This window comes from Streptomyces sp. NPDC004539 (genome assembly GCF_040610055.1).
GTDB lineage: Bacteria > Actinomycetota > Actinomycetes > Streptomycetales > Streptomycetaceae > Streptomyces.
On the sequence record NZ_JBEXLS010000049.1, the window covers coordinates 1 to 50217 of the forward strand.

Consider the following 50217-nt stretch of genomic DNA (forward strand, 5'->3'; position numbering starts at 1 on the left):
CGCGCCGCCGCCTTCGCGAACCGCACCGCACCCGCGACACCGTCCCGGTCGGTCAGCGCGACCGCGTCCATCCCCCGCTCCGCCGCGCGCTCCGCGAGCCGCTCCGAATGCGAGGCGCCGTACCTGAGCGAGTACCCGGAGACCACGCGCAGATGCGTAAACGCGCGCATACCGCACACCCCACCGCACTCATCTCCCCTCGCGGGTTTCGCTGAAGTGCGGAGGGTGACGATGGGGGTACTGGAGACGCCTCAAGCGATCGACCGAGGGACCTGCACCCCCATTTCCCCTCAGGGATGAATAATTCGATAAATCAACATCTTGAGCTCCATCGAAAGATTGGATGGATGAAAGTGTCGGATTTCTATTGCGATGAAGCGTTGTCGGGGAAGGCGCCGATCAAGGTGGTGGAGGAAACCGACGCGGTACTGGCCTTCGAGCACACCCGCCCGAGCTATCCGGTCCACATCGTGGTGGTTCCCAAGAGGCACATCCCGTCGGTGGTGAATCTCGGGGACGGCGGTGAAGATCTCCTCTTGGATATCCTGCGAGTGGTGCGTCGAGTTGCCGCACAGGTTCAGGAAGAGCACGGGGCCGCCTGCATTGTGACGAATGAGGGCGACTACCAGGAGTCGAAGCATATGCACTGGCATGTGCTGTTCCGGGGCGAGTTGCCCGAAGGGCGGGTCTGATCACGGGCTACCCGGCGGAGTCGCTTCCTGCGGTGATCTTCAAGGCACGTGAAGCCATGGGTCGGGTTCGCTATGTCCCGTGCCGCAGAGCGGAACGGTGGTGCGCCGTTTCTCGGGCGTCTCTGTGTATGCCGGACGTGGTCCGGGGTCACGGATTCCTCCGGGCCGGTCTCTGGACGTACAACCGTGATCTGCGCCTGATGAGGTGTCCGCTGTCCTCCAGTGAGCTGAGGGCGAGGCGTACCGCGTGGCGCGTCACGCCGAACCGCCGCTGTATCGTCGCTTGGGTGGGAATGCTTCCGCCGGCCCGCCAGGACCCGTCCGCTATTTTGGTGATGAGGGCTTTCCTGAGGTATTCGAAGTCCGGTATCTCCAGTTCGGCTGTCAGCCAGGTTTCCCATCGTCCCGGCTGGACGCAGACCCGGAGGGTGTCACCGGTGAGGGGATTTTCGGGGTCTAGTGCGACGATGCCTCTGCCGGGCACCATGAGCAGAAGGCCGTCCGCCTGTGCTTTCTGGGCGGCTTTCCGGAAGGTGCCCCTGCTTATTCCTGTCTCGCGTGATAGGCGGCTGAGTGTCGGAATCAGGTGGTACGGCTTGCATGTGCCGTCCGTGATGAGGCTTCGGAGAATCTTCGCCGCCCATTCCTGGGCGGTGAGGGAATCCGGAATACGGGGATTCGATCCGCCGCGAGGGCGCAGACTCCCCGCGTCGCGCACGATTTTCCGGATTCTTCCGAAGGAGCATCCGAGATGGTCGCTGATTCCTCTCAGGGTTGCCCCGTCCGCGTAGGCGGCACGGACCGCGGTCCGGAATCTCTCGCCCCGGGTTCCCGTGAGCCGGGCTCCTTTCGCGGGTGTGTGGACGCCTTCCAGGTGTTTCTGCCACTGCGGAGCCGCACTGCTGTGGCCGATGGTGTTCACGGCGTTTTCTTCCTCGCGGCGGCCGGTGTCGGCGAGCTGGCGGGAGGCCGTGTGCGGGAGTTCACCGGGGTGGTGGGCGGGCGGCGTGGTCACGGCGTCCGGCCGCCGGTTTCCTGAGTCCGGTTCCCGATCGGCCATGTCGCTCGCTCGCCCGTGCGGAGGTGCACCTCGATCGTGTCGCCCTGGGGGAAGTCGTCGGGGTCGGTGACGACGACGCCGCGTCCGGAGACGATGAGGAGGAGACGGTCCGCCGCGATTTTCCGGGCGGCCTTGTTGAACGTCGTCCTGCCGATTCCGGTCTGGCCTTCGAGGTGTTCCATCGACGGGAGCAGGTGATGGGTCGGGTAGGTGCCGTCGGCGATGCGGTCGCGGAGAAACTTCTCCGCCCTTTCCATGCGCGTGGTGGATGACGGGCTGCGGAGCCCGCCACGTCCCCGCAGCGTCACCTTCTCCTCGGTGAGGGTTGTGCGCACGTTCCCGTACGACCGCCCGATGTGCTCGGCGATCTGGCGGATGCTCCCTCCGGACCGGTAGGACGCGCAGAGGGCCGCACGGAATCTTTTACGGTCGGCGCCCTTCATCCAGCGGCCCTTTTCGGGTACGGGAATTCCTTCCAGGTGTTTCTGCCACTCGGGGACGGAGTGCTGTTCGGCGGGATTGCGCTGGGTGTTCAACGGGGTTCCTCGGCAGGGGAAGGCGGGTGGTGGGAGGGGCGGTGGCGCCCGGGGCCTCGTGGCGGTCGGGGCGGCTGGAGGAGGTCCGGGGACGGGGACGGGGACTGCGCGATGGCGAGGGGCGCGGGCCCCGGCGGTGTGCCGGTCTCCGCCGCTGACGGCTGCGGCGGGACGGCACATGGCCGGGCCGGGCGGTGGCTCTGCGCGGGGTCGGGGGTGGTTCGGTCAGGTGGGGTCCGGGCGGTGGAAGCGTTCCTTCCAGGTGGCCGGGTTGGTGATCTCGGCGCGGGTGGGGATCAGGGTGTCGTCGGCCCAGACCTGGTTGAATCTGTCGGTGCCGATGGCGTCGATGACGCTGGTCACGCACTGTTGCCCGTTGTTGAGGAAGGACCTGGCGGCGGCGTACTCGGGGGACTCGGCGACCGCCCGGTAGCGCAGGGAGGCACGTGAGGGCGGGGTGATGCCGGTGTTCTCCTCGGGCCCGAGGAGTCTTTGGGTGATCTGTCCGTCGGCCCAGTAGGCGTGGCCTTCGATGAGGCTGCGGTGGGCGAGGTGCTCGATTCCCCGGGCGCGTGGGAACAGGGTGCGCATGTGCTGCCACGTCTGTGGGTCGCTGGCCCGGTACTGGGCGAGGTGGGTGGCTTCGTGCGCCAGAATCCGGTGCAGGGACCGCTGGTCGGTGAGCCAGCCGGACTCCCGCAGGGCTGCGGGCATGATGACGAGCTCCGCCTGCCCGGGGGTGACGTCGATGATCTGGCCGCCGGTCAGGAACCAGGTCTGCTTGCGGGCGCGCCGCTCGGTGCGCCGGGTGAGGACCGCGGCGCGTATGTCGTCACGGGTGACGGCGGGGAGGTCGCGTATCTCGCTGTGGTAGAGGCGGCGTTCGCGGCGGCGGCTGAGCCGCCGCCAGGCACGCAGGGACACGAGGCGGATCACCACCGGGTCGGGCAGCGGCAGGCCGGTGACCGTCTCGACGAGGGGGAGGACTTCTTCGCCGATGGCGGTGAGCTGCGCGGTGAGGCCGTCGTGGCGGCGGCTGGCCTCGTTGTGGATGTGCAGGGCGGTCATGGGGATGGGTCGGCTTTCTCGGGCGGGAGTTGAGGAGGGGGGCGGATGCCGGTCGGGGAACTGCCGGTGCCGGTCGCCGCGCTGCACCGGCGGCGGGCCTTCGGTGATCGGCCGGTGTTCAGGTGGGCGGCCTTGCGGCGGCAGGCACGCGCCGCGTCGGCGTGGTCCCGGCGGTGGCGGGCGTTGCCCTGGGCGGTGAGGGTGAGGGCCCTCCAGGGGGCGGCCTTGCGGGCGGTGAACCGGACGGCGGTTGCGGTGAGGCGGGTGCGGGCTGTGCCGTGCCCGCCGGTGTGGGGGCGGGCGGAGCGGGGGAGGCGGTCGCGTTCGCCTTCATGCCTGCGGGGACAGGGCGCGGGGCGGGGGTGGCGGGCCGGTGCGGCACTGGTCTCCCGGCGGGTCCGGCCACGACGAGGCGGCGTCCTTCCCGGCGCAGCCGCCCTTCGTCCTTGAGCCGCCGGACCGCCGCGCAGGCGATGGTGGGGGAGACGTCGAGCTCGGCGGCCAGTGCCCGGTAGGGCGGCAGGGGGGTGGCGGGCGGGTACGTTCCGTTGTCGAGCCTGCGGCGTATCGCCGCCGTGGCGTACGCCGACCAGGTCGCATAGCCCGCGGGGAGCCCGGTCCGGGGGCCGTTGCCGCCGGCGGCGCCCAGTACTCCCTCGCGGGAGAGCATGAGCCGCAGGGCTTCGGGTGAGCGTCCGGTACGGCGGCTGATCTCGGCGACGCTCACGCCGGACAGGTAGGCGAGACGGACCGCCGCGCGGACCACGGGGTCGGCCGCCTGCTCCTTGAGCGGCCTTGGCCAGCTGGCGGGCAGGGCGTCCAGGGCCCGCCGCCAGTCGGAGGGTTGTGTGCCGGGGGGTAGGGCCGCCGCGGCGGTGCGGGCCCCTGCCCGGGTGTTCTCTTCCATGTGGTCCTGCCCCTTCTTCTTCGTTCTGTGGAGGGGCGGTCAGTGGTGGCCGGCCGGGGAGGCGGCGAGGCGGCGGGCCCAGGTGTCGGGGGCGGCGATCTCCTCGTCGGTGGGCAGCAGGGAGGTGTCCGTCCAGACGCGGTTGACCGCGGCGGTGCCGTACATGTCGACGGTCGTGGTGATCAGCTGGGCGCCCTGTTCGTAGAAGGCGAGGCGTGGGCCGAGGCGGCTGGCGCCGGGGAGGGCGGCGTGGAGGCGGAAGCGCCAGGACCGTCTCGCGTCGCGGGTGTGGTCCACCGGTGTGCCGTAGAGGCGGGTGGTGATCCGGTGGTCGGCCCAGGTGGCGTGCCCTTCGAGGACCGTGATGCCCCCGGTGCGGCTGCTGAGTCCACGCCGTTCGAGGAAGAGGGATTCCCATACGAGCCGGCCGCGCGCGGCGAACTGGGCGTGGTGGACCAGCTCGTGGACGGTCATCCGGGTCAGGTACCGCTCGTCGGCGAGGAATCCCGCGTGGTGGAGAGTGCGGGGCGCCGTTACGGTCTCGACCTGGCCGTCGGCGGCCTCCATGGTCACTGCGGCCACCAGGGGCCAGGTCAGGACCGGGACGAAGCCGGCGGCCTTGACGGCGTTGCGCGCCTGGACGGCTTCCTTGGGCGTCAGCTCCAGATCGGCGATGTCCCGGGCCAGGACGCGGACGAATTTCTGCCGGACGGCCGTACGCCACTGTTTCGGTGTGAGCAGCCGGAAGCGGACCTGCGCCGGGAGCGCGAGGCCGGTCGTCTCGTGCACGAGCGGTGCCACGGAGTGCAGGACGGTGGTGAACTGCTCGCGCAGGCCGGGGTGGCGGCGGGTCTCGTCGAGCACGGTGAAGCGGGTCACAGGATTCCTGTCGGATGAGTGGATTCGGAAGGGAAACGAGGTTCGGGGAAGAAGCAGGGGCGTGCGTGAAGAAGCGGGGCCGGGCCGCGCCGTGCGCAGGCGTGCGCCGACTCGGCGGCACGCGTCGGGTGGCGGGGGTGAACGGTCCCGGGGTTCGGCGGGGGCCGGGTTCGTGCCGACCACGACGAGGCGGCGGCCCTCCCGGCGCAGGCGCCCCTCGTCCCGGAGCTGCCGGACCACCTTGTAGACCACGCCGGGCTCCACGCCCAGTTCCCGGGCCAGGACCCGGTACGGCGGCAGGGGCCATTCGGCGCGGTAGGTGCCGTCCGCGAGCCGCCGTCGCACCACGCCTTTCACGTGGGCCGCCCAGCTCCGGCAGCCCGGCGGCAGCCTGGTGTGGCGCCCGCGGGCACCGCACGCGTGGAGCACGCCTTCGCGTGAGAGCATCCCGCGGACGGCTCTGAGGGAGCGGCCGGTGCGGCGGCGGATCTCGGCGACGGGCGCACCGGCTTCGTAGGCGCGGCGGACAGCGGCGCGCGCCACCGGGTCGGCCGTCTGGTCCTTGAGCGATCTCGGCCAGGTCCGCGGCAGGGACTCCAGTTCCCGGCGCCAGTCGGGAGGCCCTGGTGCGGGGATGGTCATGTCCGGTTCCAGGCGAGGCGGATGCCGTGGTGGCGCAGGGCGTTGACGGCCTGGGCGGCTTCGGAGAGCGCGTCGAGGGGAGTGGTGCCGTAGGCGATCCGCCGTACGGCGTCGGCCCGCCATCCGTAGGGCAGGGCCGCGAGACGGGTGGCGAGGTCGGCGCCGAGCGTGCGGTCCTCTTCGCGGTAGCCGCCGTGTTCGTGGTGCGGGACGGGGGAGGGCGGGTGGTGGCCGGCGGCCGTCTGGCGGCGGGCGTACTGGAGCACGCCGTGGAAGGGGACGCACCCGGGGCCTTCCGCGAGGGAGGGCCGCTGCGGGCTTCCCGGCGGGGGCAGGATCTGTTCGTAACGGCCGCTGAGCGCGGCGGCCTGCCAGTCGGGCGGGAGCCCGGTCAGGACGCCGAGCCAGAATTCGGCGGCCTGCCCGTGGGTGAGCCTGCGGCCGTCGCGGGGCCCCGGTCCCCAGAGGCGGGTGACCTCCGTGACTTCCCGCAGGAACGTCCGGACGCCTGCCTCGTCGAGGACGGGAACCGACCCGGAGCGGCCGATGAGGCGGTGGACGGTCGCCAGGTCGCCCTCGGGCAGGGCATCGAGGATGCGGGGGCGGGCACGCAGTTCGTCCCAGGTCAGGAGGGCCGCGTCGTGGGCCGCCTGCGCGGCCTCGTCCGTACCGCCTCCGGAGCCTTGCGCGTGGGCGGTGAGGGTCTTGAGCGCCTGGTCGATCTCTACGGTCCGGCCGGGGTCGGTGCTCAGGGCGGGGTCGAGGAGAGGGGAGCAGACGCCGGGGTGGTCGGCGGCCAGGGAGCACGCCGGGGTGTGCGGGCAGAAGGGCAGGACGTGCACGGACAGGAGGCCGGCGGGCCGGCCGGTCCAGGACGTCCAGGTCGGCCAGCCGGGCCGGCCCCCCGTCCAGGCGGTGTCCCGCAGGACACCCCAGTGCGGGCCGTGGCCGTGCGCGGCGGTCCGGCACTGGACGGACGACCTGAGCAGACCGCCGGGCGTGCCCGGACCGGGGGCGGGGATCAGGCGGGGTTCGACGCGGATACGGGCTCCGCAGGTCAGCGGCTTCGCCGGTGGCATCATCGGATGCTCCTGTCGTAGGGGGCCGGCTCCAGGCGGGCGACGCCTCCGTAGAGGTCTGTCGGCAGCGGACATGCGGGAGCAGAGGCGGGGGTGGGGCGCCACAGGGGGCAGGAGACGATGCCGGGTTCCAGCAGGCTCAGTCCGTCGTGGAACGCGGCGATCCGCTCGGGGCTGCGCAGGGCGTACGGGATCGCGCCGGTCGCGTCGTAACAGGCTTGCGCCACACGCAGGCCGGGGCTGGTGTCGGTGGCGTCGCAGTGCACCAGGTAGCTGCCGTCGGGCAGGGCGGCCGTCAGCTGGCGGACGGCGGTGAACGCCTCGTCGTCGTCCGGGAGGTGGCCCAGGACGCTGGTGAGGACGAGGGCGACGGGCCGGGACTGGTCGAGGACGCGTCGGGACCGGTCCAGGAGCCGGGCGCCGTCGCGGAGGTCGGCGAGGAAGCAGCCGACCGCGCCCTCGGGGGTGCTGTGGTGCAGGTTGCGCAGGTGGGTGACGACGTGCGGGTCGTGGTCGGCGTACACGACCCGGGCGTCCGGGGCGATCCGCTGCGCGACCTCGTGGGTGTTCACCTCACCCGGCAGGCCGGGGCCGACGTCGAGGAACTGGCGCACCCCGCACTCCCCGGCGAGGTGGGTGACGGCGCGCTGTGTGAACTCCCGGGAGGCACGGGCGATGGCCGTGAGCTGCGGGGCGATCTCCCGGCACAGCTCCCCGGTCACCCGGTCGACCTCGTAGAAGTCCTTGCCGCCGGCCCAGTAGTTCCAGGTCCGCGCGGAGGAGGGGACCGCCGAGTCGATGCCCGGCGTCGTGTCACGCGGCACGGTCCGCCCCTTCCCGCCCGCCCGGGAGCAAGGGCGCGGCCCGCAAACGGGCCTGGTCGAGGACGTGCAGCCCCTGAGGTCCCCAGACCGGCAGATCGTCTTTTTCGAGCGGGGCGAGGACACGGCCGAGCACACGCTGCGTCAGCACGAACTCCCGCGCGAGAGAGGCCAGTTGGGGGAGGGGGCCGGGTGTGTGGGTGCTGGCCGCGAGGTTCCGCGGGACGGTCTGCCGGAGCTGGCCGGCCCGCCGGGACGCGGTACCGGGCAGCGGCCAGTACGCCGTACGCCCCCCGACGGTGACCGCGGCGACGAGGCCGGGGACACGGCCGGGGGCGGTCACGACGGTCCCGTACGACGGGACGCCGAGGCCGTCGGCCGGTGTCCTGACGGTGGGCAGCGTGCTGCCCACCGGGCAGCGGACGTCCGTGGGCCGCTCGTGCGGGAGGGTGGTCACCGTTTCGAGCCCGGGGCCGGCCCGTCGCCGTCCCGCGCGGCCGGGGGGAATGTTCCTCATCCGGCTGCCTCGCCGCCGGGGAGGACAGCGCGGACGGTCTTGCCGATCCCGTCCGCGCGCGGGAACCAGGTCAGCCGTACGTCGAGGCGGGCGAGCCGGCGCATGCCCCGGCCGCTCCCGGCTCTGCTCTCCTGGTCGAAGTGGGGGAAGGCGGGGTTGTGGTCGGTGACGTCGAGGACGAGTTCCCCGGTCTCGGTGACCGCCGCCCGCAGCAGCAGGTGGCGCTGCGGGGGAACCGTTCCGGGCAGGCCGTGGCGGACGGCGTTGGAGGCCAGATGCGCGGCCACCTCGCCGGCCCGCACGTCGGAGCCGTTCCAGCCGAGCGAGGAACAGACTCCGCGCGTCCATTCCCGGCTCGTCCCCACCGCGGCCAGGTCGCCGGGGAGTTCGGCCTGAAGACTCTCCACCACCGGCGTGTCCTCGGCCGGCCGGGGCTGGGGCGCCGGGTTCTGGCCGGCCGACAACAGGGGCAGCGCCCGGTAGACCAGGCCCGCCAGGGAGACGTTGCCGAGTTTCCTGCGGGCGTGCCTCACCAGGTTCTCCACCTGCGACAACGGCACCCGCAGCTCGGCGGCGTGTTCCTTGAGGGTGCGGCCGTCGGCCAGCGCCCGCAGCATCGCGAGGAGATCGGCGGGCAGCCAGCCGGGGTCGTCGGGTTCGGGGGCCTCGAGGCAGCCGCGGGTGTACGCGCGGTACACCAGCTCCGGCTGCCGCCCTTTCACCCGCCCTTCGGGGACGTCCAGTTTCTGTGCGGCTGCGGACCACAACGGCCCCAGCCCGTTGTGGGGGAGCGGCAGTTGTTCCTGGACCAGGCGGGCCGCGATGTCCCCGCACCGCAGCCCCTCCGCCGCCAGCGCGAGCGCCCGCTCCTCCGGCGGGGTGAGCACGGGAGTGTTCACCGGCTCTCCTCCCGGCTGGTGCGGATCTCGGCGGAAGTCGGCAGGCCGTACTGCCGGGCCCGTGTGATCACGTGCGCGGGCGTCGCCGCCCCGAGCGCCCTCTCCAGGGCCTTGAGCTCGCCGACGGCTTCCTGGCGCCGGCAGTGCAGCGCGGCGGCGATCTGGTCGGGGGTGAGGCCCCTGGCCAGCAGAGGGATCAGTTCCCGCTGCCCGTCGGGGAGGTCGACGCGGCCGGTGAGACGGGCGGGGCGGGGCAGGAGCCCGGTCGCGTAGGCGGTCTCCACGGCGGCCGGACGCGCCCAGATGCCTTTCCCCGAACCGGTCGTCTTGCGCAGAGCCTGTGCGAGGTGGATGCGTATCACGCCCGGCGTGACGCCGAGGTCCCGCGCGATCGACCCCGTCGTGCTGCCCTCGGCGATGAGCCGGAGCACCTGCGCGGGCCTGGGGCTGAGGCCCTCGACAGCGCGGTTGCCCCGCGGCGCGAGCTGGGTTCCCGCCGTCTTCAGCGCACGCTGGACGAACCCGTACGAGCGCCCGCACTCGTCCATCAGGGCCCGTATGGAGGGCGTGCTGCTCGTTTCGTATCTCCGTTTCAGCTCCGCCCCGCACGCCTCCCTCTCCTTCTCGGAGAGCGGGATGTGCGGGGGCGGCCACTCGAATGGCGTCGCGTCTTGCGTCACGTCAGCAGATCGTTTCTGTGCAGGGGTCCGGATACACCGGCACGCCGGGATGCTCGCGGCGTGCCGGACGACAAGGAGGAGGGGGTGGCCCCGCCGCCGCACCAGGGGAGGTGAGCGGCCCGGCGGCGGGGCCCGGGGAGCCGTGCACGGCGGACGGTTGTCCACGGGGGTGCCGTGCACGGGAGGTCAGCGAGGGCGGTGGTCAGGCGGTGGTCAGCCAGCGGCGCCGTTCGACGTCGGTGACCTGTCTTTCCTGGTGGTCGAGTTCGAGTTCGGCGAGGCGGGTGAGGTGCCCGACGACCGCGGGGCCGAACGCCTCGTGGGCGAGCGGGCTGTCCTGGAAGTCCGCGAGGGCGTCGGTGAGGGTCGGGGGAAGGGGACGGCAGCCGTCCGTCGCCCGGTAGGCGTTGCCGTTCTGCGGCGGCCCGGGATCGAGCTGGTGCTCGATGCCGTGGGTGATCGCGGCGAGGGCGGCGGCGAGGGCGAGGTAGGGGTTGGCGTCCGCGCCGGGGACACGGACCTCCAGGCGGCGCAGGCCCAGCCGCCGCCCGCCCACGACCCGGACCGCGCAGGTCCGGTTGTCGAACCCCCACGTGAAGGCGGTCGGCGCGAACGAACCAGGCGTGAAGCGTTTGTAGGAGTTGGTGTTCGGGGCGTAGAGCGGCGCGAGGTGGGGGAGCGCGGTGAGCAGCCCGCCGATGGCGTGGCGTCCGGTCTCGGTGAGGGCTCCGTCGAATCCGGACAGCGCGCTGGTGTTCCTGGACCACAGGGAGAGGTGGAGGTGCATGCCGTTGGCGTGGCCGGTCTCGGGCGCCGCCATGAACGTCGGCGCGAGGCCGGCGCGGGCTCCGAGCGCGCGGGCGGCGTGCTTGAGCATCAGGTGCTGGTCGCAGGCGGCGAGCGCGGCGCCGTAACGGAAGGTGATCTCGGACTGACCGGGCCCGGCCTCCGTCTTGATCGCCTCCACCGGCAGTCCCGCGCCCTTCAGCGCGCGGTGCAGATGGCGGAAGAAGCGGTCGGAGACGGGGTCGTAGTCGAGGGCGTAGTCGAGGTTGCCCGCCGCCACCGGACGCAGGTCCCGGAACCCGCCCTCCTCCAGTGCCGTATAGGTGCCCCGGTAGAGGGAGAACTCGGTCTCGATGCCCACCATGGGATACAGGCCGTGCTGCGCCAGGCGGACCAGCTGGCGGCGCAGGATCTCCCGGGGCGCGACCTCCACCCGTCTCCCGTCGGGCGCCGTCGCGTCCCCCATGACCAGCGCGGTACGCGCCTCCCACGGCACGATCCGTATCGCCGTCAGGTCCGGCTTCACCGACAGATCCTGGTACCCCTGCTCCCACGAGGTCAGCGCGAAACCGTCCGCCGCGCTCATCGCGACATCGGTGGCCAGGACGTAGGAACACATCCCGCTGGAGTGCTGCGCGACCCGGCGGCAGAAATGCTCCGCGTCGTACCGCTTCCCCTTCAGCCGCCCCTGGAGATCGGGAACCGCCAGCAGCACCGTGTCGACGTACCCGCCCGCGACCCACTCATCACTCAGCTCGGCGATCTTCAGCGTGGCTGTGGCCTGCTGCTCCTGCGTCGTCTCGTGCCCGAACACCTGACCCGACCCGGCCCCGGTCTCAGCCGCGGCCCTGTCCGCACGCGTGGTCGTCGCCATGTCAGACCACCTCGTCCTCGAACGCGGCAGCCGAACCGTCTTTGTGAACGGGGACCGTGTACGTACTGCCCTGCCGGTGCCACCAGGCCCACGCCAGCAGGAGAACGACGAGCAGCGCGATGGGCGCGTAGTTGAAGGTGTCGACGGAGATGGCGTTGGTCTGGGGGAGGCAGAACAGGAGCGTCACGAAGACGACCCAGATCACCGCGACCACGCCGACGATCAGGCCCCAGCTCCCGAGGTTCCACGGTCCGGGGCGGAAGCGGTGACGGTTCTTGACGCGCAGGAAGATGGGGATCGCGTAGGCGGGGGTGATGCCGATGACGTTGATGCTGGTGATCGCCGCGTACGCGACCGGGCTGTAGAGGCTGGGCAGGGCGAGGAGCGCGGCGCAGACCACGGCGAGCGCGACGGCCTTGCGTGGGGTTCCGGTGTGGGTGTCGACCTGCCGCCACTGGGCGGAGCCGGGGAGGGCGCCGTCGCGGGAGAACGCGAACACCATGCGGGAGGCGGCGGCGGTCTCGGCGTTGCCGCAGCAGAGCTGGGCGACGATCACGACCAGGAGCAGCAGCTTTGCTCCCGTGAGGCCGAGGGCGTCGAGGAAGATCTGAGCCGGAGGAACCCCGGTCGCGGTGCCGACGGTGCCCGCGTAGTCCTGGATCGCGAAGGTCAGCCCGGCCAGGAGGACGAACCCGGCGAGCCAGGACCAGCCGATCGCGTGGATGATGCCGCGCGAGGCGGAGACCTGGGCGTCGGTGGTCTCCTCGCTGAGGTGGGCGGAGGCGTCGTAGCCGCAGAACGTGTACTGGGCGAGCAGCAGGCCCAGGAGGGCGACGTAGACGGGGCTGGTCCAGCCTGTGTTGTTGACGAACTCCCCGAACACGAAGTCGGCCGGCTGGTGGTGGGAGGGGACGACGGCGAGGGCGCCGACGATGACGAGGACGCCGGCGGCGTGCCACCAGACGCTGATGCTGTTGAGGATGCTCACCAGGCGTACGCCGAACCAGTTCAGGGTGAGGTGCAGGGCGAGGATGCACAGGAAGATCACCATGATCTTCCCCGGGGTGGGTGTGATCCCCCACTGGAGGTTGAGGAAGGCGCCGGTGAACAGGGCGGCGCCGTAGTCGATCCCGGCGATCGCGCCCAGCAGGCCCAGCAAATTCAACCAGCCGGTGTACCAGCCCCACTTCCGGCCGCCGAGCTGCTCGGCCTGGTAGTACAGGGCGCCCGAGGTCGGGTACGCGGAGGTGACCTCGGCGAGTCCGGCGCCGACGAACATCACCATGGCGCCGACCGCGACCCAGCCCCACAGCATGACGGCGGGTCCGCCGGTGTTCAGGCCGAACCCGTACAGGGTCATACACCCGGACAGCACGCTGATCACGGAGAAGCTGACCGCGAAGTTCCCGAAGGGACCCATCCGCCGCGCGAGGACGGGCTGGTAGCCCAGCTCCCGCAAGTACTCCTCGTCGGGTTTCCGGGGGACCGCACGATGGTCCCGACTCACATGAGCCACGGGTAAGCCTCCACAACGTAGGTAAGTGAGAAAACGGACAGGTTCATGCCATACGGGGGCCGGGCGGGAAGTCACGGACGGACCCCGGCCCCCGACGGCCGGGAGGAGAAGGATTCGGTGCGCGCCCGCAGCAGCAGGGCCTCACCGGGATCGGCCTGCGAGGAACCGGTGTAGACCGACGCCCACGGCTCACGGGCCGCGTACGGCTCCAGCGCCCCGAATACCTCCGCGGCCTCCACCAGCCGGCCCCCGGCCCACAGTGCGTACGCGAGCAGACTCAGGTCCGCCACCGACCGCTCCACGGGCGGGACTTGACGGAACCAGCGGTGGAAAGCGTCCAGCGTGCAGGAGAGCATCGACCTGTCCTCCCAGTAGAACCGCCACGCCCGGTTCGTGACCCCACGCCGCTTGCGCTCCACATACGCGTGGGCGGGAAGCAGCAACAGCGGGGACGCTGCGGGCCGTTGGGTGGTGACGTACCGGCCGAAGTCGTGCACCGCCGCCAGCGAGGACCAGACCGGGCAGTCCCGCGCGAGCAGGAACTGCACCACCCGGTGATACGCCTCCCGGTTGAACGGATCACACCGCTCCACCTCCCCCAGCAGCCCCCACGGACCACTCGGAAACCCCTCACCGGACACCACCCGGTGCTCCTCCCGCACCTGCCCGGCATCGAGCTGCGCCAGCGCGAGCAGACACACCCACCCCACCGGATCACTTGGTCCTCGACGCACCGCCTCCCACACCGCCGTGCGCGCCCGCACCTCCAGCGTCAACGCCTGCGGATGCCCCCGCCGCCGCGCCCGCAACGCCCGCTCGACGGCCACCCGCGCACACATCAGCCACGCGTCGTAACACCCCGGCTCCTCACCCAGCCACACCCCCACCACGTCCGACCCCGCCGCCGCGACCGCCAGCACCTGCGTCCGCGACGTCCGTAACGCCCACCCCTCCCCCGTCACCCGCAGCAGATCCCGCGCCGCCCGCCAGTGCCCCGCCCGCAACTCCACCAAGGCCACCCGCAGTTCGTCGTCATGACCGGCCGGGTGATACACGAGACGCGTCATGACCCCTCCCCGAAACGGGAGTTCCCGGTGTCCCGGATGCCGGAGAGCGGGACCTCGACCCAGACGCCGTTCCCTTCGGAGAAGGCCCACCGCCCGCCCAGGTCCCGCACCACGGCGTCCACCAGAACCAGCCCCCGCCCCCTCTCCGCCAGAAGACCCCCGACACCCCGCGCCGGCGCGGACGGACACCCGTCACGCACCTCCAGCCGCACCCACCCGCCCGAACACCGCCCCCACAGCACCACCGGATCGGCCTCGCCGTACAGGATCGAATTGGTGACCAACTCCGACACCACCAACTCCAGTTCATCGACCACCGCACCCCCTCCCTCACAACCGCGCGTCACCCACTCACGCGCACTGCGCCGCACCTCCGGGACGTACCGGCGCTCAGCCGGAACCTCCATCTCGAACTCCTCGGCCGACACCCCCTCCGCATCCCGCCGACGCACCTCCGACAGACCGACCAGACGAGCACAGAGCGCCAACGACCTCCCCAGCACATGACCCGTCGCCCCCGACGGCCCCACGGACGCCCTCATCGCCGACCCACCTCGACCACCGCGACGAACGCCAAGTGCGTCCCGAACCAGGCCAGTTGCTCCATGAAATCGCATCGGACCGCGCCGGCGTCGAGGTCGGACAGGACCACGACGCCCTCGGCCCGCCCGGACCTGACCTGCTGCCGCACGAGTCCCCACCCCGGACGGGCCACGCAAGTGCGCCAAGTCTCGTCGTCCGTGTACCGGGGCCCGGCGCGCCATCCCCGCTCCTCCGCGAAGGCCGTCACCGTCGCCAGCGACTGTTCCGGAGCGTAGAAGCACACGCGCGGAACTCTGCCGTTCGCCGCAACCCGGGCGAGGGTCGACTTCTGGAGCGTCCGGAGCACGGCATCGACGTGCTCTCGGTTCACCCCGGTCCGGTTCCGGTGGGGAGTTGCGCTGTGACGCATCGCTGAGCCTCGGCTTCGTGGAGGGTGCGGGAGGCAGCCGTCGTCCACGGCAAGACAGCGTGGATGACGGCGAGTTCGGGAGGCGGGGAGCGCCTGCCGGAACATCAGGATGGCAGCGAGCAGGGCGCCCTGGAAGCTTAAACAGAGAATTCTGATGTACTGTTTTGTTAGCAAAACCCATACTCAAGGAAACAGGTTGAAGCAATATCGCGAACGTTCCTCGGCTGAGTGAAATGCGCGTTGCGTGAGTCGAACGTTCGCCGTCAGACTGTGGATGACCATGCAGGAGGATGCAGTGATGTTCGACTCCGCGATGCCGGCTCTTGAGTCAGCGACGCCTACGCTGTGCCGACTCCAGCTCAGCAACGAGCTGCGCCAACTTCGGCTCAGGGCTGGGAAGAAGGGCGCCGAGGTCTGCCGCGCGCTCGCGTGGCCGCCGTCGAAGCTGACCCGGCTAGAGACCGCGGACAACGGGACCGTCGAACCCTCGGACGTGATCGCCCTGTGCCTGATCTACGGCGCGACGCCGGAGGAACAGAGCACGCTCGTCGGGTACGCGAAAGTCACCAAGACCAAGAAGGACTGGTGGCAGGTCCAGGGCATCCGCGATGTCGTCCCGCCTAGTTTCAAAGCGTTCCTCGGGCTTGAGGCCACGGCTGAGGAACTGGAGAACTACGAGAGTGAATACGTCCCCGGCCTGCTCCAGACCGACGCGTACATCCGTGCCATCCACGAACAGGCGCACACTGGGCTGCCCATCGAGCAGATCGAAAAGCTCGTTGCGGTCCGCATCACGCGCCAGGACGTCCTGCACCGGGAGATGGGTGCGCTGGAGTTCACCGCAATCGTCAACGAAGCGGTACTTCGACGGAAGGTCGGCAGTGCTGAGGTCATGAAGGAACAACTCCTTCACATGGCTGACCTCGCCTCTTCCGTCCCCAATGTCAAGATCCAGGTCGTGCCGTTCGCGCTCGGGGTTCACCCAGGTATGAACGGCCCTTTCATGGTCCTGAAGTTCGGAGCGCTCGCCCTCAAACCGATCGCGTACCTCGAAAACCTCAGCAGTGCGGGTGTCTCGCGGCGTGATGACGACGTGAAGAAGTACAGGCAGGCGTTCAGCGATCTCCAGGCCCTCGCTCCGGGCTACAAGGAGTCCCTGAGCATGATCTATGCAGCAAGCAAGGAGTTTTGATGCCTATCCGAGCCGATGACCTGAACGTCGACTGGTTCTCGTCCAGCTACAGCAACAACCAGGGCGGCGCGTGCGTCCAGGGCGGAAGGATAACCGGCGCGACGGCCCTCGACTGGTTCTCGTCGAGCTACAGCAACGACCAGGGCGGCGAGTGCGTCCAGGGCGCGAGGATCACCAGCGCCATGGCCGTCCGCGACTCCAAGCTCCCCCACGGCCCCGCGTTCGTCGTCCCCGCCACGCCGTGGACCTCCTTCATCAGCGCCGTGAGTGAGGGAGAGCTCAGCTAGCCACGGCCGACAGGCACCGAAAGCGGTCCGTCTCCTCCCACAAGGGGAAACGGACCGCTTCGCGCGTTCCGCCATGTCGAGACCGATGAGCATCGTGTCCCGTGACGTACGGCTATCCCCTTGTCATGCCCAGGTACCCGGTACCCGGACGTCTCGCGCGAGGCCATCAAAGGAACCATGAGGAAGATCATGGAGGAGAGGAAAGACAAGTGAGCACCCCCGACCTCAAGGCCGACCTGTACGCCGTTGACCTGACTCAGGCCATATAGCGCAAGTCCCCCGCCAGCAGCGGAGGCGAGCAGTGTGTCGAGATCACCGACCTTCCGGAGGGAGGTATCGCGATCCGGGATTCCAAGAACCTGCTGAAGGAACCACTGCGCTACTCCGCAGACGAATGGGCCGCATTCCGGCAGGGCGTCATCGCCGGGGCGCTGTAGGGCGTCACTGGGTGGTCCTCTGCCGGGGAACGGAGGATCACCCAGTCACGAAGTCCGGCTTGTGCTCCCTGAGGCAAGCCCGCGGAGGATTGACGCCCGCAGGAGCAACGACGCCCAGTGCAGGACTGGGAGCATCACCTTTGTGACCGCTGCCTCTTGGTGCGGTGTTACTACAGAGAGGGCATCCGATGACCGGTAGGCGTATGTGCTCGGTCCCTGAGCTCACGGAAGCCGGCGCGGTCTGGCGCAAGTCGTCTTACTCCAACGGCTCCGGGAACAACTGCCTTGAAGCCGCCGCCTTCCTCGCCATGGTCGGCATCCGCGACTCAAAGACCCCCGAAGGAGCCGCGCTTGTCTTTCCTCGGTCGTCATGGACGGCCTTCGTGGACAGTGCGAGGGCGGGCGAACTCGCTGGGCGTGCCTGACCTGCTGGGCTGACTGCCCGAGCCAGTCGGTGAATTGGCAGGTGGCCGAGGAGACGCGGAGTCCTCGACCACCGTGCTGGACGGCGAACTGCGTAGGCCGGCCTTGAGCTTGCTCCGCAATCGTCCGCCGTGCAGGTCGGTGGGTACGGCTACTGGGATCTCCGGGCTACGACTGCGCGAGTACGCCGGTCACGGGGCCGTGGGTGTTGGGCTTGCACTGACCGGCTGTCGTGAGACATGGTCGGTCATTTGGTCTGCGCCGACGGTAAGGGCTGCGTTGCCGCCCGGTGAGGTAGGCCCAGCACGTGCCGCAACTGGGCGTGTGGCTGGGCGCGAGTTCATGATTCGCGAGCTGGACGGCGGCACGGTTTGCAAGAGCCGACCCGATCTGAATGATCTGTTCTGGTTGTGACGTACGGGACAGCCGACGGCGGGATGCCGCGTCCGTGTTCTGCTTTCTCCTCGACCGTCCTCGTGGGTGAAGCGGTCGAGGGCGGCGTGCGGGCGGTGTCAGAGCAGTCCGAGGTGGTCGAGGCCGCGGTAGGCCAGTTCGACGTCCGTCATCAGTCCGGCGCGCATGATCTCTTTGAAGCGGTCGAGAGCGACCAGTTCGACGGTGACGAATTCCGCGGGGTCCAGTGCCTGTTCGGCCACCTGCGTGCAGTCTCGTGCCACGTAGCCGTAGCGCCTGGCGGTGGAGCCGGCATCGTCCCAGCAGGAGCCGGCCAGTTCGACGGAGCCTTTGTAGCCGGTCTCTTCCAGGAGTTCCCGGGCCGCGGCGGTTGCCGGGTCCTCGCCGGGCTCGATGAAGCCGCCCGGCAGCTCGTAGAGGATCTCGTCGGGTCCGGGCCGGTACTGCCGGGCGATGACGACCTTCGTGTCGGGAGTCAGCGCGAGCACGGCGGCGGCCGAGGGTTCCTGGCGGACCAGCTTGTCGTGCACGCTTCCGTCCGGGAGACGGAAGGTCACCCGGTCCAGGGAGCGTCCCTCCACGCCGATCACCGTGGTGCGCGCGGTCTCTACCCAGCGTTCGGTCATGCTGTTCCTGCCTTCGTGCTCGATTCCTGACCGGGTGTGCCGGGTCAGGAGGACTGTCGGTGGTGTCGGCCGTGTCTGCCCGCTATGCCGCGTGGCGGCCGGCCGCTCTGTACTGGTCGAGGAAGTCCCGCACGGACGGCTCGGCCCTGCGCGGTGCGAGGTCGGCGACGACCTGGTTGACATAGTCCTGGGCGCGATTGGACTCGACGCCTGCGAGGATTCCCAGCGCGCGGCGGGCGGTCGCCAGGCCCTGGTCGAGGTCGTCGTTCTGCAGATACGCGCGTGCGGTGTTGGCGAGCCGGATTCCGGTGGCTCTGGTGTAGCGGCCGGGGGACATGGGATCGGCCTGCGCGCTCCAGGCCAGCGCGGGCTTCGGACGGCCCAGGTCCCGGAAGATCTCGGTCGCGTCCGACGCGAGACGCGAGTGCTGGTAGTAGGAGAGCCACGTGGGGTCTCGCCCGTCGTCGCGGGCCGAGGCCAGGAGGTCCTCCGCCGCGCGCAGGGCGCGCACGGCGGAGGATGCGTCACCGGCCTTGCCATGGGCGCGGGCCTCGGCGAGTTTCGCGAAACTGAGCACGCGGGGGGCCGCGACGCGCCGGGCGTGGGCGTAAGCCCCCTGGGCCATGTCGACGCCCTCGCTGGGAAACCCTCTGATCAGCGACTGCAACGCCATCGTCGTCAGGACGTAGCAGCCGGTCTCGGCGTCCCCGCCGGCCTTGGCCATGCGCAGGGCCTGGATGAAATGCCGCTGGGCGATGCCGTGATGCCCTCTGTCGAAGGCGCTCCACCCGGCCAGCCGACCCAGCTCGGCGGTCACGGCGAAGAGCCGGCGGCCCACGGCGTCGGTGTAGGTGCCGGCGAGCAACGGGGCGGCCCGCCGGTCCAGACAGTCGTCGAGCGAAAGAAGCTTCCAGCTCCCTCCGCCGTAACGCGCGTCCCACTGCCGGGCCTCCTCGGCGGCCTCGCGCAGCTCATCGACGTCGGCCTGCCCGACGCGCCGACCCCCTGCGACGGTCTCGACCGGGTCGCCGGGGCTGATGAGCCAGCGGGTCAGCGGGGTGGTGAAGTGAGAGATCGCGAAGGTCGCGCCGCCGGAGATGAGAGTTCTGCGGTTCACAACACCCCAGTATTCGGCCGCGGAACGCACCGCGGCACCGGTGTCCCGGGCGAAACCGAGCCCGGTACCGGCATGTGCCGTACCCGGGGCCGCCATACGGATGTCGGTCAGGTCCACCCGCCGGCCCAGTCGTTCGGTGAGGAGTCTGGCGATCAGCGCGGGGACCGGCGGGTCAGGGACCATCCCCCTGTCCGTCCAGTTGGTCCAGCTCGTATTGGTGTAGGCGCGCGGGTGGCCGGCCTGCTTGCACATCCCGTTCAAGGTGTGGGCCAAAGAGTTCTTGGTGGCGCCGGACTCCCTCACGAGTCGCGAGAGGGCTTCGTTCGGAGTCCTGGGGCGGCGTTGCGTCTTCCCCACGTGCGTCCCCCTTTCGGGTGATCACGCTCGGTGTCCTGTTGTTGACGGGGCGTCCGACCCTACGGCAGACAGCCCACGCCCGTAAGGACGTTGAGATGTGTGAGCCCCCCTTGTGAGTATCCCGGCTCCCGCTCCGAGCGGGTTGTCTGGATACAGGAGCGCGGCAGCCGCCTACGGCGAAGGAGACGGCTGTGTCCGAAGCCCCCGCCGGGCAGTTCCCGTTCCAGGATCTGATGACGCCCCGCACGGTCCGCGCACCCGCCGACGCCAACCGGCGTTGGTGACCCTCACGGTCCCGAGGCCCCAAGACGCGCCCTCTGTCGGACGGCCTTCGGCGTCCGGACGACAGCGGCACCTGAACGACATCCCGAGAGCCCCGAGAGAGAAGGAAGTTCCGCGTGTTCATCGACATCCCGAGCGAACTCGAAGCCTCTCTGATCGGCCTTCCTCTTCCGGCGTGGAAGCTGGACGGCTCGTTCCTGGCGGAGTCCACCATGGAGCGGTACCGGACCGAGCTGACGGCCGCCCCGCGGTTCGAGGAGACCGCCGTGAGGCTGCGTCACGCGCTGACCGGGGAGGGCGGCGGATACGCCGTCCTGCGCCTGGGGAGCCTCGCGAAGGTACTGGGGACCGGCGACGACCGGTTCCTGCGTCTGGTGACGGGCTTCGCGGCCGAGGCGGCAGTCCCCTTCTCGCCCTTCCCACTGTGGCCCCTGTGGAAGGACATCGGGGTCAAGGTCGACAAGGACCCCGGCAGGGCCAGCGGCATCGGGTACAACGCGTTCCACATGGACCTGGTGAACGCAACCTTGCCCCCGGACTACACCACGCTCCTGTGCGTGCGCCACGACCCGCTCGGCGGCGGTCTCAGTATCCTTTCCGACGCGCACGCCGCCGTGGCGCGGCTCTCGGAGGACAGCCGTACTCTGCTGGCCGAGACGGCCTACCACTACGGGAACTTCTTCGACCTGTTCGGCGTGGGCGAGGAGTACACGCCGTTCCCGATCCTGGACGGGGCCGACCGAGGCGAAGGGCTCGTCCGGTTCACCGCCAAGATGCTGGAGCGGTCCCAGCTCGGCCAGGCGCACGCCGACGCCGCCAGGGAACTCGCTGAGGAACTCGTGCGGGGCCAGCTCTCCTTCATGCTCCAGCCCGGGGACTACCTCATCGTGAACCAGCACCGCTTCCTGCACGGCCGCAAGGCACTCCACACCGGCCAGGAGACCCTCCCGGTCGCCGACCGACGGCTGCTCCTCCAGTTGTTCCTGCGCGCCCCGGCCGGCGACGGCTCCGCCACGTGACCGGCCGACGGCACCGGTGACCCACCAAGCCCCGCACACGAGTCCCGCCCCCGAACACACGCCACCACCGCGGGGCGGAGCCCGGTCGGGCATCCCAGGAAACGGCCGCGCACAGGGTTCCCCGGGCTCATCCTCCGCCCTAGATACGCGAGTTGCGCAGCGACTGCCACGCGGCGCCGGCCAGCGCCCGCGTCGCCCGCGGGACCGACAACTGCTCGTGCTCGCGGTACAGGGCCCAGTTGTACTGCACGAGGGACAACTTGTTGGAGGACAGCGATCCCGCCCGCTGGGCCCGGTACACCGCGAGTGGCTCGGGCAGGCCCCGAGCGTCAGCCCCGTCCCGCATGATCGACAGCCAGAGAGCGTAGTCCTGGCGCTTGCGCATCTCCGGCATCAGCCTCGTGCCCAGGACATTGCGGTCGTACATGGCGGTGAGGGCACCGATGTGGTCCTGGACCAGCATCGCGCGGTAGTCCACCTGCTCCAGCGCACGGATCACCCGCCCGTTCGGGACCCAGTCGGTGCTCTCGCCCTCGTGGCCGGCGTCCATCTTGAAGTACGAGGTGAACGTCAAAGGCGCGTCGCCTTCCGCAGCGAAAGCGAGCTGCTTCTCGGTCTTCTGCGGAAGCCACATGTCGTCGCTGTCGAGAAAAGCGACGTAGTCCCCGCGGGCCCGCTCCATCGCGAGGTTGCGGGCCCGGCCCGCACCGCCCCGTTCAGGCGCCCGCTCCGGCAGGACACGCTCGTCCTGCTCGGCGAACTCGCGCAGCAGGTCCATGGAGCCGTCGGAGGAATGGTCGTCGGTGACCAGCAGCTCCAGGTCACCGTGGGTCTGCGTGAGCACCGACCGGACCGCCGCGCCCAACGTCACTGCCGAGTTGTGGACGGGCATCACGACAGACACCAGAGGCACAGCGCTACTCCTTGCCAGACCAGGAACGACGGTCCATTCAAACACCGCGATCGAGCAGGAGCCGCCATGCAGACAGTCGTCGCCGGTCAGGGCTACGTAGGACTTCCCCTGGCCGTACGCGCTGCCGAGACGGGACACCGCGTCATCGGCTACGACGTGGACCCGCACCGCGTCCAGCAGCTCGCCGCCGGCCAGTCCTACGTGAGGGACGTGGACTCCTCGCGGCTGCGCGAAGTGCTGGATTCCGGGGCCTACTCCGCGACCGCCGATGCCGCCGCGCTGGCCGGCTTCGACATCGCGGTGATCACCGTACCGACCCCGCTGCGCGACGGCGTGCCCGACCTGACCCACATCGAGTCCTGCGCCCGGACGCTGGGCGCGCACCTTCGCCGCGGCGCGACGGTGGTCCTGGAGTCCACGACCTATCCCGGCACCACCGAGGAACTGCTCCTGCCGATCCTGGAAGAGATATCTGGCCTCAAGGGCGGGACGGACTTCCTGGCCGGATTCAGTCCCGAGCGGATCGGCAACAAGCGCTGGTCGTTCGACGGGACGCCGAAATTGGTGTCGGGAATCGACGCCAAGTCACTCGACGTGATCAAGAGCTTCTACGACGGCATCTTCCGGACCACGGTACCGGTGTCCGGGACGAAGGTCGCCGAGCTGGCCAAACTGATCGAGAACACCTTCCGCTTCGTCAACATCTCCATGATCAACGAGATGGCGATGCTGGCCGCCTCCCTCGGCGTGAACATCTGGGAGGCCATCGACGCCGCCGCGACCAAGCCCTTCGGTTTCACACGGTTCACCCCGGGCCCGGGGGTCGGAGGACACTGCCTGCCCGTCGACCCGATGTTCCTCTCGTGGAAGGCCCAGCAGGAGCTCGGCGTCCCCTTCCGGTTCGTGGAACTCGCCGCCGACGTGAACCGGCACATGCCCGACTACGTCGTCCGGCGCCTCGTGGAGGCACTCGACAAACGTGGCACACCCGTCAGCGGATCTCGGATTCTCCTGCTCGGCCTGACCTACAAGTACAACGCCACCGACCTTCGCAATTCTCCCTCGGCACGTGTCGCCGAACTTCTCATCGGCCTCGGCGCCGAAGTCCGCGGTGCCGAACCCAACATTCCGGACGGCGACAACATCAAGCTGAACGTGCTCCGGGTCGATGCGACACCCGACCAGGTAACGGCCGCTGATGCAGTGGTTCTTCTCATGGACCACCCGCGATTCGACCTTCCGATGGTCGAGAAAAACGCATCCTATGTTCTCGACTGCCGAAACCGACTCTCCGGATCGAACGTCGAGACCCTTTAGATTTCGGAATCCCCGGTCTGTGGCCATCCTTGATCATCGGGAGTTGCCTTGCGCGACGAATGGGAACACGCCCACACCGACTACACCAGGCCCGTGCGACGTCGAATTCCTGCCTCGCTCGCCGAAAGCGAGGCGGACTGGCGCCACTACCTGGAACACTCGACCCCCAACGGGTGGTTGATACAGCACAACGCGATGACCGAAGCACTCGTCAGCGGAAAGCCGATCTACCTGCTGCACACCACCAAGGCCATCGACGCCATCCGCACCAGCCGCCAGTTGCACGCCTCCACCGGATGCCTGGTCGCAGCCCTGTACTGCTCGCCTCTCGTCAGACAGCACGAAGGACTGCGCCCCCACAACCTCGGCGCCTACCTGATGCGGACGAAGCCCTCCACCACACCCATCGTCTTCGAGGTCGTCCCGGACGCCCCGATCCGGCCCAAGGGCATCGACTACCTCCATCTCGGCGCCATCCACCTGCGTACCTACGAGCGCTACCGGAGCTTCCTGACCCCCACCGAGAACGACCAGCTCGACGACACGGTACTGACCGGGCTGCGCGCCACGGCCGCGTTCTTCGACGTCACCCTGCGCAATGCCTCCGGCCATCCCACTCCGGCCCCCGAGTTCATCGACCAGCTGTCCGACGCCGTGACCCACGTACCCTTCCTCGGCTACCTGTACTTCGAGGTTCTGTCCGAATACCTGATGCTCCACTCCGTCACCCCGGAGACCAAGACGTACGCCCAAGCCGGAGAGCTCAACAACTGGCTCGGCAAACGACTCGCCTTCGCCGCCGTGGACGGCATGGACCGGCTGTTCGACCTGGCCCGTTTCAACCCGCGCCATCACCGGCTCGTCCAGCTCGTCGAAGGCATAGAACCGGCTCTGGGCCCGGGAGCCGCCGAGTATGTCCGGCGACGCCTGTCCCACCTGTTCGCCCGGACCGCACTGCACCCGTCCCAGGACGCAGCGGCAGTCACATTCCTGGGGGCTGACCTCAGCACGCTCCGAAACGTCGCACCCGGACTGATCGGCCAAATGATCTTCCGCGAGATCCGGTACATGCCGCGCTATCAGCAGCTCTACCACTGCTTCGAGAAAGCCAAGGCTCTCGATGCATGGGACTACTGGAACAGTGAGGGAATACCCACCCCTTTCAACGGAATCCTCCCCAAGGGAGAGATAGGGATAAATCCCGTCTACCCCAGATCGTCAGTCAGGGCATGGGCGGCAGAAAAGGACAGCAGGGGCTACCTGCATCCGGCCGAGGAAGTCACGGCCGTCTTCACACCACACCTGGCGTCGTGGTGGGCACCGCCTCGTCAGCGTGGGAGGCGGAACGCCGACACGGATTCGCCGGTCGAGCCGGCCCTGAGAGCCCGATCCCCGATTCCCACCCAACGGTCGTCCGTCGACGAGGTCTCCGCGTGACCTCCAAACTCCTGAAAATCTTGACCGGCATCAACCGCCCCTCCGCACCGTCGTCCGGGAGCATGACCCTCGTCGGCGATCTCTACAGAGCGATGCCTGACGTCCACACGACCTTCCTGGGCAGGGCGCCGGTCGACCAGACTTGGAAGACCTCGTTCGATCATCTGATCACTCTCTCCACGACGAAGCGCCCTCAAGGCCCCGACTTCACCCCGTACGTCGGTGAGCTGACGAACGAGGTCGGTGCGTTCGTCGAGGAGATCCAGCCGAACGCCATTCACGCCCAGTACCTCGGATTCGCTCTCAGCCTGGCTTTCACCCGAACTGCCGGCAACGTCCCGATCATCGCCATCGCCCACGGCCCCGACGTGATGGCGGCCGAACGCAGCGCATCGGAACACGAGACCATGAAGGAAGTTGCCGCCGCGAGTGCCGCGATCGTCACCCCGACCTCCGCCCTCGCCGACCGCATCGACCATCTCACCGGACGCCGGTTCACCGATCGGCTCACCGTCATCCCATGGGGCATCCCTCTAGACCACGCCCGAGTGCGCAGCCGCCTGCCCACCGCCACAGAACCTCTGTCTCTCGTACACGCCGGCCGCCTGGACGACAACAAATCCACCATCACCGCCGTCGAAGCGCTCTCTTTGACCCGCCGGCCGCATCATTTGGCCGTGATCGGCCAAGGACCCCTACGAGAGCATCTCGAACAGAGGACCATCGAACTCGGACTGCGCGACCGGGTCCACTTCGAACCGTTCCTGCCCCGCGCCGAACTATGGCGCCGCCTGCCGAACTTTGACGCCTTCGTCTTCACAACCAGGGCTCTGGAAGCTTTCGGACTCGTCCTCATCGAGGCCCAAGCCCATGGCCTCTCGGTCATCTACTCCGACCTTCCCGGTGTCAGGGAAATCCTCGGGGGCACCGGAGTTCCCTACACTCCCGGCGACCCACGCTCGCTGGCCATAGCCCTGGACGAGATAGGGCGAGACTTCCAGCGGCGCGACACCCTCATCAAGGCGGCCCTCGACAACGCCCGCCGATACGACGTCACCGACACCGGCCGCCGGCTTCGCGAATTGACGCTCCGCATCACCTCCTGACCTCGGTACTTCGAGACCGGCTCGGGACTGGCGAAGTTCCACGATCAAGTGCCGCGTGCTCCCACTTCACCTCGACCGCGACGACTTGCCTCCCCCTGCGCGGCTGCCTCGCCCCGAAGTCCGCGACCGCGCAGGTGAAGTCACCGCATGCTCGTGGCCACCGACCAGACCCACGGGCCAGCGCCACCACGATCGACTCCAGCGCATTCTGGTCCAGCCCCGCAAGCGGCCAGATCCGCTGCGACGCCGCGCAGCCCAAGCTGCGCGGCTGCGTCAACCCTCACCGACGACCTCGACTGCGGCCTGCTGAGCGACGTCTTCAGCTTCACCATGATCCAGGAGTACGCGGCCGTCCGACTGGGCCTGGACCTGGGCACCTACACCCATTTCATCGGCTCGGCGCACGTCAACGACCGCAACGCCGACCGGGTCGAGCGGGTCCTGGCCGAGGCGGACGGTCTCGCCGAACCCCGGTTCTTCCCGTTCCCGGCGATGCCCCGCACCACCACCCCGGCGGCCGTCGCGCGTGTCCTGGAACACGAAGAGGCTCTGCGCACCAATGAGGTCCACTACAACGCCCGCGACATCCTCGGCCTGGACCTGGAGGTGTACTGGCAGCAGATGCTGCTGCTGTTCGAGCTCTACCGCCAGATCCAGCACGACCGTCCCGAGGCTGTTTCCGACGACATCCTCTCCGCGCTGATCCCGGGGCTGCGGTGGCTGGTCGGACACCGCTGGCCGCAGTACGCCGCCGCGTCCCTGAACGGTGCCGCACGGTGAGCCGGAAGCCGCCGGGCGGCGCCGTGGTGGAGGGTGTGGACTTCGACCGCTGGGCCGTCGTCCTGTGCAAACCGGACGCGGTCGAGCGCGGCCTCGTCGAGCTGGTGCTTGCGCGGATCGCCGAAGCGGGCTTCACGGTTGTCGAGCGCAGGGACGTCGTGGTCCAGCCGTGGCAGGCGCACGTCGCCTACCGCAACCTCCTCACCGGCCCCCGGGCCCTTGGCGTAGACGTTCCCGCCCTTCTCGACAAGGCGTTCGTCGGCCGTCCCGTGGCGGTGGCCCTCGCGTACGGCACCCCGGGAACCCACTCCCTGCTGCGCCGGCTCATCGGACACACGGACCCGGCCGCCGCGGTGACGGGCACGATCCGGGGCGACCTCGGTGAGGACACCCTGTCGGAGGCGCGGGCGCAACAGAGGCTGGTACGCAACCTCGTCCACACGAGCGACGATCCCGAAGCCGCGCGCCGCGAGTTCGGCGTCTGGTTCTCCGGCGGGCACGAGGTACCGGACTTCGCCGGGTGTTCCGTGGTTCTCTGCAAGCCGGACGCGGTCGAGCGCGGTCTGGTCGCGGAGGTCCTGGACCGCGTCCGGGCAGCGGGGTTCACGGTCTCGGACCCGGTGGACGTCCTGGTCCAGCCTTGGCAGATCCACGTCCACTACTGGGATCTCCTCGTCGACGCCGACTGGTTCCCCGACCGAGAAATCCCCGCCTGCCTCGACGCCGAGTACGCCGGCAAACACGTCAGCGTCGCTCTCGCCCACGCGGAACCCGGCTGCCACGGCCGGCTGCGCCAACTCCTCGGACACTTCGACCCGATGTACGCCGCGCCGGGCACGATCCGCGGCGACCTCGGCGCCGACAGCCTCGAAGCCGCCGTCGTGAAGAAACGCCTCGTGCGCAACCTCGTCCACACCAGCGACGATCCCGAAGCCGCGCGCCGCGACTTCGGCACCTGGTTCGGAGCCGGCCGCCGCGCTCTGCTCACGCCCCTGCCCGTACCGGCCCGGCCCACGTCCGCCGACCACTGACCCCGGACCCGGAGGCCCCCATGACGAACCTCCCCGAACCGACCGCGCTCCTGCGCCGCCCGCTGCCGATCCTGACCGGCGAGCAGATCAACGCGCTGAAGCCGGAACTGTCCGACGTGATCGAGTACCGCAAGTCCGGCCTGTCGCTGAACTGGATCGTCGGCTGCCCGCTGGAGTGCGGCTACTGCGTACGGCACCTGTTCGACAACTTCGGGATGAAGACGCCGAAACGGCTGATGAGCGACGAACAGGCGGTCGCCGCGCTCGTCGGGCACCCGTACTTCCGCCCCCACCGCACCCCCCTCCAGCTCCTCAACCGGGCGACCGACCCGATGCTCCCCGTCGTCAAGCCGCACCTGTTCTCCGTGCTGCGGAACCTGGACGACCAGGGCCTGACCAACCACGTCCTGGTCATCACCCGCTGGCGGGTCCACCCGGAGGACTGCGCCGTCCTCAACTCCTTCAGCAACCTGCGCCTGACCGTGCTCGTCACCCACTCCGGCATCGACCACCCCGGCATCGAACCGGTCGACTCCGCCATCGCGGCCGACAGCCTGCGCACCCTGTACGCGCACGCCGAGAACTACCGCACCATCCTGTACTGGAGGCCGATCGTCCCCGGCCTCAACGACAGCCCGGCTCACCTCACCAGGGCCCGCGAGCTGTCCCGGCACGCGCATGCCACCTTCTTCACCGGCCTGTTCTTCCGCGACGAGATCAAGGCGTACTACAAGGCCAACGGCCTGCCGTCGCCGTACGACGACACCGCCCGGCGGAAGATCCTGCCGGAGACCACCGAACAGCGCATCCTCGACGCCTTCCCCACGACCCCGGGAATTCTGTTCCGCAAGACGAGCTGCGGTATCGCCTACGCCTGGGGCGAGCCCGACTACAACGGCCACTACGGCATCCGAGAGTTGTGCGACATCTGCCCTCCCGAGCAGATCACGCTGTGCCGGGACGCCTGGGTCGAGCCGGACCTGACCGCCGTCACCCGTGAGGCGCGCGCCCTCGGCGCGATCGGCGAGGTCGAGGTCAACGACCGTGCCATCGTCGTCGAGGGACTGGACGAACCGCCCCGCTACTTCCTCCAGCACGGGTTCGGCTACCAGTGCCACGACCGCCGCAAACCGCACCACTACCGCCAGCACGGCCGGGCTTCCATCGGCTGGCCGGCACAGAACGGACCCGCCCCGTCATGAACTTCGCCTCCTGGCCCCGCCTGCTCGTCGTCGACGTCGAAGGCAACGGCACCAACCCTCCCGACCTCGTCGAGGTCGCCGCCCTCCCCATCGAGAACGGGAGCCCCGACAAGACGACCGCGCGGGCATGGCTGGCCCGACCGCAGCGCCCCGTCACCGCGTTCGCCACCCGCGTACACGGCCTGACCAACCAGGACCTCGCCCACCAGCCCGCCTGGACGGAGATCGCCGGCACGGTCCAGAAGTTCCTCGGCACGGCGTGGATCTGCGCCCACAACGCGCACATTGACCACCGGGTCCTCACCGCGCACCTGCCCGGATGGGAGCCCGCCGGGGTGCTGGACACCCTGCGCCTCGCCCGCGCCACCCTTCCCGGCCTGCCCGGATACAGCCTCGACGCCCTCATCAAGGCCGTCCAGCCGGACCTGCGCGAAGCCCCCGCCCAGCGCCACCGGGCCACGTACGACGCCTACGCCACCGCGCAGATCCTCATCGCCCTGGCCGGCCACTACGACACCTGGGACGACCTCGTCGCCGCCGCCGTCCCTCCCGGCCTCCCCGGAACCCCCGAACCAGAAAAGGACCCGACTCTGTGGTGACCTCCGAACCTCCCATCCGGATCGGGGTGCTGGGAACACACTCCACCGGCAAGACCACGCTCCTGAAGCGGATCGAGATGGAACTGCGTAGTCACGGCGTGACCGTGGCCCGCACCGGCCGCTTCGCCAAGCGCGCCGCCGCGCTGGGCCTGCCCAAGATGCAGCACCACACCGCGGCCTCCACCGAGTGGATCATCACGCAGGGCATCGCCGACGAGATCGCCGCCAGTGCCGCGGGCGCCGACGTCGTCCTTCTCGACTGCGCCTCCTACGACGCCCTCGCCTACTTGCGGGCCGCCCTCGAATTCCGCGGTGCCACGGCCCACCGGACCGACACCGAGCGCCTGCTGGCACTCGCCACGACCCAGGCCACGAAGTACGACCTGCTGTTCGCCACCGTGCTGAACCCGCACACCGCCACCGGCGACGACGCCCTCTTCCGCCGCCTCGTCGACCGCCACGCCCACGCCCTCCTCGCCGAGGAGAACCTCCTCCACCAGCGCGTCACCGACGAGGACCACAGCCGCACGGCCGCCATCGAGCGAGCCCTCCACCTGTGTCTGAAGGAGCCCCGGACATGACCGCCACCCCGCCCGCCGGCACCATCACCATCGCCGGCAAGACCGTCTCCCGCCTCGGCTTCGGCACCATGCGCCTGACCGGCCCCGGCACCTGGGGCCACCCCGACGACCACGACACCGCCGTCACCGTCCTGCGCCAGGCCGTCCACACCCACGGCCTCACCCACATCGACACCGCGGACTCCTACGGCCCCCACACCTGCGAGACCCTCGTCCGCCACGCCCTCTACCCCTACCCGCCTCACGTCCTCATCGCGACCAAGGTCGGCCTGCTCCGCCCCGGCCCCGACCAATGGGTACCGCACGGCCACCCCGCCTACCTCCGGTCCTGCGTCGAAGCGAGCCTGCGCCGTCTCGGCGTCGAACGTCTCGACCTCTGCTACCTCCACCGCATCGACCGCGAGATCCCCGCCGACGACCAGTTCGGCGTGATGAACGAACTCCAGGACGAAGGCAAGATCGGCCACATCGGCCTGTCGAAGGTCACCCCCGACGACATCCGCGACGCCGGGAAGCACTTCGAGGTCGCGGCCGTCCAGAACGTCCTCAACGTCATCGACCACCACGACCCCTCGCTGGAGACCTGCCGGGAACTCGGCATCCCGTACGTGGCCTATCGCCCCCTCGACGCCGGCACACTCGCCAAGACCCGGGGCGTCACCGAATGCCTCACCTGGCTCCTCGACAAGGGGCCCCACGTCGCCCCGATCCCCGGGACCGGCGACCCCCGGCATCTGGCGGAGATCGCCGAGGCTGTCAAGGACCGGAAGTGACCGCTCCGGCCAACGCGAAGACCCCGTACAGGAATTGGCGTGCTCCGCTCGTAGGGGTGTCCCTGTTCGTTCCCGTGGGCGATGACGACCTCCTGGTCGTCGACACCATGGGCGGGATCACCTTGCCGGTCGGAGGCGTGCGAGACGGGCAGTCACCCATGCGAACTGCGCGCGAGGTCCTGACCGGAGAGGACCTTCCCGATCTCCGACAGGTCTCGACCGACCGGATACCCATGCGCCGTCGCACGGTCATCATCCACCTCCTGGCCACCTCAGCCGTGACCCCGGAAGCCACCACCTTGTTCGTGTACCGGGACCCACGCGCGACGCTGCTCGCCGCTCCAGTTCAGGACGCCGTCGGGCGCCTACAACCTCGGGTCCGGTCGAGAGCCCGACTCGCCCTACGAGAGCTTGCGGACGGCTTGGCGCGACGCCCGGCGCCTCTCGCGCTTGGTCGAACGACGTAGTTGACTGGTTGGTACGTCCGGGCGTGCTGTAGATCAGTACGCCCGGAGCCACCGGAACTGTGTCTGTCGGTCGGCCCGAGGCAGTCAACGCCTGAGGTAGTGGCGCAGCAGATAGGTACCGACTTCCTGCTCCGCCATGCCGAGCGACTTGGCGATCGCCTCGTCGGACGGATCATCTGCCTTGACGTTGAAGGTGACCAGACGGCCGGCCTGTTCGGTGATGCGTTCCAGCGCCGCCACCACCCTCAGCCCAGCCATCGGTTCTTCGCAAGCCAAGTTGTCGAGTTTCTTTTCCAGTTGGGCGATCAGCTCGTTCACGTCGGCGGGCAGCGGGACCAACTGTGCTCTGACGTCACCGATGTGCCGTTTCCAGTCCTCCTTCGGACCTGAGGTGTCATAGTCATGAGCGTCGTACCGGTCAACTTGTCCAGTTGACGGGGTAATGGGCCGCCCGCGCAGCGGTCTCCTGTTCCTCCAGCAAGCCCATCACCGACGCCACCGGCTACCTCCGTATCACCGAGAACGAACTGAACGTCCGAACCCTCCCTCGGGAACAACAACACCATGCATGATCAGCGGAAACTCAGCGATTACGACCGGGAAGACAGCAGCTTCTTATCGCCCGCCGCTGGTCTGGCGACTTCAGTCTCGGGCGCAGTGTGGGGGCCGGACGCTATGGACGCCGTGGCAGCGAGAGCGAGGTCTGAGTTCATGTCCGACTCGAACCGGCCGTAGAGGTCCGGGTGGGTCCAGAGCGGCGGGGGCCCGCTTGTCGAAGCCGGCCAGGTCGCCGTCGTTACCGTGGCCCTCGTCTCCGCTCCAGCCGTCGTCCACGTGCAGGACGCTGCGGACCCGAACGCCCCGGTCAAGGTGCCCCTGGCTGTGCTCGGGCACCGGCGGAACCGTCGGCGTCGAGATCGTCCTCTTCGCCTTGGTCTTGGCCGGACCTCGCTCAAACCGAGGTGTCGGGCTGAGTGCCGGAAGCCGTCTGTGCAGGGGCGGCGGCGATCAGCAGTGCGGCGAACGCGATGGGGGCGGCTGCCTGATACCCCATCCAGACTTCACCCCCGGTGGTGCTGCCCTGTCGCGCCATCAGGAGGCCGGTCAGGGCTGTCAGCACCCAGCCGCTGTCGTAGGCGATCATGAGCTGCGTGTAGGTGCGCATCGACCGGCTGCGCGTGTATCCGATCTCGATGCCGCCGCTGATCAGCAGGGCCACGCCTGAGACGGCCATCAGCCAGGTCGGCGTGCCGAGTAACCGGGCGAGTGGGGCGGCGCCGGCGATGTAGGCAACGGCGAGCAGCACCTTGAAGGCGCCGTCGGCGACGGCCCCCACCGTCTGGCGGGTGATCCGCGATGCCACGACCTGGACCATGGGCGTCCTCCTCGAAGCTTGTCCTGAACTGATTCCGTAACGAGATTACGGTAATAATGAAACTATGAGAATGACGAGAGCGGAGGCCAAGGAGCGCAACCGCCGTGCCTTGCTGGACGCCGCGTTCCAGGTCGTTTCCCGGGACGGATACCGGGCCAAGCTCGATGAGATCGCCGAACGCGCCGACCTGACCACCGGCGCCATCTACTCACTGTTCGGGAGCAAGAACGGCCTGGTGGTCGCCCTGGTCGCCGACCATCTGCGGCCGTACTACGAGGAGATCGAGCAGGCGGTTCCCGCGGGACTTGATCTGCTGGAAGCGGTCGACGCCTTCGCCCGTTACTGTCGGCGCAGTTGTGACGCCCCGGACGCGTTGTCCGGCCTGTCGCTCCAGGTGACCTTGCTGGACATGGCCCTGCATGACCGGGAGCTGGGGTCCCAGCTGGCCGCGTCCGTCCGAGCGCAGGAGAACCATCTGATCGAGCTGTTCACCGGAAGGCCGCACAACGGAACCGTCGTGACGCCGCAACAGGCGCAACGCCTGACCACCGCGCTCAGGGCGCTGTTCGTCGGCCTCGGCCAGGGCGTCCCGCTCGGTCTTGCCCCTGGCGCCGACGAGCAGTACTTCGCCGACGCTGCCCGCGTTCTGGCATCAGGGATGTCCCTCCTCGATCACGATGAAGACGCCTCGTGATGGGCGGTCAGGACGAGGGCCCCCGGAGCCAGGTCATTGTGCTGAAGAGATGACCGATTTCGTGAACCTGGCGACTTGGGGGTCTCGAAGATCGCTGGCGTTTGGCATGGTCAGTCCAGGAAGGTCGTCAGCCGGTCGTCGAGCTGCTTCGGTTCGGTGAGCGGCAGGGAGTGATGGGTGGCTCCGGGGAGCACTGTCACCTCGCCCTGCGAGAGCATCCGGCGGGCTCGGTCGGCGACCTTGGCGACGTTGTGGGCGCGGCTGTGTTCCGCGAGCAGGACCAGGACCGGCATGAGGAGGTCGGCGGTCCGGGGACGGACGCCGGTGACGAGCTTCCGGCCGGGAACGGTGGTGGCCAGCGCGTAGAGGCGCTGCCAGGTCTCGTCCGGGTGTGTGCCTGCCGTCTCCCAGGCCAGGAACGCGCGAGCGCGGGCCTCGCTCGGACGGATCAGGGAGGGGAGCGCGCGCAGCAGGTAGCCGGGGCGGAATCCGGCGAAAACCTGGGTGGGGTCCACGAGGGCGAGGCGGTCCACACGGCGTGGTGCGTGCAGTGCGTACCTGGCGGCCAGCCAGGCGCCGTACGAGTGGCCGCACAGGTGCGTGCGGGCGAGCCCGAGGCCGTCCAGCAGCGCGTCGAGCCAGGCCGTCAGGTCGTCGGCATTCCTCAAGGGTGTGCCCCGGCGTTCGGTGCGGCCGGCGTCGCCCAGCAGGTCTACCGCATGCACCCGGTATCGCTCACCGAGGGCCGGCGCGTTGGCGAACCAGGCGAGGCCGGTGGCGGAGCCGCCGGGCAGCAGCACCAGCGGGCTGCCGTCCGGCGTGCCGTACACATGGACCCGGGTGCTCCCGTACGGCGTGGCGACATCGCGCTCCTCTGTGGACTCGGGCCAGCGGGCGCGGAGTTCGTCGTAGGCAAGGTCGAAGGCGGTCAGGGACACGAACGTTCCTCTCGCCAGGCGATAATCTCGTTCAGCGAGATATTACGGGATTTCGAGGAGTGTCCATGGACGGTCAGAGCCCGGTGATGGGACTGGTTCACCTGCTGCGCGCGGTCACCGTGGAGTTCGACCTGCTCGGCGCCGAGTTCGCCGCGCGCCACGGGCTGCATCCCACGGATGTGCGCGCGCTGATCCACCTGCTGGACGCGGAACGCTCCGGTGAGCGGGCCACGCCCGGGTGGCTCGGCGGGCAGCTGCGACTGAACTCCGCCGGGACCACTGCCCTGGTGGATCGCCTGGAGCGGCTCGGACTGGTCCGGCGCAGCAGGGACACGGCCGACCGGCGACGCGTGCTGCTGGAGGTGGAGGAGAAGGCCAGGGAGCTGGGATGGGCCTTCTTCGGGCCGGTGATCGGTGAGGTGATGGTGGTCGCGGAAGGCTTCGAGGCGGGCGAGTTGGAGACAGTGCGCCGCTTTCTGACCTCGGTACTGGAGTCCGTCGGGCGGGCGGCTTCAGGCTGAAGGGCCTCGGCGCGGCTCTTTGACGGTTCCGCTGATGCGGGGCGGCCCCACCCCGACCGCTCCTCGTCCCGGTCGTCGTTCTCCAGAGCGTCCGCGCCGCCGTGGCAGATCGCGCGGGCGAGGCGGTGGCCGGACTCCCGCCCGGCGTGCTCGCCGAGTTCCTGCCCCGGGCGACCGATCGCCGGGAGATCTTGATACTCGCCGTCCGTGGACCCGAACAGTTCCCTCGCCTACCTCCCCGGCCTGCCCTTCACCGAACAGTGACACTGCCACCTCGCCACCTCCCTCGGCTTGGATACCGGCCCGGCGGACCTGAAGTTCAGTCACCCACGGACAGCCGGCCGAGACGCCCCCGGAAGTACGCCAGCGGCAGCCCGGCACGTCCTACCGCCTCCTCGACCTCCCCGACGACCACGACATGGGTCCCCGCGGCGACCTCGTCGGTGACCCGGCACTCGAAGCTCGCCAGTACGCCGGCGAGCACCGGGGCGCCGCGCCCGCCGGGGCGGAAGCGGTACGTGTCGAACGTGGAGCCCTGACGGGCGAAGTGCCGGGAGAGCGCCGACTGGTCCTCGGCGAGGATGTTCACCGCGAAGTGACCGGTCGCGGAGATCGCCCGGCCCGTGGCGGAGGCCCTGTTCATACAGACCAGCAGCATCGGCGGGTCCAGGGAGACGGACGTCACCGAACTGGCCGTGGTGCCGTAGGGGACGCCGTCGCTGACGGTCGTGACCACGGTGACGCCGCTCGCGAAGCGGCCGATCAGGTCGCGGTACTCCTCACTGGTGACCGTGGACATCGTGGTCCCTCCGCCGCGCGCGCCGCAGGATCGTCTCGACGTGCCGCATGTGCGCCGCGTCGACCAGCGTCCCGTCGACGGCGATCGCACCGACCCCCGTGGCCTCGGCGGCGCGGTACGCGTCCCGGGTGGCCTCCGCCCACGCGACGTCCTCCGGCGTCGGCGCGAACGCCGCGTTGGCGAGCGGGACTTGGGACGGATGGATGCACCACTTGCCGTCGAAGCCGAGCTGGGACGCCGCGTCGCAGTCGCCCCGGTACGCCTCCTCGTCCCGGAAGTCGGGGAACGGATAGTCGACGGCGTCGATGCCGGCGGCGCGCGCGGCGGCGACGACGGTCGCGCGCGCGTAGTGCCAGAAGTCGCCGGGATAGCCGCGCACCGGCCGGAAGTTGGTGTCGACGCGGGCGTGCAGCGACGCCGACAGGTCCCCGGCGCCGAGGATGACCGCCTCCAGCCGGGGACTGGCGGCGGCGATCTCGAAGGCGTTGCCGAGCCCCTCGGCCTCCTCGATGAGGACTTCGAGGCCGATGCGGTGGGGGAGCGAGAGCTTGGCCTCCAACTGGCCGAGCAGGGTGTCGAACCACCACACGTCCCTGGCGGTGCGCGCCTTGGGGACGATGATCACGTCGAGGTTGTGCCCGGCGGCCGAGACGATCTCGATGACGTCGTCGTGGCACCACACCGTGTCGAGGCCGTTGACCCGCACGGCACGGACGGTGTCACCCCAGTCGTACTCGTTGAGTGCCTTGACGATGTTCGCCCGGCCCTGGATCTTCGCGCTGGGCGCGCAGGCGTCTTCGAGGTCCATGAAGACGAGGTCGGCGCCGATACCGGGCGCTTTGGCGAGCATCTTCTCGCTGCTGGCGGGCGTGGCCAGCTCCGAGCGGCGGATACGGGGAGCACGTGCGGGCATGGAGAGGCTCCTAGATGGTTCCGGCGGCGCGCAGGGCGGCGAGGCGGGTGGCGTCGAGGCCGAGGAGGCCGCCGTACACGTGGTCGTTGTCGGCACCGAGCGCCCGGCCGAGGCCGCGTACGGTGGCTGGGGTCGAGCTCAGGCGTGTGGCGGGTGCCTGGACGCGGACGGGTCCGAGGTCGGGGTCGTCGATCACGGGGAAGGTGCCGCGCGCGGTGAGGTGCGGGTCGTTCAGGAGCGCCTCGGCGTCGTAGACGCGGGCCACCGCGCAGCCGCCGTCCTCGAACGCGGCCAGCGCCTCGGCCAGGGGGCGTTCGGCGACCCAGTCGGCGACCACCTTGTCGATCTCGTCGCCGCGCGCGGCACGGCCCGCGGGTTCGTAGTAGCCGGGATCGGCGGCCAGGTCGGCGCGGCCGACGACGGTGAACACGCGCTGCGCCATGCGCGGAGAGGCCGAGGACAGTGCGAGCCAGCCGCCGTCGGCGCATCGGTAGCAGTTGCGCGGCGCGCTCGCGTCGAAGCGGCTGCCGGAGCGGACCGGCGAGATGCCGAGCTGGTCGTAGGAGAGGGTCGCGGACTCGATGAGGCGGGCGAGGGGTTCGATCAGGTTGACGTCCACGATCTGGCCGGCGCCGCCGTGCACGTCGCGGTGGTAGAGCGCGGCGAGGACGGCGTGCGTGGCGGTCTGTGCGGCGACGCCGTCGGCCAGCATGAACGGCGGCAGCGAGGGGGGACCGCCGGGTTCGCCGACCAGGTGCGCGAAGCCGCTCATGGCCTCGGCGAGGGTCCCGTACCCGGGCCGGTCGCTGTGCGGGCCGCCGGCGCCGTACCCGGTGACGTGCAGGATCACCAGCCGGGGGTGGCGGGAGAGGACGTCGGTGGGGGAGAGGTGCCAGCGGTCCAGGGCGCTGGGGCGGCTGCCGAGGACGAGGACGTCGGCGTGGTCGAGGAGTTGGTGCAGCAGGTCTTGGCCGTCCGGTGTGCGGAGGTTGAGGGTGACGCACTTCTTGTTGCGGCTGACGCTCTTCCAAACAAGTCCCCAGCCGTCCTTGAGGTCACCCCAGGTCCGCAACGGGTCGCCGCTGCCGGGCTGTTCGACCTTGACGACCTCGGCACCCAGTTCCCCGAGGTGGGTGGCGGCCAGGGGCCCGGCGACCAGGGTGGCCGCGTCGACGACCCGTATCCCGCGCAGTGCGGACGGCGGCTCAGACACGGACGGACCCCCGGGACACCGGAGGGCGCTCAAGTCCCAGATGGTCCCGCAGAGTTGTGCCGTTGTACCGGGTGCGGTGCAGTCCCCGGCGCTGAAGCTCGGGTACCACTATGCGAACGAAGTCCTCGAAGGCGCCCGGGAGATGGGTCGCGGCGAGGACGAACCCGTCGCACGCCTCGGTCGTGAACCACTCCTCCATCTGGTCCGCGACCTGCGTCGCCGTGCCGACGAAACGCGGCCCCTGGAGCAGGGTCGCGCGGTGTCCGGCGAGGTCGCGGATGCGGACGGTGCCGCCGATGTGCGCCCGGAGGTTCTGGACGAGGCCGCGGATGCCGGTCGACTTCTCGACGAGTTCGTCCGTGACCGGTTCGTCGAGGTCGTGCGCCGAGAAGTCGTAGTTCATCAGCTCGGACAGCAGGGTGAGCGACGCCGTCGGGTGGACCAGGTCGTCGAGGAACATCCGCTCGCGCTCGGCGGCGTGCGCGGCCGACTCCCCGACGACGGTGTAGGCCATGGGGCAGATCCGCACCGACGCCGGGTCGCGTCCGGTCTCGGCGATCCGGCGTTTCTGGTCCGCGTAGTGCGCGCGGGCTATCTCGATGCCGGGGTCGCCGGTGAAGATCAGCTCCGCCCAGCGGGAGGCGAAGTCGCGCCCCCGTCCCGAGGAGCCGGCCTGGAGGATCACCGGGTGTCCCTGCGGGGAGCGAGGGACGGTCAGCGGACCCCGGGATTCGAAGTGGGCGCCGTGGTGGCCGAGTTCACGGACTTTGCCGGGGTCGGCGTAGACGCCGGAGGCGCGGTCGCGGATCAGCGCGCCGTCGTCCCAGGTGTCCCAGAGGCCGGTGACGACCTCCAGGAACTCGTCGGCGCGGTCGTAGCGTTCGGCCGGGTTCAGATGGCTCGCGGCGCCGAAGTTCTGCGCCTCGCGGTCGTTGACCGAGGTCACGACGTTCCACGCGGCGCGGCCCGCGCTGAGGTGGTCGAGCGTCGCGAAGGTCCGCGCGACGTGGTAGGGCGCGTAGTAGGTGGTGGAGTAGGTGGCTCCCAGGCCGATGAGCGAGGTCGCCTGGCTGAGGACGCCGAGGACGACGCTCAGGTCGAGCTTGACCGGCCTGGCGCCGTGGCGGACCGCGTCGGCGACGGAACCGCCGTGGATGCCGGGCATCGCGAGGCGGTCGTCGAAGAACATCAGGTCGAACAGGCCGCGCTCCAGGAGCCGGCCGAGATCGGCGTAGTACGACGCGTCGAGGTAGCGGTGTTCGGTGGCCGGGTGACGCCAGGACCCTGCGTAGACGGACGTGTTGCCTGCCTGCATGAACGCGACCAGTGCCAACCGGTCGCCTGACTGTCGGCTCATGGTCTCGACGATGGCACATCTAAAATATTAGATTCAATACCCCATCGCTGATATCGTAACGGCATGAGGCAGAAGCTGGCCGACGCGATCGGTGGAACCGTACGGCAGCGCGCGGAACGGGAGTTGCGCGACCGCATCCTCACCGGCGCCCTCCCCGCCGGCGCCCGCCTCGACCTCGACGGGATCTGCGAGGAGTTCGGCATCAGCCGCACCCCGGTGCGCGAGGCGCTGCTCGAACTCTCCTTCCAGGGGCTCGTGGAGATCGCTCCCCGCAGCGGTGTCAAGGTCATCGGCGCGACCCCCGGCGAGACGCTGGACAACTTCGCGATCCTGGCCACCCTCAGCGGCAAGGCCGCCGAGTGGTCGGCGCGGCGGATCACGCCGGACGCCCTGGAGGAGCTGGCGAAGATCACGGGCACCCTCGCGGTCACGCCCCCCGGTTCCGAGCTGATCGACGCCAACTGGCGCTTCCATCACATCGTCAACACCTCGGCCGGTGTGCCGCACCTGCTGCCTCTCCTGCGGCAGGCGCTGCGACTCGTCCCGTCGAACTTCCTCGCTGTCATCCCCGTCCACAACCAGCGGGAACACGACGAACTGCTCGACTGTCTGCGGCAGCGGGACGCCGCACGGGCGCGGACCGTGGCGGAACAGCACGTCCTGGCGGCGGGAGAGGCCCTGACGGACTGGCTCCGCACTCGCGAACAGCTCTGACCCCGGTCATCCGGCCATCTGCTCGGGACCGCTGGATTTACTAGGACGTCCAACTATATAGTCGGGGTACAAGGCCCGCGGTGCAGGGAAGCCGGTGCGATTCCGGCGCGGTCCCGCCACTGTGACCGGGGAGTTCGCCGTCGAGCGGTACGCCACTGACGAGATGTCGGGAAGGCGGACGGCGCGCGCTGATCCGGGAGTCAGGATACCGGCCGCGGGATGTTCCGTGTTGTCCACGAGGATGGAGCTGACACGCATGGCATCGTCACGCGCACCCGACCCCGGAAGCACGCCACCGGTCTGACGGTCCCTCCGCCATACGCGATCTCGCGCAGCCTCACCCGTCCGCACGCACGCCACCGCGTCGCCGTGCGGTCATCAGGCGCGCGCCATCCCGGACCCCTGACGAGAGCAGGCACCCATGGTCCGCGCGCAAGACACCCAAGACCGCACTCCCGTACGTGAGCTGACCCACTTCATCGGAGGCCGCCACACCCCCGGCACCTCCGGTGCCTTCGGCGACGTCCACGACCCCAACACCGGCGCCGTACAGGCCCGCGTCCCCCTCGCGAACCGCGCCGACACCGAGGCGGCGATCACCGACGCCGCCGAGGCCCAGCGGGAGTGGGGGCAGTGGAACCCTCAGCGCAGGGCGCGCGTCCTGCTCAAGTTCCTCCAACTCGTCGAGCAGGAGCGGGAGTCGCTGGCGCGGCTTCTGTCGTCCGAGCACGGCAAGACCGTCGCCGACGCACACGGCGACCTCCAGCGCGGCCTGGAAGTCGTGGAGTTCGCCGCCGGCATCCCCCACCTCCTCAAGGGGGAGTTCACCGACAACGCGGGCACCGGCATCGACGTCCACTCCCTGCGCGCGCCGCTCGGCGTCGTCGCCGGCATCACCCCGTTCAACTTCCCCGCGATGATCCCCCTGTGGAAGGCGGCACCCGCGCTGGCCTGCGGCAACGCCTTCGTCCTCAAACCCTCCGAACGCGACCCGTCGGTACCGCTGAGGCTGGCCGAACTCTTCCTGGAGGCGGGACTGCCGCCGGGCGTCCTCAACGTCGTCAACGGCGGCCGGGAAGCCGTCGACACCCTCCTGGACGACCCTCGTGTCGAAGCGCTCGGTTTCGTCGGTTCCACCCCGGTCGCCGCCCACGTCTACGCCACCGCCGCCGCGCACGGCAAGCGCGCCCAGTGCTTCGGCGGCGCCAAGAACCACATGATCGTCATGCCGGACGCCGACCTCGACCAGGCCGTCGACGCGCTGATCGGCGCCGGGTACGGCTCGGCCGGAGAGCGCTGCATGGCGATCTCCGTGGCGGTCCCGGTCGGCGAGGAGACCGCCGACGCGCTCGTCACCCGCCTCAAGGAACGCATCGGCACCCTCAGGATCGGCCGCAGCGACGACCCCGAGGCCGACTTCGGGCCGCTGGTGAGCCGGGACGCCGTGGACCGCGTCCGCTCCTACGTCGACCTCGGAGTCGAGGAGGGTGCCGAACTCGTCGTCGACGGACGGGACTTCACCCTCCCCGGCCACGAGAACGGCTTCTTCGCCGGAGCCTCCCTCTTCGACCGGGTCACCCCGGCCATGCGGATCTGGCAGGAGGAGATCTTCGGTCCCGTCCTGTCCGTCGTCCGCGCCGCCGACTACGAAGAGGCGCTGCGCCTGCCGAGCGAGCACCCGTACGGCAACGGCGTCGCGATCTTCACCAGGGACGGCGACACGGCACGGGACTTCACGCGCCGCGTCCACACCGGCATGGTCGGCGTCAACGTCCCCATCCCGGTACCCGTCGCCTACCACACCTTCGGCGGCTGGAAGCGGTCCGGATTCGGCGACCTCAACCAGCACGGACCCGACGCGATCCGCTTCTACACCCGCACGAAGACCGTCACCACACGCTGGCCCGCCGGCCTGCGGGAAGGTGCCAGCTTCACGATCCCGACGATGGGCTGAGCCATGACCCTCACCGAGGACCAGCGGGCCCTCGTCGAGGCGACCCTCGACTTCACCCAGGACCACCTCGCCCCCCACGCCCTGGACTGGGACCGCGACCACCACTTCCCCGTCGACGTCCTGCGCAAGGCCGCGGGACTCGGCCTCGGCGGCGTCTACGTCCGCGAGGAGCACGGCGGTTCCGCACTCACCCGCGCCGACGGCGTCCTCGTCTTCGAGACGCTCGCCTCCGGCTGCTCCGCCATCGCCGGATACCTCTCCATCCACAACATGGTCGCCTGGATGATCGACCACTACGGCGACCCCGCCCAGCGCGACCGCTGGCTGCCCCGCCTGTGCGCGATGGACGACCTGGCCAGCTACTGCCTCACCGAACCCGGCGCCGGCTCCGACGCGGCGGCGCTCACCACGCGGGCCGTCCGCGACGGCGACGGCTGGCTCCTCACCGGCGTCAAGCAGTTCATCTCCGGCGCCGGAGCCGCCCAGCTGTACGTCGTCATGGCCCGCACCGGCGGCGAAGGAGCCGACGGGATCTCCGCGTTCGTCGTCGACAAGGACGACCCCGGGATCGGCTTCGGCCCGGACGAACGCAAGATGGGATGGCACGCCCAGCCCACCCGCCAGGTCCTCCTCGACGCGGTCCGCCTCCCCGCCGACCGGCTCCTCGGCCGCGAGGGACAGGGCTTCCGCATCGCGATGAACGGCCTCAACGGCGGCCGGCTCGGCATCGCCGCCTGCTCGCTCGGCGGCGCCCGCAGCGCCCTGGACCGCAGCCTCGCCCATCTCGCCGACCGCGAGGCGTTCGGCACCCGGCTGCTGGACTCCGACGCGCTGCGCTTCCGCCTCGCCGACATGGCCACCGAACTCGCCGCCGCCCGCGCCCTGGTACGCGAAGCGGCCGAGGCACTCGACCAGGGTGATCCACAAGCTCCGTACCTGTGCGCGATGGCCAAGCGGTTCGCCACCGACACCGGGTACACGGTCGCCGACCGGGCGCTCCAACTCCACGGCGGATACGGCTACTTGAGCGAGTACGGCGTCGAGAAGATCGTCCGGGACCTGCGGGTCCACCAGATCCTGGAAGGAACCAACGAGATCATGCGCGTCATCGTGGCCCGCGGCTTGACAGAGGCGTTCGGATGACCGACGACGTCCTGTTCCGCACGGACGGCCGAGCCGCCCACATCACCCTGAACCGGCCCGAGGTCCTCAACTCCCTGACCCACTCCATGGTCCTGCGTATCGACGAGGCCCTCACCGCCTGGGAGCACGACCCCGCCGTACGGACCGTGGTCCTCACCGGCGCGGGCGAGCGCGCCCTGTGCGCGGGCGGCGACATCCGCGCCATCCACGACGACGCCTGCGACGGAGACGGCACCGCCACCGCCGCGTTCTGGCGGGACGAGTACCGGCTGAACGCCCGCATCGCCCGGTATCCGAAGCCGTACGTCGCCGTCATGGACGGCATCGTGATGGGCGGCGGCGTCGGGATCTCCGCGCACGGCGACGTCCGGATCGTCACCGAACGCTCGCGGATCGCCATGCCGGAGACCGGCATCGGCTTCGTCCCGGACGTCGGCGGCACCCACCTCCTCGCCCTCGCCCCCGGCGAACTCGGCACCCACCTCGCCCTCACCGGGGAGCGGATCGGCCCCCAGGACGCCCTCGTGTGCGGGCTGGCCGACCACTTCGTCCCGTCCGCCTCGCTGCCGCGCCTCCTCGACGACCTGGCCGAGCTGCCGGTCCACGACGCCTTGCGTCGGCACGACCGGCTCACCGCCGACGGCGAACTGGCGGGGCAGCGGGAGTGGATCGACGCCTGTTACGCCGCCGGTTCCGTCGAGGAGATCGTCCAACGGCTCACGGTGCACGGGGAACCGGCGGCGACGGAGGCCGCCCGGACGCTGCTGGCCAAGTCACCCACCGCCCTCAAGGTCACCCTCGCCGCGCTGCGCCGGGCCCGCTCGCTCGGCCCGCTGGAACGGGTCCTCGACCAGGAGTACCGGATCTCCTGCCGGACCCTCACCACCCCCGACCTGGTGGAAGGCATCCGGGCCCAGGTCATCGACAAGGACCGCGACCCGCGCTGGTCCCCGGCCACCCTCGCCGAGGTCACCGACGCCGACGTCGCACGCTTCTTCGCCCCGCTCGGCGAGCACGAACTCGGGCTCGCCGGACCTCGAATCACCGAGGAGGTGCCCTGGTGAGCCGGACCGTCGCGTTCATCGGACTCGGACACATGGGCGGCCCGATGGCCGCCAACCTGCACAAGGCCGGCCACCGGGTACGCGGGTACGACCTCGCCGTCACCCCGGGCCCCGGACTGGAACCCGCGGCCTCCGCGCCGGACGCCGTGGCCGGAGCCGACGTCGTCGTCACCATGCTTCCCGAAGGCCGGCACGTCCTCGGCCTCTACGACGAGATCCTCCAAGTGGCCTCCCCCGGCACGCTGTTCGTCGACTGCTCCACCATCGACGTCGCCGACGCCCGCACCGCCCACGAACGCGCGGCCACGGCCGGGATGCGCGCGCTCGACGCGCCCGTCTCCGGCGGGGTGGTCGGCGCCGAGGCCGGCACGCTGACCTTCATGGCCGGCGGGGGAGAGGCCGAATTCGCCGAGGCGCGGCCCCTGTTGGAGGCCATGGGGAAGAAGGCCGTGCACTGCGGGGGACCCGGTGCCGGGCAGGCCGCGAAGATGTGCAACAACATGATCCTGGGCGTCTCGATGATCGCCGTCAGCGAGGCGTTCGTCCTCGCCGAGAGCCTCGGCCTCTCCCATCAGGCGCTGTACGACGTGGCGTCCACCGCGTCCGGACAGTGCTGGGCACTGAGCGTCAACTGCCCCGTCCCCGGGCCTGTTCCGGCCAGCCCCGCCAACCGCGACTACCGTCCCGGGTTCGCCGCCGCGCTCATGGCCAAGGACCTCGGCCTCGCCGCGAACGCCGCAAAGGCCGGCGGCGTCAACACCGAACTCGGTCTGAAAGCAGCGGAGGTGTATACCGCCTACGCCGAACGCGTCGGGATGACGGAGGACTTCTCCGGCATCGTCCGCACGATCAGGGAGAAGTCCGCATGACCGAGACGATCCTCGTCGAACGCAAGGGCCGTACCGCGCTGCTCACCCTGAACCGGCCTAAGGCGCTCAACGCGCTGAACCTTCAGGTGATGGAGGAAGTCGTCGCGGCCACCGAGGAGTTGGACCGCGACCCGGAGTGCGGCTGCATCGTGATCACCGGCTCGGCGAAGGCGTTCGCGGCCGGCGCCGACATCAAGGAGATGCAGCCGCAGGGGTACATGGACATGTACCTCGCCGATTGGTTCACCGCGTGGGACCGGCTCGGACAGGTGCGCACCCCGACGGTCGCCGCCGTCTCCGGCTACGCGCTAGGCGGCGGCTGCGAGCTGGCGATGCTCTGTGACATCGTGCTGGCCGCCGACACCGCCGTGTTCGGCCAGCCCGAGATCAAACTCGGCGTGATCCCCGGCATCGGCGGCTCCCAGCGCCTCACCCGCGCCGTGGGCAAGGCCAAGGCCATGGAGATGTGCCTGACCGGACGCACGATGGACGCCGCCGAGGCCGAACGCGCCGGACTGGTCTCCCGGGTGGTCCCCGCCGACGGCCTGCTCGACGAGGCGTTGTCCGTCGCCGAGACCGTGGCGGAGATGTCGCTGCCGGTCGCGATGATGGCCAAGGAGTCCGTCGCCCGCGCCTTCGAGACGACGCTCGCCGAAGGAGTCCGCTTCGAACGGCGCCTGTTCCACGCGGTGTTCGCGACCGCCGACCAGAAGGAGGGGATGGCCGCGTTCGCCGAGAAACGGCAACCCCGGTTCCACCACAGGTAAGTCTTCGGTAAAGGCGACTTCCGGCCCCTCCGTCCGGTATTGGTCATGTACCGGACGAGGGGTATCGTCGCTGCGACATCGACGACGGCAGGACGGAAGCCGGTGAGAAACCGGCACGGTCGCGCCACTGTGTGCCGCCCCACCGAGGGCGGCGAGTCAGACCCGTAGCCGTCGTCCGGAGCACCACCGAGATGGGACGCGAACTCCCAGAGGAGGCCCCGCCGCATGGCGCAGCACGTCGCACCGCCGACCGCCACCACCCCCGCACTCCCCGCCAAGCTGCCGATCGCCGCGATCCTCCCGTGGGCGGTCTTCTTCGGCATCCTGATGCTGGTCCTGCTCTACTTCGTCGGCGCCGAGCAGGGCGCCACCTCGGTCGTCTCCGGCGAGGACGTCCACGAGTGGGTGCACGACGCCCGCCACCTCCTCGGCTTCCCCTGCCACTGACCCGAGGGGAACCGGCACCACCATGAACTCCACGACCGTACGCAACCTGCTCGTACGGGGGATGCTCGCCGGCCTCGCCGCTGGTGTGCTCGCCCTCGTCGTCGCCTACTTCCTCGGCGAACCGAACGTCGACAAGGCGATCGGCTTCGAGGCGGCCCACTCCCACGAGCACGAGATGGAGATCGTCTCGCGCTCCCTCCAGTCCACGGCGGGCCTCGCCACCGGCGTCCTCGTCTACGGCGTCGCCTTCGGCGGCATCGCCGCGCTCGCCTACTGCTTCGCCCTCGGGCGCGTCGGACGCTTCACCCCGCGAGCCACCGCGCTGCTGCTCTCCGGCTGCGCGCTGCTCGCCGTCTACGTCGTGCCGTTCCTGAAGTACCCGGCCAACCCGCCGGCCGTCGGCAACCCCGACACCATCGGCAAGCGCACCACCCTGTACTTCCTGATGATGCTGCTCAGCGTGCTCCTCGCGATCGCCGCGACCTTCCTCGGCAAGCGGCTCGCGCCGAGCCTGGGGACCTGGTGGGCGACCGTCGCAGCGATCGGCGCGTTCGCTCTCGCCGTCGGGCTGGCATACGCGTTCCTGCCGGTCATCAACGAGGTGCCGGGGGACTTCCCGGCGACCGTGCTGTGGCGGTTCCGGCTGTCCGCGCTCGCCATCCAGGTCACCCTGTGGACCGGATTCGGGCTCGTCTTCGGCGAGCTGGCCGACCGGGCCCTCAACCCCAGGCCCGCCACCGCGACGGCGGCGGGACGGCCGGTGCCCGCCGCCAACTGACCTGTCCCGTCACACGCGAGAGGACCTGCGGAACCATCCGGAGGTCCTCTCGCGTTATCGGGGTACCGAAGCCGACAGCGACGGAGTGGGAGGAACCGAGTGGCCGGACGACCCCAGCCGCGCCGTATCACCCTCGGCGGCCGTGAGGCGGTCGCGCTCACGGTCGAGGAGTACGAGCGGCTGATCGCCAGCCGTCGGCAGATCGGCGGGCAGAGTGCGCGGGTGCGCGTGCTCGCCCAGCAGGCCAAGCGCACCGAACAACTCGTCCGGGAACTGGAGACGATGGTCGAGGACGTGCCGGCCTGTCGTGAGCGGGCGGGGGAGGACGACACGGACGCCGGCTGCCTGCGCTGCGCGCTCGCGGACCTGCTGCGCCGCCACCGGGACCTCGCCGTCTGAACCGGTCCGTCCCGCGGGAAGTGTCTCGCGTCGCGGTCAGCCGGGCCGGTGCCCTTCCGTCACGGTCGGTCGACCGACCGCACCGCGCACCGCTGCCTCCACGCGCACCGCGTCGGCCGTCGAGGAGACCTCGTGGACCCGGACCGCCCAGGCACCTTGAGAGGCGGCCAGCACCGACACCGCCGCCGTCGCGGGGTCACGGTCGAGCGGCGGACGAGGTGTACCGGTGACCGGGTCGGCCAGCAGGGAACCGAGGAAACGCTTGCGGGACGCCGCGATCAGAACCGGACGGCCGAGCCGGGTCCAGGCATCGATGCCGGCCAGCAGCGACCAGTTGTGCGCGCCGGTCTTGGCGAAGCCGAGCCCGGGGTCGACGACGATCTGCGAGAGGTCGACCCCGGCGGACACGACGACGTCCACCTGCTGCTCGACCTCCCTGACGACATCGGCGACGACATCGCCGTACTCGGCCAGACCTGCCATGCGATCGGACTGCCCACGCCAGTGCATGACGACGAACGCCGCTCCCGTCCGCGCGGCGACCTTCGCCATCGCGGGGTCGGCCCGGCCGCCGCTGACGTCGTTGATGATCCGCGCTCCCAAGTCCACCGCGGCCTCCGCCACCTCGGCGCGCATCGTGTCCACGCTGACCACCGCACCTCCTTCGACCAGCCCCCGGACCACAGGGAGGACGCGCCTCAACTCCTCCTCGCACGTGACCCGTTCGGCACCCGGACGCGTCGACTCACCACCCACGTCGACCATGTCAGCCCCGTCCGCCACGAGTTCCAGGCCATGCGCGACAGCCCGGCCGGGGTCGAGCCACAGACCGCCGTCCGAGAACGAGTCCGGCGTGACGTTGACGACGCCCATGACGGCGCAACGCCCCCACCGCGGAAGGCCGGGAAGCGGATCGGTCGTTGTCATGGGGCTCCACGGGATGGGGGACGTACGTAGCCGAATCCGCGGGACGGCCTCAGGTGTGGAGACCGAGGTTCTGGTAGATCTCCGTCGTCACCGTCGAGAAGTTCATGGTCATGAAGTGCAGTCCCGGAGCGTCCTCGGCGATCAGGCGGCGGCACATCCGCGTGGCGTGCTCGATGCCGATGGCCCGGACCGCCTTGGGATCGTCCTCGACGGCCAGCATCCGGTCGGCGAGTCGGGCGGGGACGGCGGCCGTGGACAGCGTGGGAATCCGCCGCAGGGAACGGATCGTGGTGACCGGCATGATCTCCGGGATGATCGGTACGTCGCACCCGGCCGCCGAGACCCGGTCCCGCAGACGCAGGTAATCCTCGACGTCGAAGAACATCTGAGTGATGGCGTAGTCGGCGCCGGCCCGGCACTTGTCGACGAAATGCCGCAGGTCGCTCTCCGGGTCGGCGGAACGCGGGTGAGTCTCGGGGAAGGCCGCGACCCCCACGCAGAAGGTCCCGGACTCCTTGATGAGGCTGACCAGTTCCGTCGCGTACTCGACGCCTCGCGGATGCTTCTCCCAGGTGCCCAGGGGGTCACCCGGCGGGTCCCCGCGCAGCGCGAGGACGTTGCGTACCCCCTGGTCGGCGTAGTGGCCGAGGATGTTGCGCAGTTCGGTGACGCTGTGTCCGACTGCGGTGAGGTGGGCGACCGGGGTGAGCGTCGTCTCCTGGGCGATCCGTCCCGTGACGTCGATGGTCCGGCCGCGGGTCGAGCCGCCGGCGCCGTAGGTCACCGAGACGAACGTCGGCGAGAGCGCCTCCAGTCTCCGGATCGCGGTCCACAGACCGGACTCGGCCTCCGCGCTGCGCGGCGGCATGAACTCGAAGGAGTAGGAGCGGCCACCCCGGGCGAGCAGATCACGGATCGAGGCCGCGCTGTCCGGCCGGGTGCTGGCGATACCGAGGGCCATGGGAGAGAACCTGCCTGTTTGTCATGCCTTATGGGGTGCTGCGGCCGGTGCCGGAGCGTGCCTGATGTGCGCGGCGCCGTATCTCGGTGACCCGGGGATCAGCGGCGTCCAGGGTCTCGGCGAGGCCGTCCAGGAACTCGCCCAGGTCGGTGAGCGTGTCCCGCATGATCCGCATCCTCGCGCTCTGGCCGCCGAGTTGTCTGCGCATGGCGCACAGCGTCTCGAACTGCCTGGTGGACAGGGCCACCATGGGTCTGCCGTTCACCGTGATGCGGTGAGGTTCGTTGCGCACCGACGGGTCCCTCTCTGTGTCCGTGCCGCGGGTGGACGGGTCCGGGGCGCGCACGGCGCCCCGGACCCTGCTGGAACTCCGGTCAAGAGACGGGGAGTTCACCCCGGACCGTGCGTGCAGCGGTGACCAGGTTCTCCAGCGACTCCCGTGTCTCCGGCCAGCCGCGGGTCTTCAGCCCGCAGTCGGGGTTCACCCACAGCCGTTCGGCGGGGATCGCCTCAAGTCCGGTGCGCAGCAGTTCGGCCGCCTCCTCCGCACTCGGGACGCGCGGCGAGTGGATGTCGTAGACACCCGGCCCGGCCTCACGCGGGTAGCCGTGCGCCGCGAGTTCCCGCGCCACCTGCATGTGGGAGCGGGCCGCCTCCAGGCTGATGACGTCCGCGTCGAGGTCGTCGATCGCCTGGACGACGTCCCCGAACTCGGCGTAGCACATGTGGGTGTGGATCTGTGTCTGCGGACGGACCCCGGCGGTGGTGAGCCGGAACACCTCCGTCGCCCACGCCAGGTACTCGGCGTGCGCGGCGGCGCGCAGCGGGAGTGTCTCGCGCAGCGCGGGCTCGTCGACCTGGATCACCGAAGTCCCGGCCGCCTCGAGGTCGTTGACCTCGTCCCGCAGGGCGAGCGCGACCTGCCTGGCGGTGTCGGCGAGAGGCTGGTCGTCGCGGACGAACGACCAGGCGAGCATCGTCACCGGCCCGGTCAGCATGCCCTTGACCGGCCGGTCGGTGAGCGACTGCGCGTACGACGTCCAGCGGAC

The 50217-nt window shown here is 70.0% G+C and carries 54 protein-coding genes, 4 pseudogenes and 2 riboswitches; of the genes and pseudogenes, 27 read left to right on the forward strand and 31 right to left on the reverse strand.

Annotated features, from left to right (window positions below):
* Positions 1–170: PHP domain-containing protein (locus ABZX85_RS48420; protein WP_355884844.1), on the reverse strand; the 170-nt coding region annotated here is incomplete at its 3' end.
* Positions 171–347: 177 nt separating this feature from the next.
* Between ABZX85_RS48420 and ABZX85_RS48425 the strand changes: the two genes are divergently transcribed.
* Positions 348–692 (forward strand): HIT domain-containing protein, encoded by a 345-nt coding sequence (locus ABZX85_RS48425; RefSeq protein WP_355884756.1) that lies wholly within the window; start codon positions 348–350, stop codon positions 690–692.
* A gap of 148 nt (positions 693–840) precedes the next feature.
* Here ABZX85_RS48425 and ABZX85_RS48430 read toward each other — a convergent pair whose 3' ends face one another.
* The 16 genes and pseudogenes from ABZX85_RS48430 to ABZX85_RS48505 all read right to left on the reverse strand — a co-directional run bounded on the left by ABZX85_RS48430 (position 841) and on the right by ABZX85_RS48505 (position 14849).
* A complete protein-coding gene (locus tag ABZX85_RS48430; RefSeq protein WP_355884758.1) occupies positions 841–1752 on the reverse strand; it encodes a GntR family transcriptional regulator in 912 nt (303 codons plus the stop codon).
* Positions 1704–2009 (reverse strand): GntR family transcriptional regulator, encoded by a 306-nt coding sequence (locus tag ABZX85_RS48435; RefSeq protein ID WP_355884845.1) that lies wholly within the window; start codon positions 2007–2009, stop codon positions 1704–1706. The genes ABZX85_RS48430 and ABZX85_RS48435 overlap by 49 nt, the downstream gene beginning before the upstream one ends.
* Before the next feature lie 27 nt (positions 2010–2036).
* Positions 2037–2195: pseudogene (locus ABZX85_RS48440) on the reverse strand (helix-turn-helix domain-containing protein); the annotation flags it as partial.
* Positions 2196–2513: 318 nt separating this feature from the next.
* Positions 2514–3356, reverse strand: coding sequence for a zinc-dependent metalloprotease (locus tag ABZX85_RS48445; RefSeq protein ID WP_355884760.1), 843 nt, complete (start codon positions 3354–3356; stop codon positions 2514–2516).
* A gap of 118 nt (positions 3357–3474) precedes the next feature.
* The gene (locus ABZX85_RS48450) at positions 3475–4263 is read right to left on the reverse strand and encodes a GntR family transcriptional regulator (RefSeq protein ID WP_355884762.1); all 789 of its coding nucleotides are present in this window, start codon (positions 4261–4263) and stop codon (positions 3475–3477) included.
* Between the two features lie 39 nt (positions 4264–4302).
* Positions 4303–5784 carry a zinc-dependent metalloprotease gene (locus tag ABZX85_RS48455; protein ID WP_355884764.1) on the reverse strand — a complete coding sequence of 494 codons (1482 nt, stop codon included), beginning with the start codon at positions 5782–5784 and terminating at the stop codon, positions 4303–4305.
* Entirely contained in the window at positions 5781–6866 is a 1086-nt protein-coding gene (locus ABZX85_RS48460) for a hypothetical protein (protein ID WP_355884766.1), read from the reverse strand. The genes ABZX85_RS48455 and ABZX85_RS48460 overlap by 4 nt, the downstream gene beginning before the upstream one ends.
* Positions 6863–7687, reverse strand: coding sequence for an SAM-dependent methyltransferase (locus tag ABZX85_RS48465; RefSeq protein WP_355884768.1), 825 nt, complete (start codon positions 7685–7687; stop codon positions 6863–6865). The genes ABZX85_RS48460 and ABZX85_RS48465 overlap by 4 nt, the downstream gene beginning before the upstream one ends.
* Positions 7677–8201, reverse strand: coding sequence for a hypothetical protein (locus ABZX85_RS48470; RefSeq protein WP_355884770.1), 525 nt, complete (start codon positions 8199–8201; stop codon positions 7677–7679). The genes ABZX85_RS48465 and ABZX85_RS48470 overlap by 11 nt, the downstream gene beginning before the upstream one ends.
* Positions 8198–9100: a hypothetical protein gene (locus tag ABZX85_RS48475; protein WP_355884772.1), complete on the reverse strand. Its 903-nt coding sequence runs from the start codon at positions 9098–9100 to the stop codon at positions 8198–8200. Before ABZX85_RS48475 ends, ABZX85_RS48470 begins: the two co-directional genes overlap by 4 nt.
* Positions 9097–9780: a helix-turn-helix domain-containing protein gene (locus tag ABZX85_RS48480; RefSeq protein WP_355884774.1), complete on the reverse strand. Its 684-nt coding sequence runs from the start codon at positions 9778–9780 to the stop codon at positions 9097–9099. Before ABZX85_RS48480 ends, ABZX85_RS48475 begins: the two co-directional genes overlap by 4 nt.
* 202 nt (positions 9781–9982) lie before the next feature.
* Positions 9983–11440: a glutamine synthetase family protein gene (locus ABZX85_RS48485; protein ID WP_355884776.1), complete on the reverse strand. Its 1458-nt coding sequence runs from the start codon at positions 11438–11440 to the stop codon at positions 9983–9985.
* Position 11441: 1 nt separating this feature from the next.
* Positions 11442–12956: an amino acid permease gene (locus ABZX85_RS48490; RefSeq protein WP_355884778.1), complete on the reverse strand. Its 1515-nt coding sequence runs from the start codon at positions 12954–12956 to the stop codon at positions 11442–11444.
* A gap of 71 nt (positions 12957–13027) precedes the next feature.
* Positions 13028–14023 (reverse strand): hypothetical protein, encoded by a 996-nt coding sequence (locus tag ABZX85_RS48495; protein ID WP_355884780.1) that lies wholly within the window; start codon positions 14021–14023, stop codon positions 13028–13030.
* Positions 14020–14565, reverse strand: a complete 546-nt coding sequence (locus ABZX85_RS48500) for an ATP-binding protein (RefSeq protein WP_355884782.1) — start codon at positions 14563–14565, stop codon at positions 14020–14022. The genes ABZX85_RS48495 and ABZX85_RS48500 overlap by 4 nt, the downstream gene beginning before the upstream one ends.
* Positions 14562–14849, reverse strand: a complete 288-nt coding sequence (locus tag ABZX85_RS48505) for a hypothetical protein (protein WP_355884784.1) — start codon at positions 14847–14849, stop codon at positions 14562–14564. Before ABZX85_RS48505 ends, ABZX85_RS48500 begins: the two co-directional genes overlap by 4 nt.
* A 400-nt stretch (positions 14850–15249) precedes the next feature.
* Between ABZX85_RS48505 and ABZX85_RS48510 the strand changes: the two genes are divergently transcribed.
* The 4 genes and pseudogenes from ABZX85_RS48510 (at position 15250) to ABZX85_RS48525 (ending at position 17316) form a co-directional block, all read left to right on the forward strand.
* Positions 15250–16167, forward strand: coding sequence for a helix-turn-helix transcriptional regulator (locus tag ABZX85_RS48510; protein ID WP_355884786.1), 918 nt, complete (start codon positions 15250–15252; stop codon positions 16165–16167).
* Complete coding sequence (locus ABZX85_RS48515; protein ID WP_355884788.1) at positions 16167–16454, forward strand: DUF397 domain-containing protein; 288 nt, start codon at positions 16167–16169, stop codon at positions 16452–16454. The genes ABZX85_RS48510 and ABZX85_RS48515 overlap by 1 nt, the downstream gene beginning before the upstream one ends.
* A gap of 281 nt (positions 16455–16735) precedes the next feature.
* Positions 16736–16891, forward strand: a pseudogene (locus tag ABZX85_RS48520) (DUF397 domain-containing protein); the annotation flags it as partial.
* A 203-nt stretch (positions 16892–17094) separates the two neighbouring features.
* The gene (locus ABZX85_RS48525; protein WP_355884846.1) at positions 17095–17316 is read left to right on the forward strand and encodes a DUF397 domain-containing protein; all 222 of its coding nucleotides are present in this window, start codon (positions 17095–17097) and stop codon (positions 17314–17316) included.
* Between the two features lie 510 nt (positions 17317–17826).
* Here ABZX85_RS48525 and ABZX85_RS48530 read toward each other — a convergent pair.
* The gene (locus tag ABZX85_RS48530; RefSeq protein ID WP_355884790.1) at positions 17827–18354 is read right to left on the reverse strand and encodes an NUDIX hydrolase; all 528 of its coding nucleotides are present in this window, start codon (positions 18352–18354) and stop codon (positions 17827–17829) included.
* Between the two features lie 82 nt (positions 18355–18436).
* A complete protein-coding gene (locus ABZX85_RS48535) occupies positions 18437–19723 on the reverse strand; it encodes a sporulation protein (RefSeq protein WP_355884792.1) in 1287 nt (428 codons plus the stop codon).
* A gap of 503 nt (positions 19724–20226) precedes the next feature.
* Here ABZX85_RS48535 and ABZX85_RS48540 point away from each other — a divergent pair.
* A complete protein-coding gene (locus tag ABZX85_RS48540; protein ID WP_355884794.1) occupies positions 20227–21129 on the forward strand; it encodes a TauD/TfdA family dioxygenase in 903 nt (300 codons plus the stop codon).
* 139 nt (positions 21130–21268) lie between these two features.
* Here ABZX85_RS48540 and ABZX85_RS48545 read toward each other — a convergent pair whose 3' ends face one another.
* Complete coding sequence (locus ABZX85_RS48545) at positions 21269–22042, reverse strand: glycosyltransferase family 2 protein (protein WP_355884796.1); 774 nt, start codon at positions 22040–22042, stop codon at positions 21269–21271.
* A 66-nt stretch (positions 22043–22108) separates the two neighbouring features.
* Here ABZX85_RS48545 and ABZX85_RS48550 point away from each other — a divergent pair, with 66 nt between their 5' ends.
* The 9 genes from ABZX85_RS48550 to ABZX85_RS48590 all read left to right on the forward strand — a co-directional run bounded on the left by ABZX85_RS48550 (position 22109) and on the right by ABZX85_RS48590 (position 30868).
* Positions 22109–23359 carry a nucleotide sugar dehydrogenase gene (locus ABZX85_RS48550; protein WP_355884798.1) on the forward strand — a complete coding sequence of 417 codons (1251 nt, stop codon included), beginning with the start codon at positions 22109–22111 and terminating at the stop codon, positions 23357–23359.
* 48 nt (positions 23360–23407) lie between these two features.
* Positions 23408–24796 (forward strand): hypothetical protein, encoded by a 1389-nt coding sequence (locus tag ABZX85_RS48555; protein WP_355884800.1) that lies wholly within the window; start codon positions 23408–23410, stop codon positions 24794–24796.
* Complete coding sequence (locus ABZX85_RS48560; RefSeq protein ID WP_355884802.1) at positions 24793–25902, forward strand: glycosyltransferase family 4 protein; 1110 nt, start codon at positions 24793–24795, stop codon at positions 25900–25902. The genes ABZX85_RS48555 and ABZX85_RS48560 overlap by 4 nt, the downstream gene beginning before the upstream one ends.
* A gap of 330 nt (positions 25903–26232) precedes the next feature.
* Positions 26233–26682 (forward strand): hypothetical protein, encoded by a 450-nt coding sequence (locus ABZX85_RS48565; RefSeq protein WP_355884804.1) that lies wholly within the window; start codon positions 26233–26235, stop codon positions 26680–26682.
* Positions 26679–27713 (forward strand): nucleoside-diphosphate kinase, encoded by a 1035-nt coding sequence (locus ABZX85_RS48570; RefSeq protein ID WP_355884806.1) that lies wholly within the window; start codon positions 26679–26681, stop codon positions 27711–27713. Before ABZX85_RS48565 ends, ABZX85_RS48570 begins: the two co-directional genes overlap by 4 nt.
* Before the next feature lie 20 nt (positions 27714–27733).
* Entirely contained in the window at positions 27734–28915 is a 1182-nt protein-coding gene (locus ABZX85_RS48575) for a radical SAM protein (protein WP_355884808.1), read from the forward strand.
* On the forward strand, positions 28912–29514 hold the full coding sequence (locus ABZX85_RS48580) for a 3'-5' exonuclease (protein WP_355884810.1): 603 nt from the start codon (positions 28912–28914) through the stop codon (positions 29512–29514). The genes ABZX85_RS48575 and ABZX85_RS48580 overlap by 4 nt, the downstream gene beginning before the upstream one ends.
* The gene (locus ABZX85_RS48585; RefSeq protein ID WP_355884812.1) at positions 29511–30095 is read left to right on the forward strand and encodes an AAA family ATPase; all 585 of its coding nucleotides are present in this window, start codon (positions 29511–29513) and stop codon (positions 30093–30095) included. The genes ABZX85_RS48580 and ABZX85_RS48585 overlap by 4 nt, the downstream gene beginning before the upstream one ends.
* A complete protein-coding gene (locus ABZX85_RS48590) occupies positions 30092–30868 on the forward strand; it encodes an aldo/keto reductase (RefSeq protein WP_355884814.1) in 777 nt (258 codons plus the stop codon). The genes ABZX85_RS48585 and ABZX85_RS48590 overlap by 4 nt, the downstream gene beginning before the upstream one ends.
* Positions 30869–31419: 551 nt before the next feature.
* Here the strand turns inward: ABZX85_RS48590 and ABZX85_RS48595 are convergent.
* Both ABZX85_RS48595 and ABZX85_RS48600 read right to left on the reverse strand, forming a co-directional pair.
* Positions 31420–31653, reverse strand: a complete 234-nt coding sequence (locus ABZX85_RS48595; RefSeq protein WP_355884816.1) for a hypothetical protein — start codon at positions 31651–31653, stop codon at positions 31420–31422.
* Positions 31654–32287: 634 nt separating this feature from the next.
* The gene (locus ABZX85_RS48600) at positions 32288–32710 is read right to left on the reverse strand and encodes a hypothetical protein (RefSeq protein WP_355884818.1); all 423 of its coding nucleotides are present in this window, start codon (positions 32708–32710) and stop codon (positions 32288–32290) included.
* 70 nt (positions 32711–32780) lie between these two features.
* On the opposite strand from ABZX85_RS48600, the gene ABZX85_RS48605 reads away from it, so the two are divergent.
* On the forward strand, positions 32781–33404 hold the full coding sequence (locus ABZX85_RS48605) for a TetR/AcrR family transcriptional regulator (protein ID WP_355884820.1): 624 nt from the start codon (positions 32781–32783) through the stop codon (positions 33402–33404).
* Between the two features lie 110 nt (positions 33405–33514).
* On the opposite strand, the gene ABZX85_RS48610 is transcribed toward ABZX85_RS48605, so the two are convergent.
* Positions 33515–34342, reverse strand: a complete 828-nt coding sequence (locus ABZX85_RS48610) for an alpha/beta hydrolase (protein WP_355884822.1) — start codon at positions 34340–34342, stop codon at positions 33515–33517.
* A gap of 65 nt (positions 34343–34407) precedes the next feature.
* Here ABZX85_RS48610 and ABZX85_RS48615 point away from each other — a divergent pair, with 65 nt between their 5' ends.
* A complete protein-coding gene (locus tag ABZX85_RS48615; RefSeq protein WP_355884824.1) occupies positions 34408–34863 on the forward strand; it encodes a MarR family winged helix-turn-helix transcriptional regulator in 456 nt (151 codons plus the stop codon).
* Positions 34864–35006: 143 nt separating this feature from the next.
* A pseudogene (locus tag ABZX85_RS48620) lies at positions 35007–35124 on the forward strand (ECF transporter S component); the annotation flags it as partial.
* A gap of 58 nt (positions 35125–35182) precedes the next feature.
* Here the strand turns inward: ABZX85_RS48620 and ABZX85_RS48625 are convergent.
* Genes ABZX85_RS48625 through ABZX85_RS48640 form a run of 4 tightly spaced genes read right to left on the reverse strand, consistent with a single transcriptional unit; the run spans position 35183 to position 39145 of the window.
* Positions 35183–35662: a flavin reductase family protein gene (locus ABZX85_RS48625; protein WP_355884826.1), complete on the reverse strand. Its 480-nt coding sequence runs from the start codon at positions 35660–35662 to the stop codon at positions 35183–35185.
* On the reverse strand, positions 35643–36575 hold the full coding sequence (locus tag ABZX85_RS48630) for a CoA ester lyase (protein WP_355884828.1): 933 nt from the start codon (positions 36573–36575) through the stop codon (positions 35643–35645). Before ABZX85_RS48630 ends, ABZX85_RS48625 begins: the two co-directional genes overlap by 20 nt.
* Positions 36576–36585: 10 nt before the next feature.
* On the reverse strand, positions 36586–37788 hold the full coding sequence (locus ABZX85_RS48635) for a CoA transferase (RefSeq protein WP_355884830.1): 1203 nt from the start codon (positions 37786–37788) through the stop codon (positions 36586–36588).
* A complete protein-coding gene (locus ABZX85_RS48640) occupies positions 37781–39145 on the reverse strand; it encodes an LLM class flavin-dependent oxidoreductase (protein WP_355884831.1) in 1365 nt (454 codons plus the stop codon). Before ABZX85_RS48640 ends, ABZX85_RS48635 begins: the two co-directional genes overlap by 8 nt.
* 63 nt (positions 39146–39208) lie before the next feature.
* Here ABZX85_RS48640 and ABZX85_RS48645 point away from each other — a divergent pair, with 63 nt between their 5' ends.
* From ABZX85_RS48645 to ABZX85_RS48685, 9 genes are all read left to right on the forward strand, one after another.
* Positions 39209–39859, forward strand: coding sequence for a GntR family transcriptional regulator (locus ABZX85_RS48645; RefSeq protein ID WP_355884832.1), 651 nt, complete (start codon positions 39209–39211; stop codon positions 39857–39859).
* 47 nt (positions 39860–39906) lie between these two features.
* A riboswitch (cobalamin riboswitch) is annotated at positions 39907–40091 on the forward strand.
* 189 nt (positions 40092–40280) lie between these two features.
* A complete protein-coding gene (locus tag ABZX85_RS48650; protein ID WP_355884833.1) occupies positions 40281–41813 on the forward strand; it encodes a CoA-acylating methylmalonate-semialdehyde dehydrogenase in 1533 nt (510 codons plus the stop codon).
* Positions 41814–41816: 3 nt separating this feature from the next.
* On the forward strand, positions 41817–42956 hold the full coding sequence (locus ABZX85_RS48655) for an acyl-CoA dehydrogenase family protein (protein ID WP_355884834.1): 1140 nt from the start codon (positions 41817–41819) through the stop codon (positions 42954–42956).
* Complete coding sequence (locus ABZX85_RS48660; RefSeq protein WP_355884835.1) at positions 42953–44020, forward strand: enoyl-CoA hydratase/isomerase family protein; 1068 nt, start codon at positions 42953–42955, stop codon at positions 44018–44020. The genes ABZX85_RS48655 and ABZX85_RS48660 overlap by 4 nt, the downstream gene beginning before the upstream one ends.
* Positions 44017–44889, forward strand: a complete 873-nt coding sequence (gene mmsB / locus ABZX85_RS48665; protein ID WP_355884836.1) for a 3-hydroxyisobutyrate dehydrogenase — start codon at positions 44017–44019, stop codon at positions 44887–44889. Before ABZX85_RS48660 ends, mmsB begins: the two co-directional genes overlap by 4 nt.
* Positions 44886–45656 carry an enoyl-CoA hydratase gene (locus ABZX85_RS48670; RefSeq protein WP_355884837.1) on the forward strand — a complete coding sequence of 257 codons (771 nt, stop codon included), beginning with the start codon at positions 44886–44888 and terminating at the stop codon, positions 45654–45656. The genes mmsB and ABZX85_RS48670 overlap by 4 nt, the downstream gene beginning before the upstream one ends.
* 94 nt (positions 45657–45750) lie before the next feature.
* Positions 45751–45818, forward strand: a riboswitch (cobalamin riboswitch).
* Positions 45819–45881: 63 nt separating this feature from the next.
* A complete protein-coding gene (locus ABZX85_RS48675; protein WP_355884838.1) occupies positions 45882–46103 on the forward strand; it encodes a CbtB-domain containing protein in 222 nt (73 codons plus the stop codon).
* Between the two features lie 22 nt (positions 46104–46125).
* Complete coding sequence (locus tag ABZX85_RS48680) at positions 46126–46881, forward strand: CbtA family protein (RefSeq protein ID WP_355884839.1); 756 nt, start codon at positions 46126–46128, stop codon at positions 46879–46881.
* Positions 46882–46980: 99 nt separating this feature from the next.
* Positions 46981–47280, forward strand: a complete 300-nt coding sequence (locus ABZX85_RS48685) for a hypothetical protein (protein WP_355884840.1) — start codon at positions 46981–46983, stop codon at positions 47278–47280.
* Positions 47281–47316: 36 nt separating this feature from the next.
* Here the strand turns inward: ABZX85_RS48685 and folP are convergent, their stop codons facing one another.
* The 4 genes and pseudogenes from folP to ABZX85_RS48705 all read right to left on the reverse strand — a co-directional run.
* Positions 47317–48207 (reverse strand): dihydropteroate synthase, encoded by an 891-nt coding sequence (gene folP, locus ABZX85_RS48690; protein ID WP_355884841.1) that lies wholly within the window; start codon positions 48205–48207, stop codon positions 47317–47319.
* Between the two features lie 49 nt (positions 48208–48256).
* Positions 48257–49168 carry a methylenetetrahydrofolate reductase [NAD(P)H] gene (metF, locus tag ABZX85_RS48695; RefSeq protein ID WP_355884842.1) on the reverse strand — a complete coding sequence of 304 codons (912 nt, stop codon included), beginning with the start codon at positions 49166–49168 and terminating at the stop codon, positions 48257–48259.
* Positions 49169–49196: 28 nt separating this feature from the next.
* Positions 49197–49460, reverse strand: coding sequence for a hypothetical protein (locus tag ABZX85_RS48700; RefSeq protein ID WP_355884843.1), 264 nt, complete (start codon positions 49458–49460; stop codon positions 49197–49199).
* 82 nt (positions 49461–49542) lie between these two features.
* Positions 49543–50217, reverse strand: a pseudogene (locus tag ABZX85_RS48705) (5-methyltetrahydropteroyltriglutamate--homocysteine S-methyltransferase); the annotation flags it as partial.

Excerpts from the sequence above, each read along its gene's own strand:
- ABZX85_RS48590 (WP_355884814.1), top strand. The coding sequence starts at position 30,092 with ATGACCGCCACCCCGCCCGCCGGCACCATCACCATCGCCGGCAAGACC.
- ABZX85_RS48575 (WP_355884808.1), top strand. The coding sequence starts at position 27,734 with ATGACGAACCTCCCCGAACCGACCGCGCTCCTGCGCCGCCCGCTGCCG.
- ABZX85_RS48650 (WP_355884833.1), top strand. The coding sequence starts at position 40,281 with ATGGTCCGCGCGCAAGACACCCAAGACCGCACTCCCGTACGTGAGCTG.
- ABZX85_RS48485 (WP_355884776.1), bottom strand. The coding sequence starts at position 11,440 with ATGGCGACGACCACGCGTGCGGACAGGGCCGCGGCTGAGACCGGGGCC.
- ABZX85_RS48615 (WP_355884824.1), top strand. The coding sequence starts at position 34,408 with ATGGACGGTCAGAGCCCGGTGATGGGACTGGTTCACCTGCTGCGCGCG.
- ABZX85_RS48450 (WP_355884762.1), bottom strand. The coding sequence starts at position 4,263 with ATGGAAGAGAACACCCGGGCAGGGGCCCGCACCGCCGCGGCGGCCCTA.
- ABZX85_RS48600 (WP_355884818.1), bottom strand. The coding sequence starts at position 32,710 with ATGGTCCAGGTCGTGGCATCGCGGATCACCCGCCAGACGGTGGGGGCC.
- ABZX85_RS48580 (WP_355884810.1), top strand. The coding sequence starts at position 28,912 with ATGAACTTCGCCTCCTGGCCCCGCCTGCTCGTCGTCGACGTCGAAGGC.
- folP (WP_355884841.1), bottom strand. The coding sequence starts at position 48,207 with ATGACAACGACCGATCCGCTTCCCGGCCTTCCGCGGTGGGGGCGTTGC.
- ABZX85_RS48655 (WP_355884834.1), top strand. The coding sequence starts at position 41,817 with ATGACCCTCACCGAGGACCAGCGGGCCCTCGTCGAGGCGACCCTCGAC.
- ABZX85_RS48675 (WP_355884838.1), top strand. The coding sequence starts at position 45,882 with ATGGCGCAGCACGTCGCACCGCCGACCGCCACCACCCCCGCACTCCCC.
- ABZX85_RS48670 (WP_355884837.1), top strand. The coding sequence starts at position 44,886 with ATGACCGAGACGATCCTCGTCGAACGCAAGGGCCGTACCGCGCTGCTC.
- ABZX85_RS48660 (WP_355884835.1), top strand. The coding sequence starts at position 42,953 with ATGACCGACGACGTCCTGTTCCGCACGGACGGCCGAGCCGCCCACATC.
- ABZX85_RS48500 (WP_355884782.1), bottom strand. The coding sequence starts at position 14,565 with ATGAGGGCGTCCGTGGGGCCGTCGGGGGCGACGGGTCATGTGCTGGGG.
- ABZX85_RS48530 (WP_355884790.1), bottom strand. The coding sequence starts at position 18,354 with ATGACCGAACGCTGGGTAGAGACCGCGCGCACCACGGTGATCGGCGTG.
- ABZX85_RS48460 (WP_355884766.1), bottom strand. The coding sequence starts at position 6,866 with ATGATGCCACCGGCGAAGCCGCTGACCTGCGGAGCCCGTATCCGCGTC.
- ABZX85_RS48525 (WP_355884846.1), top strand. The coding sequence starts at position 17,095 with ATGTGCTCGGTCCCTGAGCTCACGGAAGCCGGCGCGGTCTGGCGCAAG.
- ABZX85_RS48425 (WP_355884756.1), top strand. The coding sequence starts at position 348 with ATGAAAGTGTCGGATTTCTATTGCGATGAAGCGTTGTCGGGGAAGGCG.
- ABZX85_RS48495 (WP_355884780.1), bottom strand. The coding sequence starts at position 14,023 with ATGACGCGTCTCGTGTATCACCCGGCCGGTCATGACGACGAACTGCGG.
- ABZX85_RS48430 (WP_355884758.1), bottom strand. The coding sequence starts at position 1,752 with ATGGCCGATCGGGAACCGGACTCAGGAAACCGGCGGCCGGACGCCGTG.
- ABZX85_RS48680 (WP_355884839.1), top strand. The coding sequence starts at position 46,126 with ATGAACTCCACGACCGTACGCAACCTGCTCGTACGGGGGATGCTCGCC.
- metF (WP_355884842.1), bottom strand. The coding sequence starts at position 49,168 with ATGGCCCTCGGTATCGCCAGCACCCGGCCGGACAGCGCGGCCTCGATC.
- ABZX85_RS48630 (WP_355884828.1), bottom strand. The coding sequence starts at position 36,575 with ATGCCCGCACGTGCTCCCCGTATCCGCCGCTCGGAGCTGGCCACGCCC.
- ABZX85_RS48550 (WP_355884798.1), top strand. The coding sequence starts at position 22,109 with ATGCAGACAGTCGTCGCCGGTCAGGGCTACGTAGGACTTCCCCTGGCC.
- ABZX85_RS48565 (WP_355884804.1), top strand. The coding sequence starts at position 26,233 with ATGATCCAGGAGTACGCGGCCGTCCGACTGGGCCTGGACCTGGGCACC.
- ABZX85_RS48510 (WP_355884786.1), top strand. The coding sequence starts at position 15,250 with ATGACCATGCAGGAGGATGCAGTGATGTTCGACTCCGCGATGCCGGCT.
- ABZX85_RS48435 (WP_355884845.1), bottom strand. The coding sequence starts at position 2,009 with ATGGAAAGGGCGGAGAAGTTTCTCCGCGACCGCATCGCCGACGGCACC.
- ABZX85_RS48515 (WP_355884788.1), top strand. The coding sequence starts at position 16,167 with ATGCCTATCCGAGCCGATGACCTGAACGTCGACTGGTTCTCGTCCAGC.
- ABZX85_RS48455 (WP_355884764.1), bottom strand. The coding sequence starts at position 5,784 with ATGACCATCCCCGCACCAGGGCCTCCCGACTGGCGCCGGGAACTGGAG.
- ABZX85_RS48625 (WP_355884826.1), bottom strand. The coding sequence starts at position 35,662 with ATGTCCACGGTCACCAGTGAGGAGTACCGCGACCTGATCGGCCGCTTC.
- ABZX85_RS48535 (WP_355884792.1), bottom strand. The coding sequence starts at position 19,723 with ATGTGCAAGCAGGCCGGCCACCCGCGCGCCTACACCAATACGAGCTGG.
- ABZX85_RS48445 (WP_355884760.1), bottom strand. The coding sequence starts at position 3,356 with ATGACCGCCCTGCACATCCACAACGAGGCCAGCCGCCGCCACGACGGC.
- ABZX85_RS48470 (WP_355884770.1), bottom strand. The coding sequence starts at position 8,201 with ATGAGGAACATTCCCCCCGGCCGCGCGGGACGGCGACGGGCCGGCCCC.
- ABZX85_RS48605 (WP_355884820.1), top strand. The coding sequence starts at position 32,781 with ATGACGAGAGCGGAGGCCAAGGAGCGCAACCGCCGTGCCTTGCTGGAC.
- ABZX85_RS48640 (WP_355884831.1), bottom strand. The coding sequence starts at position 39,145 with ATGAGCCGACAGTCAGGCGACCGGTTGGCACTGGTCGCGTTCATGCAG.
- ABZX85_RS48645 (WP_355884832.1), top strand. The coding sequence starts at position 39,209 with ATGAGGCAGAAGCTGGCCGACGCGATCGGTGGAACCGTACGGCAGCGC.